The sequence below is a fragment of the Acinetobacter sp. YH01009 genome, assembly GCF_013420765.1.
Taxonomy (GTDB): Bacteria; Pseudomonadota; Gammaproteobacteria; order Pseudomonadales; family Moraxellaceae; genus Acinetobacter; species Acinetobacter amyesii.
In genome coordinates, this window is sequence record NZ_VOYE01000002.1 from 1 (window position 1) to 57,671 (window position 57,671).

Sequence of the window (57,671 nt, forward strand, 5' to 3'; positions counted from 1 at the left end):
ACTCACCCGTCCGCCGCTAGAAATCGGTAGCAAGCTACCTATTCCCGCTCGACTTGCATGTGTTAAGCCTGCCGCCAGCGTTCAATCTGAGCCATGATCAAACTCTTCAGTTTAAAATCAATAGTACCTTAAAGGGTACCAATCTTGGCTCATCAATTACTGACAAAAATTTGCTCAAATAAACTTCGAGTAATTTCTACCATTAATCAATGAAAATAATTTCGATCGATCAATCAGTAAAAATCCACACAAGTTGTTCTTCATAATCTTTTAATGATCTTCTTGTTGGTTCGTCACCAGCAAGCTAGGTCGGCTATATTACTCTTTATTTCTAAAGAGTCAACCGGTAATTCAAATTATTTTTAAACTTTTTTCTAAAACCCAACTTAATCAATTCAACCAAGTCATTGTTTTATCAGAAGTTTTAATCTTCATCACCGCCGATGGATGTGCATTCTACAGCATTTCACATCCGTTGCAACACCTTTTTTAAAATAATTATTTTGAGCGCACATTTTTCACTCAAATTACATTTTTTCATTCATATTTTGATCAAATTTGGTTTAATAGTAATAAATCAGGATTATTTGAACGTTTTTACTTATTATACGGCAAACATTTTGCCGTGCTAAAAGCGTCAGGACTATATATGCGCCAAACTTCTTTTTTATATGCAGGATTATTGTCACTTGTCGTAACAACACCTGTATTTGCAAATGACGAGTCTTCAGCACCTGTTGCTCAAGACTCAGAAGCTGCCAATAAATCAAAAACACAACAACTTGCGCATGCGGCGATGGTCAAGTCATCTGAAGTTGCAAAAAAATTATCTGTAAATGCAAATGCAGCACAATCAGAAGAAGATAAAGACCCTTTCCAACCGATCAACCGGAAAGTTTACGCATTTAATGATTATTTAGATGTCCACATTGCCCGCCCTGCTGCTGTGCAATATGTAGCAAAAACTCCAAAGGATATTCGTGAATCTTATCGTTTATTCCGTAAAAATTTGGGCGAACCTTGGAATGCATTTAACCAACTCATCCAAGGACGACCGACACGTGCCGCAAAAAGTCTGGGGCGTTTTACTGTTAATACACTGACAACTTTAGGCTTTGCTGACCCTGCAAGCCGTCTAGGTCTAGAAACAGAAGATGAAAACTTTGGCGCGACTTTAGGATATTACGGTATTCCTTCTGGTCCTTATATTGTTCTACCAGTGCTTGGTCCAAGCACATTGCGCCAAACCGTCGGTCTAGCTGTAGATAGTCAAGGACGTCCACAGAAATATATGCTTGATGGTCATGATGTGGCGTATTGGTCTGAGCAAACTTTACGTGGAATCGATACTCGCGCTCAATTACTGGATATCGAAGGTGTATTGCAAGGCGATAAATACGCTCAAATTCGTGACATCTATTTGCAACGCCTGAACTATTCTATTGCCGAGAAAAAAGGTATTGCTGAAGAAAACTTATTTATTGATGAAGAAGATGACGATATTGATGAATCTGAAGATAATTCAACAGATGTTTCAACTGATGATTCTACCGATTTCATTGATGATAGCAGTTCAGATGATACCGACACGGTAACAACTGAATAAATAAAATTTTTCAATTGGCTGGTGTGGTTTTTCCCTCCAGCCATCATTAGCTTGCTATAGTACACTTATTGTCTATCGAAGGATTCATCTAATTCTTTATGTATTTCATTCAACCTACTCGTGATATTCCATATTTAGATCAGGTACTTGATGCGCTTCCTAGCGTACAAATGATTAACATTGAAGATCTAGACTTGTATGATCCAACGATCATTGCAATTGCTGATGTTGCTGACTTTTTAAATCACCAATGGACACTTCCTACCATTGTGCTCGCTTTTGAGCATGAAGGTGCTGCATTGGCTCAAGCGTGGCAACAAGGCGCTTTAGCAGGATGGGTGTGGGATCATATTCCAACCAACCTTCAAGTGGCACTCACTAAAATTGATGCGCAATACAAACGTAATCAAGACAGCCGTGATCTCCCTTCTGCTGCAGATTTGCAAAAACGTTTACTCCCCAATCCGATTGAACTCCACAACTATAAAGTTGAAACATTCTTCCAACCATCTGCTTATTTATCGGGTGATTGGTACGATTACTGGAAAATCAGCGATAAAGAAATCATGTTTTATCTCGCAGATGTGTCTGGTCATGGGGTAACGAGTAGTTTACTAACCTCATGGATGGCTGCTTTCCACGGTCGTTCAAAAACCCCAAGAGAGTTGATCAAAAAACTCAATGGTATGTTGGTTCAAGAAAATATTGAAAAGCACATTACCATGATTGCGGGGATACTCAATCTCGATACGCATGTCTTGAAATGGTCTAGTGCAGGGCATTATCCGCCGGCCATTTTATTTGAACCTGGTCTTCCCGCAAGAATTTTAAACACCAGTAGCTTCCCACTCGGCTTAACTGAAGACCTAGAAGTGGAAGAGTTTGAATTTACCTTAAATCGTTATTCGCGCTTTGTAATTTGCTCGGATGGCGCACTTGAACCTTTTGACGGTGGATTGAATGAACAGCTAGGTCAATTGGTTTATCACTTGCAAAATCAATCATTTCAAGCACCAGACCATGTTGCTGACGACATTGCCATCCTAAGTTTACGTCGAATCAATTAATCACGAAATCAATCACTTAAACCGAATACGACTTTCTGATCATACTCGGCTACTTGAGTAAGCTGTGCCCCTATGGGATAATTTACTATCCTTCTCTGCAAATGGCATTTATATGTCAACAGGTCATGTTGAATATGCAAGCTTGAACGGAACGCATATTTTTAAGCTTATTGGCGAAGTGCGTGCCCAATCTTGTATTAGTCTAGACAAGTTATTAAACAAAATTGAACAGCAACAAAATGTCGTCGGTGCAATCGTTGATTTAACCCAAACGACATTTATCGATAGTACTGTTCTTGGCATTTTGGCGAAACTGGGTTTGAAGCTCAAACAAGTTCACCATATCCAAGCGGTAATGTTGTCTACAAACTCTGATATCACAACGCTTGCCAATAGCATGGGTTTAGGTCAAGTGTTTGTTATTTTGAATTATTGTGGTGATCCAAGTGTATGCACTCGCGCACTTATGGAAGAACACATTACCCATAGCAATATGCTGAATACGGTTTTAGATGCACACAAAACGCTGATGAAACTGAATGATAGCAACCAAAATATGTTTGAGCCTTTGGTCAAACAACTGCAAAAAGAGCAGGATAATCTAGTGCAACCCAAGCAGCAAAATGTCTAATTTAGGTTAATCACAGCAGAGACCCACTTCGCATGACTTTACTTTCCGTTGCACAAATGAATTCTCAAAATGACATTGAAGATAACTTCAAAGTGATCGAGTCATTGATGCAACAATGTCAGGCTCAAGGTGCGAGTCTCATTGTATTTCCTGAAAATTTTGTCTGCTTTGCCGCAGGTAAACAACGCGAAACCGCGGCGCAATTTGAAAGTATTCAGCAGCGACTAGAAAAACTCGCACATCGTTATCAACTTTGGATTGTTGCGGGCACACTCCCATGCCCTTATCGTCCAGATGGTTCAATCATTCAAGATGGCCGTGTCCGTACTGTTAGCCTGTGTATCAGCCCTGAACGTACCGAAGCACGTTATGACAAAATTCATTTATTTGATGTGCAAGTTGGTGACGCTGTCGGTGGCTATCAAGAATCAAAATTCTTTGAACCTGGTACTGAAACCGCAGTTGCAACAACACCTTTTGGCAATATTGGCCTGATGGTGTGCTACGACTTGCGCTTTCCTGAACTGGCTTTGAAACTTCGTAGCCAAGGTGCAAACATTTTAACGGCGCCTGCAGCTTTTACTTATACCACGGGTGAAGTGCACTGGCAGCTCTTACTGCAAGCCCGTGCTATGGATAGTCAATGTGCTGTATTAGGTGCCGCACAACAAGGCTGGCATGGTGAAAAGCGTCAAACTTGGGGTCATGCTGGAGCAAGCAACAGCCGTGGTCAAATTTTAGCAATCACCGCAGAAGAAGGCGCTCAACTACTCACAGTTCCTTTTGACTTAGACGAGCAGCAACAGATTCGCGCATCAATGCCACTGATGCAGCACCGTGTTTTGGTTCAATATTGATTTTCACTCTGTATAAAATTACAAAAAAACTGAATATTATTTAAACAAAATCCCCCACGATATGATTTTGAACCATCATCTGAGGGATTAGAAAAATGACTTTAGAAAAAGCAGTTTATACAGCCCATGCAAAAGCCACTGGTGGTCGTGATGGTCGTGCAACGACATCCGATGGTCATTTAGATGTTCAATTGGCTGTGCCTAAAATTATGGGGGGTACAGGTAATGGTACGAATCCTGAACAACTCTTCGCCGCTGGTTATTCAGCCTGTTTTTTAGGTGCAATGAAATTTGTGTCTAACCGAGATAAAATTTCGATTACCCCTGCTGCCTACGTCGAGGGTGATGTTGGTATCGGCCCTATTCCAACAGGATTTGGTATCGAAGTGACGCTTAATATTCATCTTGAGGGTATGGATGCAAGCGAGGCACAGAAATTGGTCGATGCTGCACATATTGTGTGCCCCTATTCAAATGCGACCCGAAACAATATTAATGTTACTTTAAATGTTTTGACTTAAATCCATTTGTACCTATCTATACAAAGCACTGTTTTAATTCTTATAAAATAGTGCTTTGAGCTTTTTTTACTTCTACACATCTACAGCTGAGCTCAAAATAAAATCTTATCCATTTCCAATACATTTAAATATTCATATTCAGTTGCCAAAACCTTGCTAAAATATATAACGATTCTTATTTACATTCATTTATTGATCTATGATGCTTAAACCTCTCCTTATCAGTACATTGCTAATCAGCGCATCCACACTAAGTTTTGCCGAATTAACCCTATCTGAAAAAGTCCGTCCTCAGATTAAATCCTTGGTCAATCCAGATATTCAACGTCTTGCGCTACCACCAACACCGAACAACATGTCTTTACCTGCCTATGGTCAAGGCATCATTGGTTGGGGTACAGGCTCAGAAGGTGCTGCAGCACGCTTAGCCAATATCAGCAAAGCCGACGTTGAAAAGCTTAAAACTCAAGATGTCACTTTAGAGATGGTTCAAACTTGGCAAAAGTTTTATGAAAATGAAACGCAGCGCAATGCAGGTAACCCAACCGCGCCCATTCGTGCTGAATTGATGAAGAAAATTGTCAGTTTGTGGTAAGTAAAAAACCGTACAGCCCATATTTTTGGGCTGTTTTTAGTTCAAATTAGAAATAAAAAATCTTGAGACATTCGATAGAAAGATTAATGAATAAAATTAAAAAAAATGTTTAATATTCAAACTATAATTAACTATACATCCATAAAAAAATTAAAATCATTTTCAGGACTTTACAATGAAAATATACTTTTCGATGCTTTTTCTAAGCTTGGCCTTAGCCGCATGTAGCCAAACACCTGCACCTGATTTTTCAGGGGAATGGAAACAAACACCTGACACGGAGAGCCTACGCAAACTTTCAATTAGCAAACAAGGCGATGACTATCAAATTAAAGACGAATTTTGGCTCGATAAAAATAATACTGAGCGCACTTCTAGTGCTTCATCCGGTATGGCCGAAGTGAATAATGATGTTCTGAAATATAAAGAGAGTAATAGCATTGAAATGAAACTCAGTGATGCAACTCACCTCACTCTGACAGACAAAGCATATGATGCTGTAATTCATTTTGAAAAGATTAATTAAAGCAAAGCCCCGAATCATTACACAGGCTTCGGGGCTTTATTTATATTTCACACCGACTATTCAGCCACTTCATTCGTCACTCTGAGCACTTCTTCAATGGTGGTTTTACCTGCCAAAACTTTACGCAATCCATCATCACGTATTGAACCCGCATTTGCACGGACATGATTTTCTAACTCAAACTCAGCAGCATTACCATGGATGAGGCGACGTGTTTGCTCATCAATCGGGACGATTTCATAAATTGCGGTACGCCCTGTAAATCCAGTATGCGAGCATTGTTCACAGCCTTTAGGTTGTGGCAATTTTAATTCGGTCGAGGCATCGAGATGCCTAAATAAGTCTTTTTCAAAATCATCGGCATCATGCCAAGTCGCACAGTGACGGCACAAGGTTCGAACCAAACGCTGTGCCACCACACCGATCAATGAGCTAGAAAGTAGAAAGGGTTCAATCCCCATGTCTTTAAGACGGGTCACTGCACCGATTGCTGTATTGGTATGCAGCGTTGAAAGTACCAAATGGCCTGTTAATGACGCTTGTACTGCAATTTCAGCAGTTTCTAAATCACGAATCTCCCCGACCATCACCACATCTGGGTCTTGTCGAAGCATGGCTTTTAATGCACGAGCAAAGGTCATATCCACTTTGGTATTGACCTGCGTCTGCCCGATCCCTTCAAGTTGATACTCAATTGGATCTTCCGCAGTCAAAATATTTTTTGAACCATCATTTAGATCAGACAATGCCGCATATAAGGTGGTGGTTTTACCCGAACCCGTTGGTCCCGTAACCAAAATAATGCCATGCGGACGATGTACCAGTTGTTTCAATCGATCATAGTCATGCTGCATCAAGCCCAAATGGGTCATGTTTAAACGCCCAGCTTGTTTATCGAGTAAACGCATCACCACACGTTCACCATACGAAGAAGGTAAGGTTGATACACGAACATCGACTTCACGGCCCGCCAAACGTAGTGAAATACGACCATCTTGTGGAATTCGCTTTTCTGCAATATCGAGTTTGGCCATGACTTTGATACGTGACACCAACAGTGGCGCAAGTTCACGACGTGGCTGCACAATTTCACGTAACTGACCATCGACACGTAAGCGGACAGACAGCTTTTTTTCAAAGGATTCGATATGAATATCCGAAGCACCGACACGGATCGCTTCCGACAATAAGGCATTGATTAAGCGTACAATCGGTGCATCATCTTCCTGATCCATCAGATCTTCAGCTTCTGGCACAGAGTCCGCAAGGCTGAGTAAATCAGGATGATCTTCCAGACCCGCTGCAACTTGTTGAGACTCACCGGTGTCTCCGGCAAAGCTTGCACTGAGTAATTGATTAAACTCTTGCTCACTACATAATTGATATTGTGCAGGATGCCCTAAAAAGCGACGTGCTTCTTGTAAAGCCAACAGTGGCGTGCTGTCACGACGCACAATAAAAGCTTGATCACCCTCATATCGAAGCAATACGCCATGACGTTTGGCAAAACTATATGGTATTTGTAATTGTTTAAGTACTTGCATCACGCATTATAATGATGAAAAAAGTTGTTTTGAGTGTACTCTAAGCATCTGACAGCGTGAAGTCTGTTTTTAGGATTTATCAGGACAAGGGATATACGCATTGCCATTAGAAAATGATTTGACTGAAAAGGAATCCCCAAAACGTAAATGGTGGGGGGAATATCAATTTGAACTGAATCACCCGCGCAGTTGGCAGTTTGGGTCTTTATTGTTCCGTGTGACGCGCGGCATGCAAGAGTGGCGTATGGAATACCATCGCCCAACCTTTCAGTTTGACTATGAGCAACAATGGCATCCGATACAAGACCCTGAATTTGGTTTTCCACAGCCCATTAAAATGGAACGCTATATGTTCCGCCAAACACATGACAAAATTCAAATCATGCCACGTTTGGCAGATCGGTCTGTGGTGATTAAACCGGTCGATCCGATTTATATTCCAGCCGGACAGCGCGGAACGCTATATATCAGCACACCGCTTTGGATTGCTGGTTTTGTCGAAGGTCTTAGAGAACCCTTGTTTGATATACCTGTTATTCTACCAAAAGATACCTGGTTTGGTCCGAATCATCGAATGGGTGAAATTTGCTATGCCACGGCAGTCGATGGTCGTACAGAACTCAAACAACTCAAACCTCGTGCTTTTCGTGCAGTAACCCCTATTGAGTTTCATAACGTGAGTAATCAACAGATTCGTTTTGACCGTATGAATGTCCCTGTACCGGCTTTGCCATTATTTTATAGTGAAAGTACAGGACGTTTATGGACTTCACAAATTCGAGTCGTGCATGAAGGTCATGACAAACCGCCGCGGGTCAAAATTGAAAACCGTACACCGCCACAAGCAGGTGACGTGATTTATCTGCATCCGCCACGCGAGTCAGCCAATGTGCTGTTCAATATGTTTGATTCATTTTTCTAAGGGCGAGCCATGGCAGATTTAAATATTTCGACAGAAATTACCAGCAGCCTAAAAGGAATGGTCGCCAATCTTAATACCGATCGGCTGACGGAATTATTGGTGGCTGTTTTACTGGCAGTCATCGGCTTTTTGATTGCACGTTTTATCTCGAATACCTTTATTCGTACTGTGGGTATGCGTTTCAATGCCCATCAACAGTTGGTTTGGCGTCGCGGGATTTTCTATTTCATCTTTATCATCTTTGTGATGGCCAGTTTAAAAGAAGCCGGCTTTAAACTCAGCGTCTTCTTGGGTGCAGCAGGTATTTTAACGGTCGCACTGGGTTTTGCCTCGCAAACGTCCGCATCCAACCTGATCAGCGGGATGTTCTTGATCGGTGAAGGTTCTTTTGAAGTTGGTGATACCATTCAATTGACACTGATTCGTGGGCATACCATTGAAGGTGAAGTAATCTCGATTGATTTACTGTCGGTCAAATTACTCACGCAGGACAATGTCTATGTCCGTTTGCCGAATGAACAACTGATTCGGGCACCTGTACATAACCTGTCTAAGTTTCCAATACGGCGAATTCCAATTACCCTTGCGATTAACTTTCATGAAGACATCATCAAAGTCCGTGAAGTTTTATTAGATGCCGTTAGTAAATATCCATTGGTCTTGGCCGATCCTAAACCTGCCGTGACCGTCACTGCCTTTCGAGAATCTTCCATTGAGCTGCTTTTTGCCATTTGGTGCCAAAGAGAGAATTTCCTGAAAGTCCGCGATGAGATGCAAGAACGGATTCGAAATGCCTTTGTCGAAAATAAAATTGAAATCCCTGTCCCGAAAATGGGTTTTGTTGACCACCCACTTTCTACACAAGCAAGCGATGCTAACGTCGATCAATATGCCAATGCGCAAGAGATTCAACGAGAGCCTCAACTCAAATAATGGTCTATCGACTTGATATGAAAGGCTCTGCATATCTTCAAATGTGCAGGGTTTTTTTATCATGTACTTTTATAGCCATCGACCTGTACAGCTTAGTGATCTCGTACCTTTAAGAATTTCATCATGGTTCAACCTTGTCATTCGGCATGGGTGCAATATAGGCAATCAAAAGCATGGCAAAACCTGCCGCCATAAATGAAATCACTCGCATGAGTGTGCCGACATGAGATAAATCCAGCAAGACCAGTTTCAAAGTGACCAAGACCAAAATACTGCCGCCGAGCAGCCAAACTGAACGTAATTGGCGCTGAGTGGCAAAGCGCATACTCACCAAAGCCAATAACACCCACAGCACAGTAAAACTCAGTTGAACGGTCGCATCGCTCCAAATGTCTAAACTGTTATAAGGCGTATCCAGATACCTATGTAAGGCACGAAGCACGACATAGCTACTTAACCAAAGTAGCCCAAGGACACTCAACACGGCAGCCAAGCTACGATCTAAACCAGCTTTTAACTGTTGATTCAACATCCATAAAAAAGCCGCTAACAACAGCAAACTCACAGCATCAAAAGGATTTAATATGGGCAAGATATATCCCACAAAGGCCTGCTGACTAAATAATTGCGAACTAATGATCCAACTCAAAGCCAAAAACAAACTGCTACGCGCTTGCCAAAACATTTTCCAGACCGGTTGCTGCGCTTGCCAATAACACCATGCACAAAATATCAGCGGCAAAATTACCACACTGATATACGGCATACTGGGTATCAGCGTCAGACTGGTCCACGCCAAGCTACTCAAAATTCCGAGACTGACCCATTCTTTTTCTTCACGCACACCGAGTAATGGTCGTAGCCAAAGCAGCGTCAAGCTCAGCCCAGCGAATGCAAAATAAATCTGCTCCATCGCTGAATGCCAAAGTAACTGACCGTTCTCACTCACTGAAATAACTTGGTACAGCCCCATCACATAAACAGGCACTAGACCCGTCCACTTAATGATGGACCAACTCCACGAAGCTTTTCGTTTTAACAAGCCTTCATTCACCAACAGATAGGCCACACTGACAATCAATAGACTCAAAGCCAATTGATGACTACTCTGCAGCCGATCTAAGAGCAACATGATGAACATAGTAGTTGCTGAGAGCATTTGCACACATTGAAAGGCAATACTCGAACTTGAAAGCTGTTTATGAAATGCAGGAACAGCGTGCGTCACGATAATGGCCGCCAAATAGCTCAAACACACGCCCCAATACATCTGTGCAGGGAAATGTGGCAGTTGAACCAAATAATACAGACTTGAACAACCCGCCATCACCAAGAGCGCCATGCCTAAATAACGGCTGATATTGGACTGCTTGTATAGGGCATATATAAATATCAACGCACCTTCAACTGCCCAACCAACCACACTCCACTGCTCTTTCAATACTATCGGTGGAATCAATGCCAAGAATATTAAGGTCAAACTCAAATAACTTTGTGCAATCAGTGGGATCACAGCACTACGTTTACTGATGCTATACAGTGCGGCAAAAAGCGCCGCGAATAACAAGCTATACCCCGCCTGCCATACGGTTTCCTCAAAATACATCAAATACAATGCCAGATAAGCAAGCACTGGCGAAGCAAATATCAGTGCAATATCCAAGGCTGGTTTGAGCTGAAAATGCGCAAGATCCTGTTTTGCCAATAACTGACTAAAACGAAAACCGAGCCAAATAAAAATCGCAGCGTGAGCTAAAACCAACACGCTCATCATCTGACGTTCGGTGGTGTATCCGTGGTAAAAAGCATATCCACCACCCATAATCACCGTCATCAAAAATGCGATTTGATTCAGATATTTCCACGGTCTTAAAGTACTCATGACTGCAACAGCCAGATTAATTACAAGATAATAGGCAATAAATTCCGTTGCAGTTGCATCACGAACAGGCAAGGTAAATGGCGCAAGATAGGCGATCAGCATTGCCATAATTGCCAGTTCTACCGACTGTTGTTTCAGACTGAGCCAAATCGTCAATGCCATAAGTGCAGCATACAGTAGACAAGCTATGCCAAAGCCCGGAATCACGGCATTGTAATAGGCAAAAAATAAAGTCAAAAACAGCGCTGCAAGACCTAGACCTTCTAGAGCCAAGGCAAAACTGCGGTTTTTGGTTTGCAGCCAAAAACCCAGTCCGACAACACCAGCACTGCTCAAACTCACAATCAGCAATTTCATGGCCAAGCTTAGTTGCCAATGCTCTGTGGCAAATCTAAGTAATAACACCACGCCAATCACCAAGACCAGTACCGCCACTTTCAACACGGGATTACCTTGAAAAAGCCATTGCTGAATTTGATTAGATAGATTTGGCGCAATCTTGGATGGTGTATTAGAAGGTGTTGAATTGAATGGTGTCTGATGTCTAGCTTTACCAATTTCCGTCGCGGGATGTACAGATGGTGTATCGTCAGAATCAAAATTTTCAGGACGGTCTATTGTCGACGCTGATATTGAAGTAGCTGCATGAATCGATTGCGACTGGAGCGCACGTCCTTGCAATAAATGCAGCTGATGTTCCAATCGTTTCAGCCAACGCAGAAAAAAATAAACCCACAGGCTAATCCCAATCGCAACCAAGTATCCCAGTTCTGTTAACAGCCCAACGACCGTTAATAACGATGCAATATATAACGGAACCTTTGATGTCACTTGGAATGGTTGTTTTGATGAACTCAGTGCATCAGCGCCGTGCTGTAAATCATCGACATAATTCATCAAACTGAGCATAAAACCAATGCCGCTGATATAACTCAAGATACGGATGTCTAAGTACCATGCCCCGATCCCTACCATAATCAGCGACATCAACCAAATCATCTTGAGTTCATTATTCTGTTTCAGCATACCTGCTTCGTCATTTTCCTGAATGTTTTGATGATACATGAGCCCGACGGATGGATTAAAACTATTCATCAGTGATTCGGTAAGTTACATATACAATCTAGACTCTGCGTGCGGGCAAAAAATCACGTACAATAAAACCGTTTTTAGGATTAGGAAATTATCAATGCCACCATTTGTCTTGGTCGATGGCTCATACTTTTTATTTCGTGCTTACCATGCACTGCCACCATTAACCACTTCAACCGGTTTGCATACCAATGCAATCCGAGGTGCCATTTCTGCCATCCAAAAATTAATGCGTCGTATTCAACCGACGCATATGGCCGTTATTTTCGATACACCTGAACCAACCTTCCGTCATGAATTGTCCCCAATTTATAAGGGTGACCGTCCAAGTATGCCCGAAGAATTATCACAACAAATTCCATATCTTCATGCATTAATTCGTGCTCTAGGGATTCCGCTGCATATGTTGCCGGGCGCTGAGGCCGATGACATTATCGGAACTTTAGCCAAACGCGCTGAAGCAGCCGGTCATCAAGTTTTGATCTCCACCGGTGACAAAGACATGGCGCAGCTCGTTACTGAGCGTGTCACTTTAGAAGACAGCTTCAAAGACAAACCGATGGACGTTCAAGGCGTTTTTGAAAAATTTGGGGTGTGGCCGAATCAAATCATTGACTACCTCACGCTGATGGGCGACGCCTCTGACGGCATTCGTGGTGTGCCCGGTGTTGGCGCAAAAACAGCAGCAAAACTTTTAACCGAGTACGGTTCGATTGGCGGCATTTTAGAAAATGTTGACAGTATTAAAGGTAAAGTCGGTCAAAACATTAAGGACAATGTCGAAGGGATTACTCTTGACCACCAACTGGCGAGCATTGTTTGCGACCTCGACATGGGCCTTAAATACGAAGATTTGAAACTTGCTGATCCAAATATTCCAGCTCTTCGTGATTTATATACTGAACTAGAATTCCGTAACCAACTGCAGTCATTAGATCATCCGAACAACCCAAATGGTGCAACCTACAAACAAGCAGCCAAAGCCATCAACACCACGGCGACTGTAGCCAATGCACCCGAAGTGGAAGATCAAGCGGACAAAACCAGTGTTGATGATTTACTCGGTGAAGCACGTTATCACACAGTATTGACCCAAGAAGATTGGGATGTGTTATTCAAGCGTCTAAGTACTGAAAAGCGTTTTGCCTTTGATACCGAAACCACTAGCCTTGACTACCGCGTGGCGCAGATTGTAGGTTTCTCGGTGGCTTTAGATGCACATGATGCCTATTACGTGCCGCTTGCGCATGATTATGAAGGTGCGCCGCAACAACTTGATCGCGACACAATTCTGAATCAACTCAAACCTTTACTTGAAGATAATGACGTACAAAAAATTGGTCATCATCTCAAATATGATGCACATGTCTTAGAAAATCATGGTATTCATTTGGCAGGTTGGTATTTCGATACCATGTTAGCCTCTTATGTCCTCAACTCTGTGGCAACTCGTCATGGAATGGATGACGTCGCGCGTTTGTATTTAAGTCATCTCACAACGACGTTCGAACAAGTGGCGGGCAAAGGTGCAAAACAAAAGACCTTTAACCAAATTGAGCTTGAAACTGCAGCCCATTATGCCGCAGAAGATGCCCATGTGACCTATCGTCTGTATGAAGTACTCGATAAAAAGTTACAAGCCCATCCGGAACTGATCAATATTTTGCACAATATTGAAATGCCGGTTGCCCGTGTTCTAACCTCTATGGAAGAAAACGGCATTGAATTGGATATGAACTTCCTCGACCAACTCGGTGTGGAATTTGCCAATACCATTCAAAATTTAGAAACAGAAATTACCGATCTTGCGGGTCAAAGCTTCAATGTCAGCTCACCAAAACAAGTTGGTGAGATTCTGTTTGATAAATTAGGTTTAAAAGGCGGTAAGAAGACCTCTACAGGTCAGTACAGTACCAGTGAAAGTGTCTTAGAAAAAATCGACCACCCGATTACCGACTTAATTTTGGAATATCGTGGTCTCTCTAAACTCAAAAGCACCTATACCGATGGTCTGTTAAAGCAAGTGAATAATGACACACATCGTGTGCATACCAGTTATCACCAAGCGTTAACAGCTACAGGTCGTTTATCATCCACAGATCCCAACTTACAAAACATTCCTGTCCGTGAAGATATTGGACGTCAAATCCGTAAAGCCTTTATTGCACCTGAAGGTCGCATTTTACTGGCAGCCGATTACTCGCAAATCGAATTACGTTTAATGGCGCACTTCTCGCAAGATCATGCCTTGGTCGATGCCTTCAATCATGGACAAGACGTACATAAACGGACTGCGGCAGAAGTTTTGGGTATTCCACTCGACGAAGTGACTAGCAACCAACGTCGTCAAGCCAAAGCGGTGAACTTCGGTCTGCTCTATGGCATGTCAGAATTCGGTTTGATTCGTCAGTTGGGTTTCACTCGTGAAGAGTCGCGTAACTATATTGGTAAATACTTCCAACGCTACCCTGGTGTTTTGGAATATATGGAACGTACTCGCCAAGTTGCACGTGAACAAGGTTTTGTGGAAACCATTTTAGGTCGTCGTCTGTATACACCAGACATTATGGCGAGCAACAAAATGGTGAAACAAGGCGCTGAACGTGCAGCGATCAATGCACCACTACAAGGTTCTGCGGCAGATATTATTAAATTGGCTATGATTGCAGTCGATAAAATCTTACCAAAAGATCAAGCCAAAATGTTACTGCAAGTACACGATGAATTGGTATTTGAAGTTGATGCTGCAATTGCCGATGAACTCTCTGCCCAACTGGCTGAAGTCATGCAGTCTGTGTTGAAAATTTCCGTTCCACTGATTGTGGAAGTCGGTCAAGGTAATAACTGGGACGAAGCACACTAATTCATTCACGTTCATTCACGCCTTTCTCCCTCTAGGAGGAAGGTTGGATGGAGGTGAGATATTGCTACTAAATAAGAAATTTCTTGTTTTAGACCTCAATTTAAATCCACAAAAAAGGACGCCTCGGCGTCCTTTTTTATTCAACTCGTCTTAGCTCAGATTAAAGACCAGTCAATAATGCAATTGCGACTTGCTTCATAATGGTTTCCGCAACCAACAATGCCAAAATCGCAAAAATTGGCGACAAGTCAATCATCCCCATATTTGGAAGAATACGACGGAATGGTGCAAGTAGCGGTTCTGCCAATTCTTGAACCACTTCAATATAAGGCGAACGTGACTGACTAAACATCACGACCCAACTCAAAATAATCGATGCAAAAATTAAGTAACGACAGAAACGGATTAAATCCTGAATCATGGTCACAAAGGTCATAATGATCAGATGGAATGGACTATTCACTGCCACGCCAGACAAATACATCAAACCAAACATTTTTAACAAATACAGAATCACCACCAACACCAATGCTGCGGTATTCACTCGACCTTTGGCCAAAGTTGGGAAAATTCGGCTAAAGATATCGACAATTTTTGTTGCTTTTGCTGTTGCCAAAACCACAGGGTTATATGGACTCACGGCAGCAAGCTGCATTAAAAAACGGAAAAATACGAGCAAAATTGCAACGTTAATAATGATTCCAAAAATTTGAGCAGAGCCCATACTTGAACTTTCCTAAATCAAATCGAATTATTTGGTGCTTTCGCTTAACTCTTGTGCCAACTCTTGGCTACGCTTTTGCGCTGCGGCTAAAGCGGCCTGAATATTTTGTGAAATTTGAGCACGATCAAATACTTCAATCGCGGCTTGTGTTGTACCGTTTGGAGAGGTTACATTTTTACGTAACTCCGCAGGACTGTTAGCACTGGTAATTGCCATTTGTGCGGCACCTAATGCAGTTTGCAAGGTTAGTGCTGTAGCCACTTTTTCATCCAAGCCCATGTTTTTACCTGCACGGATCATACTTTCCATCATATAGAAAAAGTATGCAGGACCTGAGCCAGAAACTGCTGTTACCGCATCAATTTGCGCTTCTGAGTTTACCCAAAGTGTTAAACCCGTTGAAGCCAAAACTTGACTTGCAAGATCACGATCTTCAGCCGAAACCGCTTCACCTGCATATAAACCATGCGCACCGGTTTGAACTAAAGCCGGTGTATTTGGCATGACACGAACAATACGCTCCGTGCCTAATAATTTTGAAATTGTTGCAATTTCTGCACCTGCAACAATTGAAATCACCAACTTCCCTTCTAGCAAACCTTGTAATGGTGCCAAAACTTTTGCCAACACCTGAGGTTTAACTGCAAAAAGAACAATGTCAGCATCTCGAATTGCTGCAACATTATCATCCGTCACATGCAAATCTTTTTCAGCCAAAAGCTCACGTACTTTTTCTACGGGATCTGAAACTGTAATACGTGTAGTCGGGACACCACGTGCAATCAGGCCACCAATTAAAGCCTGTGCCATGTTGCCGCCACCAATGAAACTGATATTACAATTTAGAATTGCGCTCATGATTGAAGATCCGATATTGCAGATTTAGCGTTAAGAGATAATGTTGGTTGCCAGCCAGCTTGAGTACAAAATTCAGACTGCGCCAACCAAAAGCCCTGAGGCGTAAAGACGCCTAGCATAACATTATCTCGGCTTAATATTTGAATAGTATGACGCTGCCATGGAAAAATTTGCGCCTGCTGAATGGCTTTTTTCAACGGCCAACTTCCGACACGACCATATAAATGAATTTTTTCGCCGCCAAGGCGTGGGCGAATCTGCAGTTGCTGCCCCAATAATTCAGGTGATAAGCCAAGCTCTGAGGGTTGAATCACAAAATGGCCTGTAGGCAACTTGAGGGACTGACCTGCAACACAAGTTATAACCTCAACCTCTTGAATGGGGTCAGTTTGAAGATAATCCGCTTTGGCAATCCGATGAAGTTGCTGTTGAAAGCGCAGATAATAAAACCCATTCCAGTGTAATGCCGCTTGCGAGTCTTCGCGTGAGCCAATCACTTCTGAAAATAAACGCTGTACCATTTCAAAACTTGGACGATATTGCCCCTCACCTTTCATCCAGTGCGATAACAACTGACGCTGACGTGCCTGACTGAGCTGTTGTAAAGCAGCCAAAGATAACATTTGCGATGAACCACAGGCCGCTAAATCTTGCTGCAACACCTCATATAAAATTTCATCAGCATCTTGCATCAAATAACTGGTTCGACTCAAGGCTTGCTGCATTTTAGGAAATCGATCGCTGAGTAACGGCCACAAAATCTCACGACTCCACGCACGGTCATAGTCGGTATCAAAATTGGTGAGGTCTTGAATATTTTGCACATGCAGCTGTGCTGCCCATTGGCAAATTTGCTCACGTGAAAGATCTAATAGCGGACGCCATAATGTAAAATCTTCACGCACATCGAATTTTTTCATGGCAGCAAGGCCATGGACACCGGCACCTGAAAGTAGCCGCAACATCAGTGTCTCAGCTTGATCTTGCTGATGATGCGCGAGTACCAATATTTCATCTGCTTGTAAATGTTCGACAAAGGCTTGATAGCGGGCTGAGCGGGCTTGATTTTCAAGGTTACCTTGCGCAACCTGAACTTTTTGTATGATGAATGGAAGATTCAGCGCTGCACACTGAGCGCGTACAAACTCGCCCCAAGCATGACTACACGCTTGTAGTTGGTGATCAATATAAATCACCCGTATTTTTTCAGGGCACAAAAACGACATAAGATGCAGCAGCAACATGGAATCCATGCCACCACTACATCCTATTAAAAATCGGCTTTGTTCAGGCAGCGCCTGAATTTGACTTAAGCAGTCAGCCCTAAATTGTCGCTGCCAAACTTCATTAAACGCTGATAACGCGCTTCGCATCGTTCGTTTGCATCCATTGGTTGCAGTTCTTCTAGAGCTTGCTTCAAGACCACTTTCAAATCCTGCATGACTTTTTCAGGGTTTAAATGTGCCCCTTCCGCTTCGTCCACCACGTATTCCACAATGCCCATCTTCTGCAATTTATCTGCCGTCAATGCCAATGCTTCACTTGCTTGTTCTGCTTTCTCTGCAGTTTTCCACAAAATAGATGCACAGCCTTCAGGTGAAATCACTGAATAAATACTGTGAGATAGCATAATCACACGGTCAGCTACGCCGATACCGAGCGCACCACCCGAACCGCCTTCACCCAATACCGTTGCCACTACAGGCACTTTAAGTGAAGAAAGCTGAGCCAAACTGGTTGCAATCGCTTCAGCCTGACCACGTTCTTCTGCACCCACGCCTGGGTATGCACCCATGGTATCAATAAAGGTAAAGACAGGCAGATTAAAACGCTCCGCCATATCCAATAAACGCTGTGCTTTACGGTAACCTTCAGGGTTACTCATACCAAAATTATGCTGTAATTTTTCACGTGTACTACGACCACGGTGCTGACCTACGATCATCACAGGCTGACCATCTAAACGAGCCAAACCACCAATCATCGCGCCGTCATCACCAAATAGGCGGTCACCGTGCAAAGCATCGAACTCTGTAAAAATTTCGCCAACATAATCCAAAAACTGCGGACGTTCAGGATGACGTGCGATCTGAACCGTAGTCCAGGCTTTAGATTGAGCTGCTTTATTTTTCATAGGTCGATCATTATCCCTAACTTAACTGGTCTGTTAATTGATAAATTGTTCCGACTGGATATTCAGTTCAATATCCCAATGCTTAAATTGCACCTGCTCATCATGCAAGTCTGCAACCAACAAAGGCCACTGTTTGGCATCACCAGAAACACTAAGTTGCCATTGTTGCGCATTGTCCACGCTTAATTCAATGGCAGGAAGCATCTCATCGCTGCGACTATGATTTAATAAAACTGCTAAACGAAGCAATAGACATAAGTAAACAAGTTTGTTACCACCGACTTTCATCACATCAATGCGCGCGTCACTACGTAACTTACGACGATGATGCGCCACTAAATGTGACAAATGGTTTTGATCAATTTGTGAGAAACCCGGAATATCCGAATGTTGCAGTAAATAAGCACCATGACGATGGTAACCACTATGACTGATCGCTAAGCCAATTTCATGCAAATACGCTGCACGACGCAGTAAATCACTGTCATCACTGGTCAAATTCAGTGCGGTCGCCACACCATTAAACAGTTGTTGAGCGGTATTTACCACACGTTCAGCTTGTTTCATATCTGCGTTGTAGCGACCCATCAACGCATGTACAGAACGATCTCGAACATCTTCATGTTGGAAACGTCCCAATAGGTCGTACATCACGCCTTCACGTAACGCGCCATCAGAATAAACCAATTTATCGATATTCAGCACATCAAAGACTGCATACAAAATGGCAATGCCGGCTGGCAAAACTGCTCGACGGTCTTCTTTTAGACCATCAAATTCCATTTCATTGACATGCTTATATTTAAGCAATTTATCTTTGAGTTTAAATAAACCGTCACGTGTCAGTTCTTCCTGATCGTTGCTCCAGCCCATATTGACACAAATCTGACGACATGCTTTGATCGTGCCACTTGAACCGACAACAGTATCCCAGCCCGCAGCTTTATAAGTGTTGGCAATGCCTGCGATTTCCTTGCGAGCAGCATTTACCGCTTTATCAAAACTTTTCAGGTTAATTTCACCATCAGCAAAAAACGCTTTGGTAAAAGCGACACAGCCCATTTGCACAGATTCTGTATGAATCGGTTCAAACTCTTCACCAATAATCAACTCTGTTGAACCCCCACCGATATCAATCACAAGGCGGCGACCACTATTTGCCATAGTATGTGAAACCCCTAAATAAATTAGACGGGCTTCTTCACGACCAGCAATGATTTCAATTGGTTTTGGTAAAATTTCAGCGGCTTTTTGGATAAATTCATGACCATTTTTTGCTTGACGCAAGGCATTAGTCGCCACAATACGTAAACGGTTAGCTTGTACAGGATTTAAACGCCCCACAAAACGTGCTAGGCAGGCTAATCCTCGTTGCTGTGCGGCTTCAGTCAAATTTTTATTTTCGTCTAGACCTGCGGCAAGCTGTACTTTTTCTGACATTGATGCAACTTTTTTCACTTCACCATGGTCTACGCGTGCGATAGCCAAGTGGAAGCTGTTCGATCCCATATCGATAGCAGCAAGTAATTCTTCATCAATCAAAAAATCAGACATTATTCAAAAAAACCTGTTCAGAATTGTGCTTAGATTAATTCACATACATGCAATTTAAAAGCCATTTATGAGTAGTTCGGGCGGAACTTATCGATTTTTTATCTAAAGCAATGATAGTCATACACGATCATCGGCATCGTGATCATCCATTAGACAAACTGACCATTCAGGTCGAAAATTTACATAACCCCCTACATTGTTATAGTTGGCTATGTAATACTTATAAACATAGAGTCAACTTAAAAATTAATTCCGGAGCAAAATCCATGTCTGGCAATATCGTAAATACAACTGATGAAAACTTCCAAGCCGATGTACTAGAGTCTGATACTCCTGTACTTGTAGATTTCTGGGCAGGTTGGTGTGCTCCTTGTAAAGCCATTGCACCTGTACTTGAAGTACTTTCAACTGAGTTTGAAGGCAAAGTTAAAATCGTTAAAGTAGACGTAACTTCTTGCGAACAAACAGCTGTAAACTACAACATCCGTAACATTCCTGCATTATTAATGTTTAAAAACGGCGAAGTTGTAGCAACCCAAGTCGGTGCCGCACCAAAATCTAAATTGACAGCTTTCATCGAAGAAAACATCTAATATTTTTTCGATAATAACACTCGAAAATACGCTGTTTTACACAGCGTATTTTTTTGGTTGATAAATTGACAAATGCTGTGTTCTCTCTTATATTGTTTACTCAAGAAATTAAGGATCTCAAATCCTGTCATTTTCTTACAACACAACACATAAAATGCCGCTCGGCAACAGAATTGTTTTTCACATCTCTCTTCATATAACGAATCAGATCTCTGAATTGTTTTGTGCAAACCAATTGCTATCGTTTCTTGCATGATCGCGGCACATTTGTTGCTCCCTTTTCCAACCTGTACCTCAGAATTTTAGATTCTATCTGACCACCTATGAACTTAACCGAACTCAAGAAAAAACCGATTGGCGAACTCATCAAGATTGCCGAGTTTATGGGCCTCGAAGGAATGGCTCGTAACCGTAAGCAAGATATTATTTTTGCCATCTTAAAGCGCCACGCAATGAACGGCGAAGAGATTTTTGGTGATGGCGTTCTAGAAATTCTGTCGGACGGCTTTGGTTTCTTACGCTCTGCAGCGGGTTCTTACCTAGCCGGCCCTGACGATATCTATGTGAGCCCATCACAAATCCGTCGCTTCAACCTTCGTACTGGTGACACTATTACAGGTACGATTCGTCCACCTAAAGAAGGCGAACGTTACTTTGCATTATTAAAAGTTAATCAAATTAACTACGACACACCAGAAAACTCACGTAATAAGATTCTTTTCGAAAACTTAACACCTTTATTTCCAACCGAACAATTGGTAATGGAATTAGGTAATGGTACAACAGAAGACTTAACTGCGCGTGTGGTTGACTTGGTTGCTCCGATTGGTAAAGGTCAACGTTCAATTATCGTTGCACCGCCAAAAGCGGGTAAAACCATGTTGTTACAAAACATCGCACAGTCGATTGTTCGTAACAATCCTGAATGTTTCTTGATTGTCCTTCTAATTGACGAACGTCCTGAAGAAGTAACAGAAATGGAACGTACTGTTCGTGGTGAAGTAGTTGCTTCAACATTCGATGAATCACCAGCTCGTCACGTACAAGTTGCAGAGATGGTGATTGAAAAAGCTAAACGTCTTGTAGAACACAAAAAAGATGTAGTGATTTTACTTGACTCAATTACTCGTTTAGCACGTGCTTACAACACTGTAATCCCTTCATCTGGTAAAGTTCTTACTGGTGGTGTGGATGCCCATGCTTTAGAACGTCCAAAACGTTTCTTCGGTGCAGCACGTAATATTGAAGAAGGTGGTTCACTGACAATTATCTCAACTGCGTTGATTGAAACTGGCAGTAAGATGGATGAAGTGATCTACGAAGAATTCAAAGGTACAGGTAACCAAGAAATTACCCTAGACCGTCGTATTGCTGAAAAACGTGTGTTCCCTGCGATGAACATCAAAAAATCAGGTACACGTCGTGAAGAGCGCCTAATGTCTGAAGATAACCTCCGTAAAGTTTGGATTTTACGTAAATTGCTTCATACACAAGACGAACTTGCAGCGATGGAATTCTTGCTTGATCGTATGAAAGAAACCAAAACCAATGATGATTTCTTTGATCAAATGAAACGTAAAGCATCCAACTAAGTTGAATGTTTGACTGAAAAGGCCATCTATAACGATGGCCTTTTTATTTGGTTGACTTTGGTTACACAAAGAAACATTTGATGGATTTCCATGTAAACTTATTTTCAAGTTTATGATTATAAAAAATATATTTTAAAAAACCCTATTCTTTTTAGTAGTTTATTTGCTATTTCGCCAATATAAAACTTTCTCTTAATTGTTATTTTCTGTTAAAAAATGGCCGTTTTTCACCTATTTTTAACGGTTTTTTCAAAGTCACTAGTAGCATTTCAAAATACTCAGTGATAGCATACACGCAGACCAGTTAGACTGCTCTATGCATTTTTAATACCTATTCAAATTAGGCATAATAAAAGCACACAACAGACTAACGCAGGTTATTTTTTAATCTCATATTTTAGAGAGTGATGCCATGTTATTCAAAAAAATCGCTATTGCTGCTGCAGTTGCTACTACTTTAGCTTTCGTTGGTTGTGCTAAAAAAACTGAAGAAGCTGCTCCTGCTGCTGCATCTGAAGCTGCTGCTTCTGAAGTAGTTGCTGCGTCTGACGCTGCTGCTGTTGAAGCTTCTGCTGCTGCATCTGAAGCTACTGCTGCTGCTTCTGAAGCTACTGCTGCTGCATCTGAAGCTACTGCTGCTGCTTCTGAAGCTCAATAATCTAACCGATTATTCAGCACAAAAAGAGAGCCCTATGGCTCTCTTTTTTATTGCTTCAAACTTTAAACCCTAGTTCATAAAAAGAGCTAAAATTCAAAATACTAAGCCCATGCTTATTGAAAAATAAAAACTGACAATTTAGCTAAAGGAAAGCCACAATCAACCTCTACGACAACTCAACTCAACTCAACTCAACTATATCGTCTCATTTTAAAACGAATATTCTTCAACATGACTTGTGCGATAGATGATGAACACTGCCCTCCTAAATCAAAGGCAAAAAAAAGCAGATCAATCGATCTGCTCATTTCCAACACGTTGACGGAATTTTTGTCCCGCACGGAAGGTCACTACACGACGGGCAGAAATCGGAATTTCTTCACCCGTTTTCGGGTTACGGCCTGGGCGTTGACGTTTATCACGCAACTCGAAGTTACCGAAACCAGAGAGTTTAACTTGTTCCCCAGAGATTAGCGCTTGGCTAATCTCATCGAAGAATAACTCGACCATTTGTTTTGCTTCACGACGGTTTAAACTCGTGAGCTCACTTAAATGATCAGCCATTTCTGCTTTTGTTAATGCTGTCATGAAGCCCTCAATGTCGCCTGGTAAGTGTTTTCCAACACCTGAAGTATGTTATCCATACCGGTTTTGATTTCAGCATCTTCTAATGTACGTGTTGGATGTTGCCATTGAATTGCAAATGCCAATGAGCGCTTGCCTTCTTCGACACCTTGACCAGTGTACACATCGAATAACCAAACTGCGTCTAAAAGCTCACCGCCGGTTTTTTCGATAAGTTGCTGAATTTCACTAACATTAATCTTATCACTAATTAAAAGCGCAATATCACGTCGAACCGACGGAAAACGTGATAATTCTGTAAAATTAGATACATAAGTTTGCAAAACAGCCGATTGATCCAACTCAGCTACCCAAGTTGTTGCCAAATCCAACTCATCTTCTAAAGATGGGTGTAAACGACCGAAGTAACCAATTGATTGACCATTGACTAAGATTTCAGCAGATTGACCTGGATGCAACCACGTACGCTCTGAACGTACATATTCAACATTTAAACGTGCAGAATTTAAAATCTCCTCTACATCGCCTTTAAAGTCAAAGAAATCCATTGGCTGTGCTTTACCATGCCAAGATTCAGTCGTACGCGAACCTATTGCAACCAGTGCAAAGGTTGGGATCTGTTTAAGATCATGAATGCTGTTCGCACCTTGATAATCAAAACGTAGACCAAGCTCATAGAAACGCACACGGTTTTGCTGACGGTTCACGTTGTATTGCACACATGGGATCAAACTTGATAATAAGGTTGAACGCATCACTGCAAGGTCGCTAGAAATCGGGTTTGCAAGCGCTAGTGGTTGAACCTTTGGATTCAATTGTTTCTCTAGTTTCGCATCTGCAAAGCTAAAGCTAATCGCTTCTTGATAACCCAAAGCCACTGCAGTTTGACGTAACTGAACCAATTCAAATTGGTCTTGGTATTTCGCTAGTTTGACATCAATCACCGGCAAGCTAATTTGAATATTGTCGTAACCGTGAATACGTGCTACTTCTTCGATGAGGTCTTGATAAATCGCCATGTCAAAACGATGTGATGGTGGTAAAACAGTCCACTCACCTTCTGCTTTCACAGTGACATTGCAACCCAAACGCGTTAAAGCATCCGTAATAAATGCAGATTCAACTTTATAACCGAGCAGTTGATCAACTTGCGCTTGGTTCAGTTCAATGGCTTCACGTTTTGGTAATAACTCTACTTTTTCAGCAACAGTAATTGGACCAAACTCACCACCAGCTAAATCAGCAATAAGCTGAGAAGCACGATGCATTGCAGTCATCGGCAATTCAAAGTCTACACCGCGTTCATAACGCTGAGATGCATCGGTATGCAAACCAAAACTACGTGCACGACCTGCGATATAGAGTTGATCAAAGAACGCCGACTCAAGGAAAATTTCAGTGGTATCGTCAGAAACGGCTGAACTTAGACCGCCCATGATCCCTGCAATCGCCAAGGCTTTTTGATCATCCGCAATCACCATCACGTTTTCAGATAATTTAACTTCTTGTTCATTCAACAACGTTAACTTTTCTGCTGCTGTTGCTTGGCGTACACGAACTGCCCCTTCAACTTTACCGCCATCGAATGCATGTAAAGGTTGACCCAATTCCATTAAAACGTAGTTGGTAATATCGACCAAAATACTGTGCTGACGGATGCCCGCACGAGCTAATGCACGCTCCATCCACTCAGGAGTTGGTGCTTTGGTATTGACGTTTTTGATCACTCGACCTAAGTAACGTGGGCAACCATCAGTTTCAACAACAACTTTCTTCTCATCAGTAATTGTTGCAGCAACTTCTTTAATTTCAGGGGCAGTCACAGGGAGTTGATTAATCACACCAATTTCACGTGCAATACCACGAATACTGAAGCAGTCACCACGGTTTGGCGTGATGCTGATATCAATCACATTGTCATCAAGATCTAAATATTCACGCACATTTACACCAACAGGTGCATCGGCAGGAAGCTCTAATAGACCGTCGATTTTATCTTCAAGATCAATTTCAGACGCACCGCACAGCATGCCTTGTGATTCAACACCACGAAGCTTGCCTTTTTTAATTTTGAAATCGCCCGGAAGTACTGCACCAATGGTTGCTACAGGAGCTTTCATGCCTACACGTACGTTAGGAGCACCACAAACGATTTGTAAAGGTTCGCCTGAACCAATGTTTACGGTAGTGACACGTAAACGGTCAGCATCGGGATGTTGAACCACTGTTAAAACTTCACCGACTACTACACCAGTAAATGGTTTTGCAGCAGGAGATAAATCATCAACTTCTAAACCTAACATGGTCAGTTGGTCAGAAAGTGTATCGCTATCAATGGCTGGGTTAACCCATGTACGCAACCAATTTTCGCTAATTTTCATTGTATAAAAACCTATTAATTCTAAATTTCTAATCCCCTCTAGCGCCCCTTTAAAGAAAGAGGACGAACCCTAAGTCATGATGGACACCCCCTCTCCTTTTAGGAGAGGTTAGGGAGAGGTATAAAACTGTTTAAGCAAATTGGCGTAAGAAACGCACATCATTTTGGTAGAACATACGCAGGTCATTAATGCCGTAACGCAACATGGCAAAACGCTCTACACCTAAACCGAAGGCAAAGCCTTTGTATTTTTCTGGGTCGATGCCAGCGGCTTGTAAAACGTTTGGATGCACCATACCGCAGCCCAAAACTTCCAACCATTTACCACGTTCATCCATGATATCCACTTCCGCACTTGGCTCTGTAAATGGGAAATAAGATGGACGGAAACGTACTTTCAAATCTTTTTCAAAGAATTCATTTAGCAAGTTCACCAACAAACCTTTAAGTTCTGCAAAGCTAGTGTTTTCAGCCACATACAGACCTTCGATTTGATGGAACATTGGAGAATGCGTTTGGTCCGAGTCACAGCGATACACACGACCAGGACACACAATACGGATTGGTGGCTGACTCGTTTCCATGGTACGAATTTGCACGCCTGAGGTATGCGTACGAAGTAAATGATTCGCATCAAAATAGAAAGTGTCGTGCATCGCACGTGCAGGGTGATGACCCGGAATGTTCAATGCTTCAAAGTTGTGATAATCATCTTCAACTTCAGGACCAGTTGCAACGGTAAAACCAGCTTTGGTAAAGAATTGGCAAATACGTTCTTGAACTTGAGTCACAGGGTGAATACTACCGACCGTTTGACCACGGCCGGGTAAAGTAATATCAATCGTTTCGCTAGCAAGCTTTTGTTCTAATGCAGCTTTTTGTAATTCAGCTTGACGAGCAGTCAGTGCGCCAGTAATCGATTCACGAACGGCATGAATTTGAGCACCAAAAACTTTACGTTCTTCTGGGTCCATTTTACCGAGCGACTTCGATTGTTCCGCGAGCTGGCTTTTCTTCCCTGTAAATTGCACTCGCACTTGGTCGAGTGTAGCAAGGTCCTCTGCTGCTGCAATCGCAGCGAGCGCTTCAGTGGTCAGGGCTTCCAGTGACATAGTAACTCTCAAAGCAACAATTTAAAAAATAATATAAACCCCTTATTCTAACAGTTTTTAGCCGTTATGATGAAGCGCATTCACAAGTTAAAATTGCATTAGCATCAAGTTTTAAAAAAAGTATAAGATAAACACAATATCAATGGGATCCAATCTTTATGGCACTCGATCCAATCTGGAAACAACAGCTCACACTCGTCACTTATGGCAATGAATTTCTCAACCAAGGTTTGAGTTTTCAACGTTGGTTGAATCACCACATTTTTGATCAGCACAGTTTCCATTTTCGTGATTTGCTATCACAGCATTTATTGGCTCAACATTTCCAAATTTGGCTAGAAGGCTTAAAAAAACAAGGGGTACAACGCTTAAGTTTACATAGCTCCAGCTTGCTGAATGATGAACAAAATCCGAATGCTAACGTTGAACTTCTTCCCTTTGCCCATTTTATTGTAAGCCACGAAAAAAATAAAAAGCAGGCATGGATTTTTGGTAAAGAACTTGCCGAGTGGTATAACGCAGAAAATGACTATGAAGCACCGGCATCCCAACAACTGCAAATTCGTCGAGAAACCTTTTGGCGCTATGAGCTGAACCATAAACTCATTAAACGCATCGAAGCAGATATGCAGTTACCAAAATGGGATGATATTCATAACTTCACTGAAGCAGAATTATTTTTACAAAAACCTGCGGAAGGTTTTATTGAGCCGGAGGTGTTAGGCACACCTTATTATGGTACGCAGCCCGATCTAAGCAGCGAATCGAATGAATCCGCAAAACTCGCACTCTTGCCAACGGATGCACAAGCGGATTTTGCACATGACAGCTTACATCGCTTAGATGCATTAAACCGCCACATTCAGTCTAAAATTCAGCATCCCTATCATGCAGATGGCAGCATCTACACACCTGAAGAACAGTTAAATTTGCGCCATTTTGCTCAAAAAACTGAAGATTTAACGGCTAAATTTATCGTAAAAGTCGCCAATCACTATAAAACTGCACGTTTAACTCCTGTGGTTGAAAGCTCTCCTCTGGATGGATTTAAAACTGAGGATAGAAAATCAAATCCTCAGCATGCACACCCGGCTAACTCGCCTCATAAACCCGGTGCAGGAGGAGTGATTACCTTAGTTATTATTACGGTAGTGATTTGCTTATTGGCTTATTACTTCGGACTTTAACTGTATAAATGTGATCAACACTAAAAAGCCCTTCTCATGGAAGGGCTTTTTTATGAACATGCTTATGTATGAATGACCTCAAAATTATGAGGTCGTTAAATAATTAAACGGACGAATTTCTAATCGAACGCGATGCTGATCGGCATGTTGATTAATATAATGACTGACCGAGACTACTTCACCCTCAAGCTCTGCGTCTGCACCATACATGATTTTGACTGCCTCACCTTTGCGGGGAATCATTTCGAGCTCTACAGTAATGCTACCTTGACCCATACCAACTATTTCAGCCAACATTTTATTTTCCTTTTGTTCTTTTCTATCCATACATTAGGCATGGCGCAAAGCGCGGTATAAAGATTATTTCTGTAACTTAACTGCACTTTTTTATTGATAAAACATCAAAACTTAAACATCAAAAACATAAGAGTCCAATTGTTCTAAAAATGCATCAACTGCATTTGCAGACTTTAAACGAATCCATTGAATATGTTGATATTCAGGTGCATTCATCATCTGTAGATATTTTTCACGATTCGTTTTATGGGTCTTAATCATCCACCAGACAATGGAATCTCGACCAAACATCCGCCAGAAACTTTCCTGATTATTTGAATCTGGCCAAAGATCTTGTTTGGACTTAGCCCGAGAAATTGCGCGCTTTACAGAGCGGTATAGATTGACTGGAAACGGAAGGTCTAACCATATCACCGTATCTATTTCAGACCATTTAACAGGAATCGCCCGAGTATAATTGCCATCAATAACATAACCATTTTTTGCTTTGGCAATTTCAGCTTCGATACGTGCAAAAAAGATTTCGTCAGGACACTCCTGCCAATCATCCAGCCAAAATAGGTTATCCAGTTCAATATAATGTAACCCTAATTTTTCCGCCAAAGCTCTGGAAAAGGTTGATTTTCCAGTGGCCGATGTACCGACTACATTTATTCTTTTCATTGTCATGATGATCTACTTGAGTCTGGTGAATCTACTCCAAGATAACAGCATTGGATCTGTAGGTTAACTTTTATTCTTCATGATAATCCAAAAGATCTGCATCGATATTGATAAAGTCAGGTTCAATTGCAGTATAAAAACACACTTTTCACAGACTATATTGATCCAATAATTTTTCAGTTGGTATTTATCCATTCATTTATGGCCGTCCCCCCTATCTGCACGCCTTATAAAAAAAACAGATTCTAGCTGTCCCCAGATGAATGAATTAATTCTGCCCGCAATTATGATGAACATGCGCAATATAAATACCTTCCCGTTCTGAGCGAAAAGCGCCGTGTGCATGTGCGGGCCTTCAACTGAGCATTAAACAAACCGGCCAGGCAACAAGATCGAAGCTAAACATTGAAATCACGACATAATACGCAGAAACCGTGGCTCGGGGCGCAGCACCTACCTAGCCTATTCATTTTCAGATATAATTTAGCGCTAAGCATCGATCAAATATTCAAAATTTAAATATAGTAACCAAACACTTAAATATAAAATTTCAACATAATTATTATGAGACTTTATGAAAACAGAATTTGACATTTATGCTAAAAAACCGCTGATTTCATGGCCAACAATTTTAATGCTTATTTTACTAGGCATTGCGATGGTCTTTATTATACCTTTTTTCAAATGGTTTAGAGATCAAGCTCAACCGCTTAACGTCAGCATAGTGATTGAATACCTGCAATTCACCCTAAAAAATTTCCCGATTTACAAGCTGCAAGCCGATCATGCCCAGCTGATCCTGCTCTACATCGTATCTATAATTGTCATTGATTACTTAAAAACGCAGATTAAACTGGTCATTACGCCTGATAAAATTTATTACCGCTTGTGGAAAATACCTCTCAGCACATTCATTCAGCGGCAGGAGGTAGAATACTGTCAATTTGCCATTCTTGGTATAAAACGCCCAAAACGGATCTCATGGCTGCAGCGTCCTATTTATCAGACTGCCAACAAAGAAAATCCACAGCTTTTATTCTTCCCCCTTAAAAATGTTCAATCTCAACTGCACCTTGCATGCTTAAGTGAACATGAAAAAGGGCAGCTGATTCAAATACTCAAACAATATTATAATTTTCAGGATGAGATTGCGGCGCTGACGCTTTCTCAAGAAGATCTGCAAAATTTAATTCTGCAAACCAAGATCAGCCCGCGGATCGCCTACCTGATTATCGGCAGCGTTCCTATTGGTATTTTGGGCTTATATTTAAACGCGCAAGCGCAGTTCTTTTACATTTCCAATTATCCGGTTTTGCTGTGTTTGGCCATTATTTTTCTGCTGATTTTCATTCCAAGCGTATTGTGGATACAAAAAGATATTCCCAAAATGGCGTTTACAGGAAGCGTGCTGTCCAGTACATTTTTAACGCTGAGCCTGAGCTTTTTTCTAATGCCGGTATTGCATAGTTATTATGCTTTGCATTTTGGCACTCATAAAATGACCGATGCGCAATTACTCTCAATGGATGCAGATGGTCAGAAATGGTTGTTATTAGACAACCAGCAAACTTTTCATATTTTACCCAAAACACCTTTCTACAACACGCACTTTAAAATAAATGCAATTTATGAATTTCCCATTTATTATCATTGGCATAACTATCATTTTCAGCACCGAGACCTTGCTTATGTCCAGCTTAAAACAAAAACCGATTAATATTGGTTAAGCTTACATAAGAATTTAAAGCCCAAAAAAAGACCGCTAAAAGCGGTCCCTTTTTAAGTCATAAAGACTTATGCAGCTAATGCATCTTTAGCTTTAGAAGCTAAAGCAGCAAACGCAACTGCGTCATGCATAGCGATGTCAGCAAGTACGCGACGGTCGATAATCACTTGAGCTTTTTTCAAGCCAGCGATCATACGGCTGTACGACAAACCATTTTGACGAGCACCGGCATTGATACGCGCAATCCATAGAGCACGGAATTGACGTTTCTTTTGACGACGGTCACGGTAAGCATATTGACCTGCTTTGATTACTGCTTGGAACGCTACGCGATATACGCGTGAACGAGCGCCGTAGTAACCTTTAGCACGAGCAAGAATTTTTTTATGACGGCGATGAGCCTGTACACCACGTTTAACACGAGCCATTTATAATCTCCTTAGATGTATGGGCACATACGGCGAACTGAAGCAACGTCACTTACGTGAACCATTACACAGCCGCGTAATTGACGGATACGCTTAGCAGATTTTTTGGTCAAAATGTGTCGTTTGAACGCTTGGTGACGTTTAAAACCGTTTGCAGTTGGCTTGAAGCGTTTAGCTGCACCACGGCGAGTTTTCATCTTAGGCATAAGAACCTCTTTTGAACACCTGTTCGGCACGTCTGCACCATTGCAAAGACGCCCTGCAGGTAAGGGAGCGAGTATTCTAAAGCATCTTTGCTCAAAACAAAAGCGAATCTTTCTACCGAATATCGAACTTAATTAATTTTCTGATATAGATTTTCCGATGATTTTATAAGCGATGCCCAATAAGGCTTATATAATGTCGGCACGCCAACTATTAATGTCCATTATGAAACCTGCACAGGATGCTTTTGCAGCCCTACGTTATCGGGATTTCTCGATTGTTACGCTTAATCAATTTTGTCTGACCTTAGCCATTTTGATTCAAGAAATTATTGTTGCTTACTCACTGTATCAAATCACTAAAGACCCGCTAACACTGGGCTTAATTGGTTTAGCTGAAGCAATTCCTTTTATTGCTCTCTCTTTGTGGGGAGGATACTTTGCAGATCGTTTCAATAAACAGACCATTATGAAAATTTGTCTGTTTTTTTCTGTACCTATGCCACTAATTCTTTGGGGGTTATTTCACCAATATGGTCTCGGCCAAATTGATGTCACCCAACTGTCTTGGGGAATTTATGCGGTCATTTTTGGGCTTGGAACGATCCGTGGTTTCTATAATCCCTCGGCAACGTCGCTTAAACCTTTTTTAATCCCGCGGGAGCTCTATGCCAATGGTGCAACATGGACAACGATTGGTTGGCAAAGTGGGGTGATTATTGGGCCAATGCTTGGCGGTTTTATGTTGGCATTTTTAGGCCGTGAAACCAGCTTACTCAGTGTTGCGGCGCTACTAACGGTCTGCTTCGTTCTCATTAACCTACTCAATAAACGCAGTTTTCCTAAAATTGAATCTGACAATTTAAAAGATAGTTTAAGTGAAGGTTTTCGATTTATCTGGAAAACCAAAATTGTCCTTTGGGCGATTTCACTCGATTTAGTTTCTGTGCTTTTTGGTGGCGTGATTGCCCTCTTACCGATTTTTGCCGAAGATATTTTAAAAGTGGGGCCTGAAGGTTTAGGCTACTTACGGGCAGCACCGTCTATTGGCGCCCTGATCACCATGATTGCATTGACCAAATTCCCTCCAACTCATCATGCATGGCGTAATATGTTATTGGCTGTAGCGGGTTTTGGTGTATTTACCATTTTATTCGCATTTTCAAGCAATCTTTGGTTATCACTCTTTGCACTGGCAATGACTGGTGCATGTGACAGTGTTTCTGTCGTCGTGCGTCAAACGATTTTACAGCTCTATCCACCTGAAAATATGCGTGGCCGTGTAGCCGCGGTCAATGGCATGTTTGTCTCCAGTAGTAATGAACTTGGAGCTTTTGAATCGGGACTTGCAGCAAAATATATAGGTACGATCATGGCGACACTTTTTGGTGGCTGTATGACCATGGCTGTAGTTGCGATCAGTTGGGCAAAAACCCGTGACTTGTTTGGGATCGACATTATCCATCAGTCAAAAAAATAATGGCATATTTTCCATTTAAACCTTGCCAGTATTTCCAATACAGGAAATACTGCGCAGCAATATCGACGCATTCATCACTCACATTGTGATCTTAGAATAGACTTATGAAACAATATCTGTGCTTAACCCTTTTGGCCTGCGCTCCATTTTCTACAGCGTTTAGTGCTTCAACCAAAACCCATCAACTTCCGGCACAGAATATTGAAGTTGCTCCTGCGCATTTAACCACGCGTTTAAATTGGTCGGTTTTTCCAAAACCAGTATATGCCAATGAAGACCTCAAGCAACGTGACCGCGCGGCCATTATTCGTGTCACAGCGAATGCAAAAGGTACAATTACCGATGCAAGTGTTGAAGAAAGTACAGGGGTCGATCAACTCGACCGAATCTTAATTGCTGCTGTCAAAAAAGCTAAAGTCAAGCCACATTTAGAAAATGGTGAATCCAAAGCCATTATTGGCTATCAAGCGTTTAATTTGAGAGTTAAAGGCAATACGCCTGAATGTGATTTCAACTTTGATTCAAAAGTTTGGAATGCACAAAGTGCAAATAAGAAAACGCCATTCCAATATGTATCTCAACCAAAATTAGATCTCACTAGTCATGAGTTGAAACAGCACGATCGTAAAGTCAAATTTAACTTTAAAGTGGACAAACACGGACAAGTGAAAAAGGTGAAGATCAAGCAAGGCTCTGGCATTTATGCACTCGATCAGAAAGTCGTTGAAGCACTAAGAAATAGTCAGATCTCGGTTAAACGTACTGCGAGCACCCTTTGGATCTATAAAAAGTCGAACTTTAAAGATGAAATTCAATTTAAAGTGAATGGCTGCTCATAATCTCAATTTTTAGCGGCACTAAAATAATGCATTGGCGTGCCGCGCACTGATGGAATGACTATGTTGAAACAATATACAGCAATAGGTCTAATGCTCTGTGCAAGCACAGTGATGTGCTCGCAGTATGCTGCCGCTGAGACTGCGCCCGCCAGCGAAGTAAAAATATTGCAAGACAGACCTGTCAGCTGGATGCGCGCACCCAAAGTTAAATTTGAGCCAGGAGATCTGGAAGGACGCCCTAGATTTGTCAATGTCGCAATTGATGCAGACAACTCGGGCAACATAACCGCAGTCAAAATCATCACCAGTTCAGGCTTGCCAGATTTGGATGATATGGTCATTAACGCGGTAAAAAAGGCACGCTTCAGGCCTTATATAGATTCGGGCATCAGCTATCCCTTCCGAGCGACGCAGCCATTTGAATTTAATGCTGATGACTATTCATCGACACGTAAAACACCAAAAAGAAAGCCCATCAAAACCTGCTGGGCTGATTTTGAGCCCGAGGGCTTGCAGCTCCAACAGTCTGGCCAACATAGAACATTTCAATACAAAGACGTCCCCGCAATGAAGCTGCCGATGACGGAATCTGAAGCAAAACAATTCAGCATAGATTTTAGTTTTAGCGTAGATCGTAAGAACCAAATTTCCGATATTCGTTTAATACAAAGTCCAAGTGATCCAATTGCCCGCTTGCTATTAAAGAAATTTGAACTGGCAAAAATCGAAGCGCCACGTAAGTTTTATCAGATCTTTAAAATTCAATTTAAAGAGCGCATTCAGCTGAAAAATATTCAATGTAATTGAAAAAATAGCCCGTAGATAAACAGATAACGTCCAATTTTGGCGATACTGACCAGTGTGAAAAATCGCCAGAAGTTTTCTTTCATTAAACCCGCGATTAAAGTAATTGGGTCTCCAATAATCGGCAGCCAACTCAGTAGCAAAGACCAATAACCATATTTGTGATAAATACCCTGTGCCTGCTGCATTTTCAGCTCTGACACGGGAAACCATGTTTTATTTTTATAATGTTCTACTTTTAAACCGAGCCACCAATTCACACAAGAACCGAGAATATTACCAATGCTGGCCACCACAATCAGCAGCCATGGATTATGTTGACCATAGCTCAACAAGCCGAGCAATACGGCTTCGGACTGTAAAGGAAGTAAGGTCGCAGCCCCAAATGCCGCGAAGAATAAAACTAAAAACGACCACATCGAAACGAATGCTTAGAGACCTAATTTTTTCTTCGACTTCAAATATTCAAAATTTGACCAAAGCACTGCTGCAACAATTACAACGATTCTCGACCATTTATATTGTGAAGAAATCGGTTCAATCGCAGCTCGCATCAAGTTTTGATCTTTGGTATGTAAATCTGCAAGAATATTTTGAACATGCACAATTTCAGCGACAAATAGCACTAAGCAGCCTGCAATACCAAAAATAATACTCCAATAGATTCTTGGGTTATTTTCAACAATACGGGTAAAATTTAAGAAAAAGTCTTTCATCGCAAAATCGTCCAACTAAGCCGTCAACAACGCGTTCTTTTCGGCAGCGCCGCATTCTAACACAGCGTTAGAATTTTCTTCCGTCCTATCTAAAATCTTAAGGTGAGTCTTTCCGCACTTTACTTTTATACATGAGACTTCTAATCTGCCACGCAAATATTGAATAATTTTAACTCACTTTATGAAAAAAATTCTTTGCTTAAGTTTTATTGTGTTATTACAAATTTTGACCGCTTTATATGCACAAAGTCCTTCTGAAGTTGCCAAACAACACGTGATTACACAAGATCAAATGATTTGGCAAAAGCGACCTATCTTTAACTTCAACAATGACGATCTGGGCAATCAAAATCGTGACCTTAGTTTTAAATTGTATGTTTTAGCCACTGGCGAAGTTAAAAAAGCTGAATTAATCAAAAGCTCTGGACTCACGCACATTGATAAGCGGGTTGAACAGTCACTTTTACGTGCCAAGTTCAAACCTTATATCGAAAATGGTGTAGCCTCCCCCTTTGTTGCCGTACAGCCCTTCTCACTCAAGCCCCTGAAAGAAAACCAAAGACCTTGGTGGAAAAAGCTTCTATTTATTTCATAAAAAAAAAGCATGTTTCCATGCTCTTTTTTTAAACGTGTATTGCTAAGGCTTTTTGTACCGCTGGACGGGCCGTCAGTCGATCGATATAGTCTTTCACGTATGGATAATCTTCCAACTGAATTTGCTGCCATTCATGACGCAGTGCCCAAGGCAGAATAGCCATATCTGCAATCGAATACTCTCCAGCCACAAATTTTTGACCAATCAACTGATGGTTCAAAACTTTATATAAGCGTTTAGATTCATTTACATAACGTTCAATTGCATACGGAATACGTTCAGGTGCAAAACGACTAAAATGATGATTTTGTCCTAACATGGGCCCAAAACCACCCATTTGCCACATCAACCATTGTTCAACTTCAACGCGCTCAAACTCATCTTCTGGATAAAACAAACCTGTTTTACGTCCAAGATATTGCAGAATCGCACCAGACTCAAAAACTGAAATTGACTCTCCTCGTGGGCCATTCTGATCCACGATTGCAGGGATTTTATTGTTCGGAGAAATTCTCAAAAAGTCTGGCTGAAATTGATCATTTTCCAAGATATTAATCGGAAAAATTTGGTATTCCAAACCCATTTCTTCTAAAGCGATGGTAATTTTATGTCCATTGGGTGTACCCCAATAGTAGAGATCAATCATCTATATTCCTTTTTAATTTTCAGTAAGGCAATCTCATTTTGCTTTATGTATAACATGTTTAATCCAGTGAAAGCTTGTCAGTTTTTCTGCAAAGTAACGTTAAAATGTGAATTATCACTTTGCTTTTAAAATCACTTAAGGTACAAAAATTCAAAAAATATAATTTTTTTATAAAAATCCCTTGAAAAAAATCAGCACAGACCGATATTGATACATGTACAAGGATCAAACGATCTTGTTAGTGAACAGTGGATGCCAAGCATCACTGAACATTTCTTATTGTTACAACTTTGCTTATTAAAGAGAGTTCTAATTATGAGTAGTTTAAATCTTAACCCACTTTTCCGTCGTAGCATTGGTTTTGATCGTTTCAACGATTTATTTGATTATGCCATGCAAAGCGACACACCAAATTACCCGCCATACAATATTGAAAAAACGGCTGAAAATAGCTATCGCATTGTGGTGGCAACCGCAGGTTTTACAGAAGATGAACTTTCGCTAAACTTAGAAAATCAAGTGCTAAGCATTTCAGGTAAACCAACTGAAGCGCAAGATACAACTGTGGAATTCCTGCATAAAGGCATTGCTCGTCGTACATTTAAACTGTCTTTACGCTTAGATGAACATATAGAAGTGCAACAAGCCCTATATGAAAATGGTTTATTGACAGTGGACTTACAGCGTATTATTCCTGAAGAAAAACTACCACGCCAAATTCCAATTGGCAAAAAGGCATTGATAGAAAGTCCTGTCCAAGAAAATAGCGCTGAGTAAACCCTCATAAAAAAAGACCCTTCGGGGTCTTTTTTTTGAAAAAATAGTTAAATTCGTAACATGATAAAAAAGAATTAAAATCATCCCATCTCAAAAATATAGTGTCTAGATTGCAAATTTTATGTTCTGATTTTTTATTCCAAACTAAATACTCCATATAGGTGTTTTTAATGAATCCTTGGTGGGTCTGGCTTACAAGCTGCTCATCTACTCTTTTTAAATTTTGGCGTATCTTGCAAAAAATAATCCTACTCTGTATTACTATCTATTTATATGAAATGTACTTTGTTCTGATTGCTTTTATGACATGGAATATACGACCTAATATTACCAAGATGAAAATCTATTGGAGGGTACTGAAAACCCCTATTTCACGGCCTGTTTTATGTAAATAGATCTCACATAGTTAGCTCAATAAAAAGCTTTGCTCACTTTATACCTACATTAAAACTAAATTAAAGCATTTCAAAACGTCTGAATCGAAACAACGATTGAATATCAATTAAAATATAATCAAATTTGTCTTTCTTAAAGAAACTTACTTAATACTCTCAGACATAAGTTCGCATTCATGAATTTTGCTCTATTTTCCAATCAATACGCAGCAAAAATTATTTGTGCCCTTGAACATCATTGAGATTAAAAACCAAAATATAGGCAAAAAAAAGCACTGCAAATGCAGTGCTTTTTTAATGGATACTTACTTTTTCTTTTTAGGACCAAGTAGCATACCCATTTGACGGCCTTCCATTTTTGGTGTTTGTTCAACAACACCATAGTCAACCACGTCAGCTTCAATTTTTTGCAATTGAGCCAAACCTAACTGTTGGTGTGCCATTTCACGACCACGGAAACGAAGCGTGATTTTTACCTTATTGCCTTCTTCAAGGAACTTGATAATGGCACGTAGTTTAACGTTGTAGTCACCAACATCAGTACCAGGGCGTAGCTTGATTTCTTTCACCTGTACTTGATGTTGTTTTTTCTTCGCTTCTTTTTGCTTTTGTTTTAGATCAAACAAATGCTTGTTGAAATCCATGATTTTGCAGACTGGTGGCTCAGCATTGGCAACGATCTCAACAAGGTCAAGATCTACTGCTTCTGCAGCACGCAAAGCGTCAGCAAGAGATACAATCCCTTTTTGCTCGCCATTTTCGTCTACTAGACGGACTTCTTTTGCACGAATTTCATCATTCAAGGCAGGACGGTTTGACTTTCCGCCCTGTTGATTACGGTCAGGCTGTTTAATCGCTTTTACTCCACAATGTACCGGCCGCGTTCGGCTACGGCTGCTTTTACTAGGTCAACGAATGCATCAATTGACATAGTACCCAAATTTTTTCCAGAGCGAGTACGGACGTTTACAGTACCTTCCTCAACTTCACGGTCCCCAAGAACCAATAAGTAAGGAATACGCTCTAAAGTACGTTCACGAATCTTAAAGCCGATTTTCTCATTTCTCAAGTCTGAAATCGCGCGGATACCGCTTTCTTTAAGTTTAGCGACGACTGACTCACATGCTTCAGCTTGTGAATCGGTAATGTTCATCACACATGCTTGAATTGGAGACAACCAAGGTGGCATGAAACCAGCATAGTGTTCAATAAGTATACCAATAAAACGCTCGAAACTGCCAAGAATTGCACGGTGCAACATTACAGGCTGATCACGGTCGTTATCTTCAGTCACATAAGATGCGTCAAGACGTTCTGGTAAGTTAAAGTCACATTGAATTGTACCGCACTGCCATACACGACCTAAGCAGTCTTTGAGTGAGAATTCAATTTTCGGACCGTAGAATGCACCTTCACCCGGTTGAAGTTCCCACTCTAGGCCTGCAGCATCTAAAGCATCTGCTAAAGATTTTTCCGCCATGTCCCAAAGTTTGTCATCACCTACACGTTTTTCTGGACGCGTCGACAATTTCATTTGAACTTCTTCAAAACCAAAGTCTTTATAAACATCTAAAGTCAATTTAATGAAGTCTGCAACTTCAGTACCGATTTGTTCTTTCGTACAGAAGATATGCGCATCATCTTGTGTAAAGCCACGTACACGCATAATACCGTGTAATGAACCCGATGGTTCGTTACGGTGACATGAACCAAACTCAGCTAAACGGATTGGCAGGTCACGGTAAGATTTTAAACCTTGGTTGAAGACTTGCACGTGACATGGGCAGTTCATTGGTTTTACTGCATAGTTACGGTTCTCTGAGTGAGTCGTAAACATGTTTTCAGCATAGTTTGCTGCGTGACCTGATTTTTCCCAAAGCGTGAAATCAACCACTTGCGGTGTACGGATTTCTTGGTAACCATTGGCTTGTTGAACTTTACGCATGTATTGTTCAAGCACTTGGTAAATCGTCCAGCCGTTTGGATGCCAGAACACCATACCCGGCGCTTCTTCTTGCATATGGAACAAGTCTAACGCTTTACCAATTTTACGGTGATCGCGTTTTTCAGCTTCTTCAATACGTTTGATATACGCAGCTAACTGTTTTTTGTCAGCCCAAGCTGTACCGTAAATACGTTGCAGCTGTTCGTTTTTCGCATCACCGCGCCAGTAAGCACCAGAGATTTTAGTCAACTTGAACGATTTTAAGAATTTAGTATTTGGAACGTGCGGACCACGACACATATCCAAGTAGTCTTGATGATAGTACAAGCCCATTTCAGTTTCTTCAGGCATGTCTTCTATCAGACGCAGTTTGTATTCTTCGCCGCGTGCAGTGAACTCTTTGATCACTTCATCACGTGGAGTCATTTTTTTGATGACATCATAGTCTTGGTCGATGAGCTTTTTCATGCGCTCTTCGATTGCTGCCATGTCATCTAAAGTAAACGGACGTGGCATCCAGATGTCATAGTAGAAACCTTCTTCAATGACAGGACCAATGACCATCTTTGCTTCTGGGAACAATTGCTTAACTGCATGACCTACCAAATGCGCACAAGAGTGACGAATGATGTGAATACCATCTTCATCTTTAGGCGTGATAATTTGTAGGCTAGCATCTTCTGTAATTAAATCAGATGCATCAACTAAACGATCGTTTACACGACCCGCAACTGTATTTTTTGCTAGACCAGGACCGATGCTTTGAGCAACTTCCATCACAGACACGGCATGATCAAATTCTTTTTGATCGCCATTAGGCAAAGTGATAATTGGCATATAAAAATCCTTAAGGAGTGATGCCCCGTACAATGGAGCATGTCACCGCGAGATTATGATCGAGGGAGACCCTCAAAAGATAAAAACGGTGGATAAATAAAATTCGACCTAAATTTTACACGCCCTGCCAACTTTAATAAACCTCTAATCCCATAGAAGTTGATTTTTCTGCCGCCTTTTACAAGACTCCTGATAATTCAAACAGATTTCAGCCGAAATGCGCTTTATGCTGTCAACATAATAATCACGTTCTAATTCATAAAATTATTCCGAATTTCGAACACCTATACCCACTGAACTCTCTATGTAGGCAGGTATCATGCAAGCACATTCACTTATATCTTGGTCTAGTTTAAAACCGCTCCAAACCCGCTTATGCCCTTGCAGCCAATGTCGATCTTGTGGTCTTACGGCTCGAAGATGATGATGTAGAACAAGTCGTGGTCATGTATGGTCGCTGTCAGCATCGCGGCGCACTCATGGCCGATGCCCATATTCAAGGAGATAAAATCGTCTGTGGGCTGCATGGCTCTCACTATATTTATAAAACTGGCATCAACCCACGTTATCTGAATAAAAATCTGCAAAAGTTTAAAGCGTGGGTGGAAGGCGATCAGGTGTATGTCGATCTTGAAGAAATTCAAGCGTGGGAAAAAAGAAATCCTCAACAATATAAGCGTGATCAATACCAAGGCCTATATGCTGACTCCGCGCCCGCGCCAGAAGAACCATATAATAAATTGATCTTGGAACTCGCACGAAATGGCTTAAGTAAATTTGGACATCATGGCCCGACAGCGGCAATGGGCGTGCCTTTCAATCAACTTCCGAAATGGGATGATATTCAACTGATCACCGCACAACTGTGGAAAATTCCATTGTTAGATAATGCACCCGTAGCAACCGAAGTGGTGATTGGCCCAAATGCTAAAAAACCTTTAAAACTCAACATTCCCGTGTTTGTGTCAGATATGAGTTTTGGTGCGCTATCTCAAGAAGCCAAAGTTGCCCTTGCAACAGGTGCTGAACTTGCAGGTACAGGCATTTGCTCAGGTGAAGGCGGAATGCTTACTGAGGAACAAGCGGCTAACTCCCGTTATTTTTATGAACTCGCGTCTGGTCGTTTGGCTATGACATCGAAAAAGTCAAAAAGTGTCAGGCCTTTCATTTTAAAGGCGGTCAAGCTGCAAAAACAGGTACGGGAGGACATCTTCCAGGCCATAAAGTGATTGGAAAAATTGCAGAAGTACGTAAATTACCAGAAGGCACCGCTGCTATTTCTCCTGCAACCTTCCCCGACTGGACGCATCTATCACAATACCGTGAATTTGCAGAATATGTCCGAGTAGAAACCGGCGATATCCCGATCGGCTATAAACTCTCTGCACAGCATATTGAACGTGATATTGACGCAGCACTGAGCATTGGTGTGGACTATATTATTTTAGATGGACGTGGCGGTGGTACAGGTGCAGCCCCAACCTTGTTCCGTGACAATATCTCAGTACCAACCATTCCTGCGCTTGCACAAGCACGTCGTCATTTAGACCGTTTAGGACGGTCAGATATTAGTTTAGTGATCACAGGTGGACTTCGTGTACCCGCTGACTTTATTAAGGCACTCGCTTTAGGTGCAGATGCCATCGCGATTTCAAACTCTGCCATGCAAGCCATTGGCTGTTTAGCTATGCGTGCCTGTCAGACCAATGATTGTTCTGTCGGCATTGCCACACAACAAGATCATTTACGTCGTCGTTTAGAAATAGACAAATCGGCACAACAACTGGCGAATTTTCTAAATGCATCTGTTGAACTGATGCAAGTCATGGCTCGTGCCTGCGGACATCATCATCTGAATCAATTCTGCAAAGATGACCTGACCACATGGAAAAAAGAAATGTCGAACCTCACGGGTATTCACTACAGTGGATTTGAGTAAGCTTCAAATCATGAGCTTTTTTCAAAACCATTGAACCTAAAAAGAGTCCATACGGGCTCTTTTTTATTCTCTGAATGTCTCTAAGGCGATCAATTGATCTGATTGATACAACCAAAGCTGTGCAAATTGAGGGATGATCATTTCACTTTGCGCAGGGCGTAAAAAAATATAATCATCTATGTCTATGCTACTTGTCTGCGGAATTTGCACAAGTTCCTGATTACTACTTCGACCATATAATGCATGGGGCTGACTGCCTTGAGGATAAACATAGTCCCCTCGCCAATAGCCTCCATAAATAAACACAGCCTGAGATTTTGCCCAACGACTGAGCCATTCTAACTGTGGTAATTCAGTCCGCGGCAACACTTTTAACACTGGTGTGGCGAGCCACAAGGCACTTTGGAAAGCTTGTAAATTTTTCAGTTCAAAATCTGCGGGTTTTAATAACATCGAGCCAAACGAGACTTCGTTACAGACGCTCTGCTGATAATGAAAACTAAAACTAGGACTACCACCACCATTCCAACAGGTGTGTTCATCACATAAAGTTGGATAGCGCTGTTGTACATAAGCTTTGAATTGTTGATAACTTTTCTGGGATTGTTGATAAGTCTGTTCAGCAGATTGAATCAGTCGTGGAATCTTCGCCACATGTGCGTCATAGCCCATCAATCCTGAAAATTTTAAATGTTGAGGATGTTGAACGATTACATCCAAAATAGCCTTTAGCTCATCGATCGTTTTCAGACCACCGCGGTGTAAACCCACATCGATTTCAATATTGATGCGTAGACACAGTTGATGCTGCTCAGCAAATTTGAGGTATTGGGCTAAACGCTGTTCACTATCAATCAGCCATTGCACTTGCGATTGCGTGGCCTGCAAAACTGCCTTGTCTGCATGCTTCAAGGCCTGAATTGGCATCGGTTTTCCAAACAACACATCGGCTTGTGGCATCGACTCGAAAAGTGTTTTCAGATGTGCAAAATGAAATAGCATGAAACGCTGTGTCTTGAGCTGTGTAGCACAGTGTTGAAGCAGAGCCATGCACGCCAAGGATTTCACCACCAAGCGCGGATGCAGACGCTCTGGCATTTGCTGCTGAGTGACCCCCAAGTTGTGATTTAATGCATCAACATCCACGATTAACTGGGGCATCCCCGTACCATTTTGTTTTAACAGCGAATTCAACTTTTGAAAATATGCATCCATGCCATCCCCTTTTTCATATCGTTCAATTGGTCTTCAACGTTTAACGTTCCACGATGCTTATTCAATCAGTAACTGCTGTAGCTCTGGACTGAGCCACTTTTGCTTCGGATCTAATTCTTGTCGAATATTTAAAAAATCTTGCCACTTGGGGTACACATTTTGAAGCTGCCGCGCATTTAGGCTATGCAATTTCCCCCAATGCGGACGCCCGCCATATTTTAAAAAAATCGGCTCCACGAGCTTAAAGATGACTTGATAATCTTGCTTATAGAACTGATGCACCGAAATTGAGGCCGAATCTTGCTGATAAAACGGACTGAGCCAAATATCATCTCCACGTACAAGTCGATATTCTAGCGGAAAAAACATCGGAACCTTATGTCGTCGAAGGGTATGCAAAATTTCTTCTAAACAATTCATCCCGTGTTGCAGCGGAATCTGGTATTCCATCTCATTAAATTTGGTATTTCGAGCAGAAGGAAAAATTCGACTTGACCAGTCTACGTTCATCGAAGGTTTGACAAAAACACCTAATAATTTTTGTAGCCATGGATTCAGTGGTGGAAATAATCGCGTCAATTCTGCACAAAATTTGAGTAATACGTCGTCATCTAAGCACTGTTCTTTCCGCGGTTGAAGGTTATCTTCCGTCTCATCTAAGGTTTTTAAAATAACCTGATCGGCATGACTAAATGCCCAGAACTCAATATGTCGATGTTCATATTGCCATTGCTGCATATTCTGCATGACATCGTTCAGTGGACATAATCGCGTCTGTTCTTTGAGTTTATACATCGGTCGATTTTGCAGCTGTACATGCGTCAGCACGCCTAAACTCCCGAGTGAAACACGCCCTGCTTGGAAAATTTCGCTGTTCTGTTCAGCACTGCATTGTAGTAACTCGCCCTGCGCGGTTAATAACTCAAACCCCTTAACCAGTGCCGATAAACACGGCAATTCGAGTCCTGTGCCATGTGTCCCTGTTGCGATAGCTCCAGCCAAACTTTGACGATCAATATCTCCTTGATTGATCAGTGCCTGATCAAAAGACGCGAGCTTCTCGCCCAAATCAAATAATCGTGTGCCAGCTTGGACGGTACTTTGGCAGCGTTCAGCATCGATATCTAGAATACCTTTGAGATGATCTAAACTTACTAAGGTATCTGTGGTTTTTGCCAAAGGGCTAAAAGAGTGCCCTGCGCCAACCATACGAATCTTAGGTTGGGATTGCACCACCTCCATTAACTGCTCAAGATTTTTCGGTTGTGTAAATGACTTCGGGATCGACTTCTGAGCACCTGACCAATTTTCCCATGCAATGTCGTGTTGAATTGTCATATTCATCCTTATCGCCATACTTTTTATTGTATTCAGCCGTATTGTTTTATTTTTGATTTCCGCTTTTGCAATGTTGATGCACAAGCCATCTTGATTTTTTACTTAGATTATACGAAGTTCTGTATCTTCTCAAATTTAAGTTTATTGTTATAAAACAGCAAATAAGCCACGATCAATTAAAGAGAAAATAATTCATCTATATAGCCACAAAGACTATTCAAGGCGCTCTAGATTATTCGATCAGCATCATTCAAACATTATCAATAAAGAGGATCACACACGGAAATATCTGCAAAATCAGCATAAAAAACCAACAATTATTGTCTATTTTTCAGCTAAATTATTTATTCTAAAAAATCAATTTTGAGAACTACAGGGTTCATTTTCGCCACTGAATTGTATTTTATTTTATTCATTTTCAATCACTTAAAAAATTAGTATAAATACTCGACTAAAGCATAAATGCAGAGACCCTATGGACTGAATTATTGTTAAGTCAGATTTAAAACAAATATACATGGACTTGGAGTACCACGATGGTTAGCGCATACGATGAATTGCCACGGACCCCGGCAAATTTTGTGGCACTTTCGCCTCTACGTTATTTAGAGCGTGCAGCCTATATTTATCCTGATCAGGATGCCATTATCCATGGCAATCGTCATATTTCATGGCGCCAAACGTATAACCGCTGTCGTCAATTTGCACATCAGTTGCAACAATTAGGCATTGGCAAAAACGACACTGTGTCTGTGTTATTACCGAATGTTCCTGCTATGGTTGAAGCACACTTTGCCGTACCAATGGCCGGTGCTGTACTGAATACGCTAAATACACGTCTTGATGCGAAAACCATTGCCTTCATGTTGGAACATGCGGAAACCAAAGTCCTGCTGGTTGACCCTGAATTCACTCAAGTAGCCACAGAAGCTTTAGCTTTAATCGATCAAGACATTTATGTCATTGATGTGGCAGATGCTGAATTTGAAGGTACAGCACAACCGATTGGACAAATCGAATTTGAAGACTGGTTGGCGCAAGGTGATGCCAACTTTGAATGGCACTTACCTCAAGATGAATGGGATGCCATTAGTTTAAGCTATACCTCGGGTACCACAGGGAATCCAAAAGGCGTGGTGTATCATCACCGCGGCGCATATATCAATGCAGCGAGTAACATCATTGCTTGCGGCATGACGCCACGTGCAACGTATCTGTGGACGCTTCCTCTATTCCACTGTAATGGCTGGTGCTTTGCATGGACGATGGCAGCCAATGGCGGAACCAATATTTGTCTACGTAAAATCGACCCTGAACTGATTTTCAAACTGATCGCAGAGCACAAAGTAGATTATTTCTGCGGTGCGCCAATCGTACTTTCAATGATGATCAATACGCCTGAAGAGAAAAAAGCGCAATTTGACCATCGCGTTGAAGTGATGGTTGCTGGTGCAGCGCCACCTGCTGCGATTATTGAAGGGATGCGTAATATTGGTATCAATGTCACACATGTTTACGGTTTGACTGAAACCTATGGTCCATCAGCACTTTGCGCATCGCAAGCTGGTTGGTCTGATCTTTCCATTCAAGAACAAGCACAGTTGCATTCTCGCCAAGGTGTGCCATACCCGCTTCAAGATGGCATGAAAGTCATTGATCCTGAAACCATGTTACCTGTTCCGCATGATGGCCAGACCATGGGTGAAATCATGTTCCGTGGCAACATCGTAATGAAAGGCTATTTGAAAAACCCAGAAGCAACGGCTGAAGCCTTTGCCGGTGGCTGGTTCCATACCGGCGACTTAGCAGTCTGCCAACCTGACGGTTATGCCAAAATTACTGACCGCTCTAAAGATGTGATCATTTCAGGGGGTGAAAACATTTCATCGCTCGAAGTAGAAGAAATTCTATATCAACACCCTGCTGTACTGACCGCTGCAGTGGTTGCAAAACCTGACCCTCGTTGGCAAGAAGTGCCTTGTGCCTTTATTGAATTAAAAGCAGGTAAAGAAGCAACGCCTGAAGAACTGATCGAATTCTGTAAGCAGCACCTTGCACGTTTCAAAGTACCTAAAGATGTAGTGATTACCGAAATTCCAAAAACCTCGACAGGTAAACTTCAGAAGTTCGTTCTCCGTGAATGGGCTAAAGAGCGCGCTGTTGGTGAATTTGGTTAATATTAAAACTCAAAAGCCAAGCATGATTTTTTCAATCATTTAAGCAAAAAAAGCGACCTAATCAGGTCGCTTTTTTGATGTGAAGTCTATAACTTCACGTTTTGCTTCAATGATCAGATCATGTTGAATTCTCTGATCATTGAGCTATCTAAGTACCTGGTTATCTAATCATGCATTAGTTATCAGATAATAAAGCCACTTGTTGAATGTAGTTAAACAATTTCAACTTTGACGCAGTCAGTTCTTCTTCGCTTACATTTTTTGCTATATCACGTTGAATACGCAAAATATGCTGACGAATAGGATGATGTTCAGCAGCATTATGTGCTTTCATGAACTCTTTAATGACGGGATCACCTTGGGCAATCATACGTTCAGTCCAGCGTTGAAGCTGCGCTGTTTTTTTCGCACCTTGCTGCGGAATCAAATAAGATAAAATCATGGTTTCATCTTCATTACGCAGTAATTTACCTACACGTTGAAACTGACGGCGTCGCGCTTCATGTGAAGTAATGGTTTGTGCATCAAGTAGTGCTTCGATCAGACGCTCTTCTACAGGAAGATTTTTAATCTGTTTAGGATTCAGTTTTGCAAGTTCCTCGCCCAAAGCAGCCATACGTTGTACAGCTTTCTTTTGCTCAGTTTTACTTGCACGTCCTTCTAAGGATTCAAAGTCTTCTTCGGTATAGCGGTTCGGTCGACGTGCCACGTTTAATCTGCCTCGTAAAATTTTGCTGCAAACAGTGCTTGAATTTCAGACAAAGCTTTTTCTTCATCTGCACCTTCAATCACTAAGCGTAAAGTTGTGCCCTTGCCTGCGCCAAGCATCAGCAAAGACATAATATTTTTGGCATCTACTAATTTTCCACCCTTACCAATTTGAATCGACGAGCGAAATTTGGTCGTGACTTCGATTAGCTTGCCAGATGCACGCGCATGTAAACCCAGTTTATTAATTACGTCAACAGTTGTGTCGATCATGACCAGTGCTTCATTTCTCTATGTAGAACCTGAATAGACCATTTTGCCTCAAGTGCTTTTTTTAGTCTATCTACGATATATACCGAACGGTGTTGCCCACCTGTACACCCGATCGACACCGTCATGTAATGACGATGCCCTTCGGCAAATGCCGGCAGCCATTTATCCAAAAAATTATAAATATCTTGGAACATTTCATTGGTTTGTTCACTTTGTTGTAAAAACTGACGAACTGGCTCATCTAATCCTGAATACTTACGCAATTCCATATCCCAGTGTGGATTGGGCAAATGACGGACGTCAAAAACATAATCTGCATCGAGTGGAATACCATGCTTATAGCCAAAAGACTGTAAGATCAAAATTAAATTATCTGCCTGTCCGAGTTTAGACAGCAAGGTATGTTTTAAATCATGTACGCTCTTATCAGTAGTATCAATATGTACTGTCGAGCGTAATTGAATCGGCAACAGTAAAGATTTTTCTTCCTGTATGCACTCATTTAAACTTTTGAAACGACTTGCCAACGGATGGGGACGTCGAGATGAACTGAATCGCGCAATCAATTCCTGATCACGCGTGGTCAAATAAATAATATCGACTGAGCCATGGCGTTGTAGCTGTTGAAAAACCAAATCGAACTCTTGTAAATCTGCACGTGTACTGCGGACATCCACACCCAGTGCCAATTGTTCAAGATTATTTTCTGAATCGAGTTTTTCAACAATTTCGGGGAGTAAGGCCAATGGCAAATTATCGATACAGTAATAGCCCAAATCCTCAAGTATCTGTAATGCAGATGACTTTCCAGATCCAGATTGTCCTGTAACAATTAAAATGCGCTTCATCGCTTGCTACCCCATAGCCGTTTTAAACTGCAGTATATTTAACCTGCATATTATCAATAAGACGTGTTGCGCCTAATTTAGCCGCAATAAACAACACCACGTCTTGATCAAATTCTTCAATTTTCTGTAATTCAGGTGTACGTGCTTCAACATAGTCCACAACAAAACCCGCCGCTGTCAATGTTGCTTTAATATTCGCTAACACATCTGCAAGTTGAGTTCCAGCATGTAATTCTGCCTCAGCCGTTTTCAAGCTTTGGTAAATCGTTGGTGCAATCGCACGATTTTCCGCACTTAAATAACCATTGCGTGAACTCAATGCCAAACCATCTTCAGCACGAGTAATCGGCACACCAATCACTTCTAGTGGAATATTTAAGTCACGTACAAACTGACGAATCACTGCAAGTTGCTGGTAATCTTTTTGCCCAAAGAATGCAAAATTCGGTTGAACAATATTAAAGAGTTTTGTCACAACAACAGCAACACCGTCAAAATGACCCGGACGCTGTTCGCCACACAAATCATTGGTAATGCCGCCCACGCTAATATTGGTTAAGCGCGGTTTGTTGCCATACATTTGTTCAACAGTCGGCGCAAACACGATGTCACAACCCACTTCAGCCAATAAGTGCTGATCTTGTTCCAAAGTGCGTGGATAGTTGTCAAAGTCTTCATTTGGACCAAACTGAATTGGGTTAACGAAAATACTCACCACCACGACATCACACAGTTTACGTGCTTCACGAACTAAATTGAGGTGACCTTCATGCAAGTTCCCCATCGTTGGTACAAAACCAATGATTTTACGCGCAGCACGTGCTGGATTTAGCGATGCACTTAAACCTTGAATCGTTGTTTCAGTTTTCATGTCTTACAGCTCAATTTGGAATGTATGTTCTTTGGCAGGGAAGCTACCATCTAGTACGGCAGCATGATACGCCTTAAACGCATCCACAATTGCCGTTTCCCCTGCTTGCTCTTTCATAAAGTTGCGAACAAATTTCGCCACGTGACTAAACGTCAGTCCCAGCATATCTTGTTGAACCAAGACTTGAGCATCCGTTTCTGCACCGGCACCGATCCCAATCACAGGTGTATTTGGGAACAATTCACTAATTTCTTTACCCACTTGGGCAGGAACACATTCCAAAAGTAAAAGTGCTGCACCTGCATCAACCACAGCTTTACAGTCTGCAATGAGTTGATCCGCAGTTTCGCGTGTACGTGCTTGCACTTTATAACCGCCAAACACATGAACCGATTGCGGAGTTAACCCTAAATGCACACACACTGGAATACCATTACGGGTCAATACTTCAACTGTTTCTGACAACCATGCACCACCTTCCAATTTGACCATCTGCGCGCCTGCTTGCATTACGGTCTTTGAATTCACCAAAGCATCATTCAAAGTGGCATAGGTCATAAATGGCAAATCTGTCAGAATAAACGCATGCTTATTGCCACGACGCACTGCCGCAGTGTGATATGCCATATCTTCAACAGTGACAGGTAAGGTTGAGTCATTCCCTTGAATGGTCATCCCCAATGAATCACCAATCAGAATACTATCGACTTCAGCAACTTCCATTGCTTTTGCCATGCTCGCATCATAGCAAGTCAAGCAGGAGAATTTGCGGCCTTCCGCTTTAAATTTTTTCAAGTCACTTAGACTAATCATTTCAATATTCCTCAGATGACGGCTTTCTCAAGTGGTCATACAAAAATTAAAGATGGGCCCAGTTTCCTGCATCCAATACAGTTAAATTTGGATTATTCAAAATAGGTAAATCTTTTAATGGTTGTCCTTTAATCTGTAGATTCTCATCTAAATCCAATAAAGGTTTCAACACAAAATCACGTTCTAAAACACCAACATGAGGCACCGTTAAACGTTCATTTTGAATGTGCTGTTCACCGTAAATCAGTAAATCTAAATCCAGTGTACGCTCGCCCCAATGGCGTAGGCGTACACGCCCCGACTCTTGTTCAAAGCGTTGTAATTCATCCAACAAAGCCAAAGGTGCTAGATCAGTTTCTAATGCAACCGCTGCATTTAAATAATTCGGCTGATCTTGTGGCCCCATTGGTGGGCTTTGATACAGTTGTGAGACTTTTACAGTACCGAGTGTCGCAAGTTTATGCACCGCTTCACTGAGGATCTGCAGGGAATCACCTAAATTACTGCCTAAACCAATATATGTCAGCGTCATTGTGTTGGCCCAAAAATAACCTGAGTCAGATCTCGTTTCACACGTTTACGTTTTAAAATCGGATGATCTGCACCAATTTCACCACTGGCTGACGCTGCAACAATTGATACTGTCGCTGGACTGTTGGCATGTGATTTAGGCTTACGTTGACGGCGACTTCTGCTTTCTGGTTCATTCACAAGTGGTTCAATTTCAACTTGCTGATGTGCAGAAGTTTTCGTTTCCACATCTTCATGCGCCGCTTTACGACGACTCTTGGCACGTTGACGATTGTATTGGCTAATTGCCCGTTCTTTTTCGTCAGTGCTCATCTGCTGATAAGCATCCCACCACTGGCCCATACCTTGCGTGCTTGTATCACCCGATTTTTCACGCAGCAGCAAGAAGTCAAAGCCTGCACGGAAACGTGCATGACCTGAAAGTGCTTCAATTTGCTGTGGTTTTGGATTCAGCAAACGGGTTTGCATTTCCCAAACCTCACGAATAAACGTTTCGGCAAAGCGTGGAATAATGGTTCGTGTAGCTTGACGTTTCAATACATCTAAGCCCGCTTGAGCACGTGCTTCAGCTGGAACAACACCTTTATTCAGATAGAACGTACAACGTTCTTGGAACGGAATCCACAATAATACGGCATAGAAAAATGCAGGGTTAATGGTTTTCCCAATCGAAATACGTTGATCGGTATTTTTTGCTGCCAACTCAATAAATGGCGTTACGACCGGTTTGATATCTGCAAATAATTGATACCAGATACCAAAATCGATCAGCATCGGTAAGACGCGATTGAGATGCCCCATGGTAAAGAGTTTTTGTGACTCATCGTATAAACGATGTGGAGACACATCACGCAGCAATTGAGTAAGTTCTGGAGTAAAGACCTCCAGAATTTTTTCATCAATATTAAAGTTTAATTTGGCTGCAAAACGTAAAGTCCGAAGCATCCGCACAGGATCTTCTTCAAAACGTAATTGTGGATCACCCAATAAACGCAACGTTTTATGCTTAATGTCATCTACTGCATGACAAAAATCTAGCACTTCACCTTTGCGTGGTTGGTAATACATTGCATTGATCGAGAAGTCACGACGTGCAAAGTCTTGCTCAATCGTACCCCAATTATTATCACGTAAAATCATGCCCGCAGCAGAAGTCACGGCTTTTTTAGGTGGCGCACGGAAGGTCGCAACTTCGATCAGTTCACGTCCTGAGTAGACATGCGCCAGCTCAAAACGACGACCAATAATTCGGCAACGTCGCCCGAAGACTTCTTTCACCTGAGCTGGTGTCGCATTAGTTACGGCATCAAAATCTTTAGGTGCATGACCCAACATTAGGTCGCGGACACCGCCACCCACGATATAAGCTTCATAGCCTGCCTTAGTTAAGGCATCAATCACATCTAAAATGGAAGAAGGTAATTGTGCGGTTGATAAACCACATTTGGACGCGCGCAAAGTTTGCAAAAGACGCTGTCTCCTACGTCTGAACGTAAAATTCTTAAGATGTCGCTAATGATATCTCTAACACAATCAAAGGGCAATTTGATTATCTCAATGCTCAAGCTGAGCTTAACCTAATTCTTTTTTTTACACTTCACTTAAAGTGCCAATTTTGCTTTATTTTTAGCAAACAGCGCAGGACCGATTCCCTTAACCTGTTGAATATCATCAATGCTTTTAAATAAGCCATTACTTTTGCGATATTGCACAATTGCTTCTGCTTTTTTCTGACCAATCCCATGTAATGTTTGCAGTTCATCGACTGAGGCTGTATTTAAACGTACCTGATCTGTTCGACTATTTTGTTGGGTGCTGGGTCGTGACAAATAATAGTTTGCATTGCTCGGTGCAGTTGTCGCTTTGGACTTCGAGGCCTCAGATTGCTTTTTTAATTGCTGATCTTGAGCTTGCTGCATGGCTTTCCATTCCGCGTAGCCCGAAGGGCTTTGAGCATAAGTCAAATCTGCCATTAAACCCAAAACCAAGATAAGTAGTTGTGTAAAAAATTTATTCTTTAGGATGTTGTACATATTCAGCCTGTTGTTTTAATTGTTGTTTTGCCTGTTCCCACAACTGATCCATTTCAGTCAGGGACAAGTCTTCTACATGTTTTTGTTGTAATGTGGCCTGTGCTTCAATATAAGCAAAACGGCTTCTAAATTTATGAATGGTACTTAACAGTGCCATCTCACTTGAGATGCCAATCTTACGTCCAACATTCACTAGAGAAAATAAGCAATCACCAAATTCATCAAATATTTCGTCGGATTTTTTGCCTGCCAAGGCCTCTTTTAACTCCCCTAGCTCTTCCTCAAGCTTGCCATAAGCCCCTTCAATATCTGGAAAATCAAATCCAATTTTCGCCACATTTTTTTGGATTTCATCTGCTTGGCTTAATGCAGGTGCATGTTTAACCTCATCTAATCTAGATGCTGATTTCCCTGCTTTTTCTTGTTGTTTAATCTGTTTCCATAGTGTTGCCACATCATCCGCATTGAGTGCAGAAAACTGCTCTGCCTGAAACACATGGGGATGACGGCGAATTAATTTATCTGTAATGGCTTGCACCACATCTTGAAAATCAAACGCGCCTTGTTCGCTATACATCTGCGACTGAAAAACCACTTGCAGCAACAAATCCCCCAGTTCATCTCGCACATCGTCAATCTGACCTGAACGAACCGCCGCTTCAACTTCATAGGCCTCTTCTATAGCATAACGAGTCAGACTTTCTGGGGTTTGCTTTTGATCCCATGGACATTTTTCACGTAATTCTTTCATCACTGCTAATAATTGTTCCATGTGAACTCCAGCTATTTACTCATCAGTACATTGTTTCGATTACAGAATTTGATATGCTCAAAATTCACTCAGGGAATGAGCAACTCAATTCAGGGAAGCATAACATGCAAAGTATTTTTATTAGCGGTGCAGGACAAGGGATTGGCGCAGCAATTGCACGACTGTTCATACAACAAGGCTATAAAGTTGGGCTCTACGACATTAACCAATCTCAAGTCACCTCATTAGCTGCTGAACTCGGTAGCCATGCCAAAGCTGGGCTTTTAGATGTGACACAACCAGAGCAATGGCAAAGCGCTTTAGCTGAATTTGTTGCTTGGGCAGGTCAGCTGAATATCTTAGTCAATAATGCCGGAATTCTGTATTCAGGCAGCTTTGAACATACGGAACTGTCTGCACACCACCGAACGATTGATATCAATGTCAAAGGGGTGATAAACGGTTGCTATGCGGCATTCCCCTATTTACAACAAAGCAATTTTGCTCGTGTGATTAACCTCTCTTCGGCTTCAGCTATTTATGGACAAGCAGATTTAGCCAGCTATGCCACATCTAAATTTGCTGTACGTGGGCTCACTGAAAGCTTAGATATTGAATGGCAAAAATACAATATTCGCGTTTTAGATGTGATGCCTTTATTTGTTCAAACCGCGATGGTGCAAGACATGGATGCCCAAAGCATTAAGAAAATGGGCGTCAATCTTCAACCGAGCGATGTCGCTCAGCAAATTTATACCTTGGTACAAAAAAAGGATACGGTCTTAATGGCCACACATACACCTGTGGGGATGAAAGCTAAATTTTTATTTAATTTATCGAAGTTTAGCCCGCAATTTGTCAACCGCTTAAGTAATATTTGGATTGCACAAAAACCCAAATAGCAACGTGTTACTAATCATTTAATTTTGCAATCATATTTGTACGCAAATTACACAAAGTTACACAATTGTCACATTTTAACAGGACAAAATTCCTTTTTTTGAATAATATTCACCCGCCCATTACTTTCGGGCGTTTATTTTCTAACAATAAAAGTGAATTATTTCATGAAAAAATTACTTGTTCTTGCAACTGTTACTTCTATTTCAATTTCTGCTTTTGCTACAACTCAATTCGCATCTTCAGAATTAAAAGCGATGGATTGTGCAACTCTTGCTGTTGAAAAAGCGAATGCTAAGCGCTCTTTAGAAGCTGCTGACAAAAACATTGCAAACATCCAAGCATCTGCTCAAGCGCCAGGCAAATCATTGAGCAAATTTGCTGGTTTAGCGGGTGGCGCTCTTGCTGCTTTCGGTGGTAACTCTGAAAAAGCTGCTCGTGCAGGCAACATTGCAAACAGCTTGGCTGGTGAGCAAGATACTTCTGATGCAGGCAACCTTGAACTTCAACAAGCGAACAAATCTGCTGCTCAAGCAAACATCGACAACATTGGTATCTACCAAGGTTCTAAAAAATGCAAAATCTAATCTAAAGCCAGTTTAGATTGATTTAAAAAAAGCCCTGTTCAGCCAGAACAGGGCTTTTTTCATGGTGATTTATATGTCATACCGATTTATAAGACATTCAACTCAATATTAGGCAAATGAAAGCCTCGGCAAGATTGTTCACTTTCCCATGCCACCGTCAACATCACATGCGGTAGTTGAATATTCTGATAAGCAAAAGTGCCAATTGCGGGATGGCTACACATCCCACCATTCTGCTCAGGATGACACTGTGTATTCAGTTCATTCAGGTTCACTCGAATCCCTAAACCTGACGCTTTAAGTACCGCCTCTTTGGTGGTCCAAACTTTAAACCAATAATCAGGATTATGCTCACAACTGTCCCAATTGAGCAATTCTTCGGGATGAAAGCTGTGTTGAGCCATCGCATCAAAACGAACTTTTCGATTTAAATCTTCAATATCCACACCAATATTGGCGATTTTTTCACTGCTGGCCAATACATAATGCTGCTGACTATGACTATGATTAAAATGAAAATGTGGCAAATCCGGAAGAAAAGGCTTACCAAACGCAGACTTTGAAAAATCTGAATTTTCAACTGACCTATTTAGCCGCTGCCCGAGTAATTGATTTCGATATTGGTAAATGGCTTGTTTACGCACGGCAATTACCTCTTGACGACTCAAGCCATGCGGCTCCACAAAGAAGTCAGTAATTGCACTATATTCAAGCTGAATTTTCGCCATAAGTTATTGATCCAATATCTTTTACACTACGTCCATGACGCTATATTTTATGCGACTCTTCGACACAAAATACACCACAATACAGATGAGCGCATCGGTCCTTTGACTTATCGAGATTTTAAAACTCAGTTTAAAAATATTTCTAACCACTTAAGAAATACTTAATATTATAAATATATTCAAATACTTAAGTATAATAAATATTTCAAATACATCTTCAATTAGATAAAATACTCTAGATTCTTATAACTTTAATTTAAAACTCGGGGTAAACCAGATGCTAAGAAAAATCACGTTAATCAGTTCACTTTGTGTCCTACCATGTTTCGCTCAAGCAGGCTTATTGGATGCGGCCGTTGCAGTAATGGGTGCCAAAAATGGCGCGATTATGGACCAAGCTGAAGCGCGTATGAATCAAAGCCGTCAAGAAGCTGCCAATGCCGTGGCTCAAGCAGACCGTGGCTATGCCTCAAATTTCAATCAAGCTAACCAAACCAACAAAAGTGTTTATAGCACCAGTTATTTAAAAACCTTAGATTGCACTGACCTGAGCGTTGAACGTAAAACTTTCGAACGTACATTGGAAGCATCGCAACTGGCATTAAGCCAAGCGTCTGCACAGCAAAATAATCAAGTTTCAAAATGGGCGGGGCTTGCTGGCAACGCGCTATCCGCATTTTCAGGTCAATCTGAAACAGCGGCGCGTATGGGACAATTTGCGACAGCTTTTTCTGGCAATAAAAATACACAACAGGATAGCAGCAGCGCACAGCAAGCCATGGAAGTTGCTCAAGCTAACCTGGATAATATTGATATTTACCGCCAAGCTAAAAAGTGCAAAAACTAATTTTCACATCTTTTTAGATAAATAAAGTGAAATAAAAAAGCCTGCATATCTGCAGGCTTTTTTTTGCTTATCCAAACTTAGCGTTTGAATTTCTTTTCCGCTTTTTTGAACTTCTGAACATAACGGCGTTTACGTGCAGCCGTACGCTCATCGATTTGCGACTTACGACCTTCAAATGGGTTATCAGAGGTTTTAAATTCAATTTTGACTGGCGTACCTTCAAGTTTATAAACTTTACGGAACACGTTTTCTAGGTAACGACGATAGTCATTTGGCGTTTTATCGACTTTGTTACCATGAATCACAATCGTCGGTGGATTTTGTCCGCCCATATGCGCATAACGC

At 41.5% G+C, this 57,671-nt stretch carries 56 protein-coding genes, 1 rRNA gene and 1 pseudogene (1 of these 58 running past the window's edge); 25 read left to right on the top strand and 33 right to left on the bottom strand.

Annotated elements, in window-relative coordinates:
• Nucleotides 1–113 (bottom strand): 16S ribosomal RNA (locus FTT76_RS02825); the annotation flags it as partial.
• Between the two features lie 536 nt (nucleotides 114–649).
• Here FTT76_RS02825 and FTT76_RS02830 point away from each other — a divergent pair.
• The 7 genes from FTT76_RS02830 to FTT76_RS02860 all read left to right on the top strand — a co-directional run bounded on the left by FTT76_RS02830 (nucleotide 650) and on the right by FTT76_RS02860 (nucleotide 5,803).
• Nucleotides 650–1,606 (top strand): VacJ family lipoprotein, encoded by a 957-nt coding sequence (locus FTT76_RS02830; RefSeq protein ID WP_180009657.1) that lies wholly within the window; start codon nucleotides 650–652, stop codon nucleotides 1,604–1,606.
• Between the two features lie 98 nt (nucleotides 1,607–1,704).
• Entirely contained in the window at nucleotides 1,705–2,673 is a 969-nt protein-coding gene (gene gigA / locus FTT76_RS02835) for an RsbU family protein phosphatase GigA (protein WP_078189557.1), read from the top strand.
• A gap of 112 nt (nucleotides 2,674–2,785) precedes the next feature.
• Nucleotides 2,786–3,304: an anti-anti-sigma factor GigB gene (gigB, locus tag FTT76_RS02840; RefSeq protein WP_180009658.1), complete on the top strand. Its 519-nt coding sequence runs from the start codon at nucleotides 2,786–2,788 to the stop codon at nucleotides 3,302–3,304.
• Nucleotides 3,305–3,336: 32 nt separating this feature from the next.
• Nucleotides 3,337–4,161: a carbon-nitrogen hydrolase family protein gene (locus FTT76_RS02845; protein ID WP_180190010.1), complete on the top strand. Its 825-nt coding sequence runs from the start codon at nucleotides 3,337–3,339 to the stop codon at nucleotides 4,159–4,161.
• A 95-nt stretch (nucleotides 4,162–4,256) separates the two neighbouring features.
• Complete coding sequence (locus FTT76_RS02850; RefSeq protein WP_111884709.1) at nucleotides 4,257–4,682, top strand: organic hydroperoxide resistance protein; 426 nt, start codon at nucleotides 4,257–4,259, stop codon at nucleotides 4,680–4,682.
• Between the two features lie 202 nt (nucleotides 4,683–4,884).
• The gene (locus FTT76_RS02855; RefSeq protein ID WP_180050213.1) at nucleotides 4,885–5,277 is read left to right on the top strand and encodes a DUF4951 domain-containing protein; all 393 of its coding nucleotides are present in this window, start codon (nucleotides 4,885–4,887) and stop codon (nucleotides 5,275–5,277) included.
• Nucleotides 5,278–5,452: 175 nt separating this feature from the next.
• The gene (locus tag FTT76_RS02860) at nucleotides 5,453–5,803 is read left to right on the top strand and encodes a hypothetical protein (protein WP_180050210.1); all 351 of its coding nucleotides are present in this window, start codon (nucleotides 5,453–5,455) and stop codon (nucleotides 5,801–5,803) included.
• 56 nt (nucleotides 5,804–5,859) lie between these two features.
• On the opposite strand, the gene gspE is transcribed toward FTT76_RS02860, so the two are convergent.
• Nucleotides 5,860–7,347 carry a type II secretion system ATPase GspE gene (gspE, locus tag FTT76_RS02865; RefSeq protein WP_180190011.1) on the bottom strand — a complete coding sequence of 496 codons (1,488 nt, stop codon included), beginning with the start codon at nucleotides 7,345–7,347 and terminating at the stop codon, nucleotides 5,860–5,862.
• Between the two features lie 100 nt (nucleotides 7,348–7,447).
• Here gspE and FTT76_RS02870 point away from each other — a divergent pair, with 100 nt between their 5' ends.
• Nucleotides 7,448–8,269 carry a hypothetical protein gene (locus tag FTT76_RS02870; RefSeq protein ID WP_078192622.1) on the top strand — a complete coding sequence of 274 codons (822 nt, stop codon included), beginning with the start codon at nucleotides 7,448–7,450 and terminating at the stop codon, nucleotides 8,267–8,269.
• A 9-nt stretch (nucleotides 8,270–8,278) separates the two neighbouring features.
• Entirely contained in the window at nucleotides 8,279–9,202 is a 924-nt protein-coding gene (locus FTT76_RS02875; RefSeq protein WP_078192623.1) for a mechanosensitive ion channel family protein, read from the top strand.
• A 121-nt stretch (nucleotides 9,203–9,323) separates the two neighbouring features.
• Here the strand turns inward: FTT76_RS02875 and FTT76_RS02880 are convergent, their stop codons facing one another.
• Nucleotides 9,324–12,110 carry a DUF2339 domain-containing protein gene (locus FTT76_RS02880; protein ID WP_180109053.1) on the bottom strand — a complete coding sequence of 929 codons (2,787 nt, stop codon included), beginning with the start codon at nucleotides 12,108–12,110 and terminating at the stop codon, nucleotides 9,324–9,326.
• Between the two features lie 163 nt (nucleotides 12,111–12,273).
• On the opposite strand from FTT76_RS02880, the gene polA reads away from it, so the two are divergent.
• Nucleotides 12,274–15,039: a DNA polymerase I gene (gene polA / locus FTT76_RS02885; protein WP_180190012.1), complete on the top strand. Its 2,766-nt coding sequence runs from the start codon at nucleotides 12,274–12,276 to the stop codon at nucleotides 15,037–15,039.
• A gap of 160 nt (nucleotides 15,040–15,199) precedes the next feature.
• On the opposite strand, the gene FTT76_RS02890 is transcribed toward polA, so the two are convergent.
• From FTT76_RS02890 to ppx, 5 genes are read right to left on the bottom strand one after another with little or no spacing between them, the layout of a single operon-like run.
• Complete coding sequence (locus FTT76_RS02890; protein ID WP_078189567.1) at nucleotides 15,200–15,763, bottom strand: YggT family protein; 564 nt, start codon at nucleotides 15,761–15,763, stop codon at nucleotides 15,200–15,202.
• Nucleotides 15,764–15,790: 27 nt separating this feature from the next.
• Nucleotides 15,791–16,621, bottom strand: coding sequence for a pyrroline-5-carboxylate reductase (gene proC, locus FTT76_RS02895; protein WP_168378486.1), 831 nt, complete (start codon nucleotides 16,619–16,621; stop codon nucleotides 15,791–15,793).
• A complete protein-coding gene (gene tilS, locus FTT76_RS02900) occupies nucleotides 16,618–17,994 on the bottom strand; it encodes a tRNA lysidine(34) synthetase TilS (RefSeq protein WP_180163139.1) in 1,377 nt (458 codons plus the stop codon). The genes proC and tilS overlap by 4 nt, the downstream gene beginning before the upstream one ends.
• Nucleotides 17,931–18,755 carry an acetyl-CoA carboxylase carboxyltransferase subunit alpha gene (locus FTT76_RS02905; RefSeq protein ID WP_078189570.1) on the bottom strand — a complete coding sequence of 275 codons (825 nt, stop codon included), beginning with the start codon at nucleotides 18,753–18,755 and terminating at the stop codon, nucleotides 17,931–17,933. The genes tilS and FTT76_RS02905 overlap by 64 nt, the downstream gene beginning before the upstream one ends.
• A gap of 33 nt (nucleotides 18,756–18,788) precedes the next feature.
• Complete coding sequence (gene ppx / locus FTT76_RS02910) at nucleotides 18,789–20,309, bottom strand: exopolyphosphatase (protein ID WP_078192628.1); 1,521 nt, start codon at nucleotides 20,307–20,309, stop codon at nucleotides 18,789–18,791.
• A gap of 266 nt (nucleotides 20,310–20,575) precedes the next feature.
• Between ppx and trxA the strand changes: the two genes are divergently transcribed.
• From trxA to FTT76_RS02925, 3 genes are all read left to right on the top strand, one after another.
• Nucleotides 20,576–20,902 (top strand): thioredoxin, encoded by a 327-nt coding sequence (trxA, locus tag FTT76_RS02915; RefSeq protein ID WP_078192629.1) that lies wholly within the window; start codon nucleotides 20,576–20,578, stop codon nucleotides 20,900–20,902.
• Nucleotides 20,903–21,225: 323 nt separating this feature from the next.
• Complete coding sequence (gene rho / locus FTT76_RS02920; RefSeq protein WP_067731074.1) at nucleotides 21,226–22,494, top strand: transcription termination factor Rho; 1,269 nt, start codon at nucleotides 21,226–21,228, stop codon at nucleotides 22,492–22,494.
• A 412-nt stretch (nucleotides 22,495–22,906) separates the two neighbouring features.
• Complete coding sequence (locus FTT76_RS02925; RefSeq protein WP_078192631.1) at nucleotides 22,907–23,152, top strand: hypothetical protein; 246 nt, start codon at nucleotides 22,907–22,909, stop codon at nucleotides 23,150–23,152.
• Between the two features lie 291 nt (nucleotides 23,153–23,443).
• Here FTT76_RS02925 and FTT76_RS02930 read toward each other — a convergent pair whose 3' ends face one another.
• From FTT76_RS02930 to pheS, 3 genes are all read right to left on the bottom strand, one after another.
• On the bottom strand, nucleotides 23,444–23,740 hold the full coding sequence (locus FTT76_RS02930) for an integration host factor subunit alpha (protein ID WP_004649746.1): 297 nt from the start codon (nucleotides 23,738–23,740) through the stop codon (nucleotides 23,444–23,446).
• On the bottom strand, nucleotides 23,737–26,118 hold the full coding sequence (pheT, locus tag FTT76_RS02935) for a phenylalanine--tRNA ligase subunit beta (protein ID WP_180190013.1): 2,382 nt from the start codon (nucleotides 26,116–26,118) through the stop codon (nucleotides 23,737–23,739). The genes FTT76_RS02930 and pheT overlap by 4 nt, the downstream gene beginning before the upstream one ends.
• 130 nt (nucleotides 26,119–26,248) lie before the next feature.
• The gene (gene pheS, locus FTT76_RS02940; RefSeq protein ID WP_078189575.1) at nucleotides 26,249–27,229 is read right to left on the bottom strand and encodes a phenylalanine--tRNA ligase subunit alpha; all 981 of its coding nucleotides are present in this window, start codon (nucleotides 27,227–27,229) and stop codon (nucleotides 26,249–26,251) included.
• A 158-nt stretch (nucleotides 27,230–27,387) separates the two neighbouring features.
• Between pheS and FTT76_RS02945 the strand changes: the two genes are divergently transcribed.
• Nucleotides 27,388–28,416 (top strand): hypothetical protein, encoded by a 1,029-nt coding sequence (locus tag FTT76_RS02945; protein WP_180190014.1) that lies wholly within the window; start codon nucleotides 27,388–27,390, stop codon nucleotides 28,414–28,416.
• An 84-nt stretch (nucleotides 28,417–28,500) separates the two neighbouring features.
• On the opposite strand, the gene FTT76_RS02950 is transcribed toward FTT76_RS02945, so the two are convergent.
• Both FTT76_RS02950 and FTT76_RS02955 read right to left on the bottom strand, forming a co-directional pair.
• The gene (locus FTT76_RS02950) at nucleotides 28,501–28,713 is read right to left on the bottom strand and encodes a hypothetical protein (RefSeq protein WP_111884721.1); all 213 of its coding nucleotides are present in this window, start codon (nucleotides 28,711–28,713) and stop codon (nucleotides 28,501–28,503) included.
• Between the two features lie 111 nt (nucleotides 28,714–28,824).
• Entirely contained in the window at nucleotides 28,825–29,376 is a 552-nt protein-coding gene (locus FTT76_RS02955) for an AAA family ATPase (protein WP_180190015.1), read from the bottom strand.
• Nucleotides 29,377–29,950: 574 nt separating this feature from the next.
• On the opposite strand from FTT76_RS02955, the gene FTT76_RS02960 reads away from it, so the two are divergent.
• Nucleotides 29,951–31,093: a hypothetical protein gene (locus tag FTT76_RS02960; RefSeq protein ID WP_180011779.1), complete on the top strand. Its 1,143-nt coding sequence runs from the start codon at nucleotides 29,951–29,953 to the stop codon at nucleotides 31,091–31,093.
• A gap of 77 nt (nucleotides 31,094–31,170) precedes the next feature.
• Here FTT76_RS02960 and rplT read toward each other — a convergent pair whose 3' ends face one another.
• Both rplT and rpmI read right to left on the bottom strand, forming a co-directional pair.
• Entirely contained in the window at nucleotides 31,171–31,530 is a 360-nt protein-coding gene (gene rplT, locus FTT76_RS02965) for a 50S ribosomal protein L20 (protein ID WP_004647525.1), read from the bottom strand.
• 11 nt (nucleotides 31,531–31,541) lie between these two features.
• Nucleotides 31,542–31,736, bottom strand: a complete 195-nt coding sequence (gene rpmI / locus FTT76_RS02970) for a 50S ribosomal protein L35 (RefSeq protein ID WP_065994397.1) — start codon at nucleotides 31,734–31,736, stop codon at nucleotides 31,542–31,544.
• Between the two features lie 223 nt (nucleotides 31,737–31,959).
• On the opposite strand from rpmI, the gene FTT76_RS02975 reads away from it, so the two are divergent.
• The 3 genes from FTT76_RS02975 to FTT76_RS02985 all read left to right on the top strand — a co-directional run bounded on the left by FTT76_RS02975 (nucleotide 31,960) and on the right by FTT76_RS02985 (nucleotide 34,859).
• Nucleotides 31,960–33,213, top strand: coding sequence for an MFS transporter (locus FTT76_RS02975; protein WP_180190125.1), 1,254 nt, complete (start codon nucleotides 31,960–31,962; stop codon nucleotides 33,211–33,213).
• 104 nt (nucleotides 33,214–33,317) lie between these two features.
• On the top strand, nucleotides 33,318–34,052 hold the full coding sequence (locus FTT76_RS02980; protein ID WP_180190016.1) for an energy transducer TonB: 735 nt from the start codon (nucleotides 33,318–33,320) through the stop codon (nucleotides 34,050–34,052).
• A gap of 60 nt (nucleotides 34,053–34,112) precedes the next feature.
• Nucleotides 34,113–34,859, top strand: a complete 747-nt coding sequence (locus FTT76_RS02985; protein ID WP_180190017.1) for an energy transducer TonB — start codon at nucleotides 34,113–34,115, stop codon at nucleotides 34,857–34,859.
• Here the strand turns inward: FTT76_RS02985 and FTT76_RS02990 are convergent.
• Complete coding sequence (locus tag FTT76_RS02990) at nucleotides 34,847–35,275, bottom strand: YqaA family protein (protein WP_111884728.1); 429 nt, start codon at nucleotides 35,273–35,275, stop codon at nucleotides 34,847–34,849. The genes FTT76_RS02985 and FTT76_RS02990 overlap by 13 nt on opposite strands.
• Before the next feature lie 12 nt (nucleotides 35,276–35,287).
• The gene (locus FTT76_RS02995; protein ID WP_078192639.1) at nucleotides 35,288–35,572 is read right to left on the bottom strand and encodes a hypothetical protein; all 285 of its coding nucleotides are present in this window, start codon (nucleotides 35,570–35,572) and stop codon (nucleotides 35,288–35,290) included.
• A gap of 211 nt (nucleotides 35,573–35,783) precedes the next feature.
• Here FTT76_RS02995 and FTT76_RS03000 point away from each other — a divergent pair, with 211 nt between their 5' ends.
• On the top strand, nucleotides 35,784–36,167 hold the full coding sequence (locus tag FTT76_RS03000) for an energy transducer TonB (protein ID WP_180190018.1): 384 nt from the start codon (nucleotides 35,784–35,786) through the stop codon (nucleotides 36,165–36,167).
• 28 nt (nucleotides 36,168–36,195) lie between these two features.
• Here FTT76_RS03000 and FTT76_RS03005 read toward each other — a convergent pair whose 3' ends face one another.
• A complete protein-coding gene (locus tag FTT76_RS03005) occupies nucleotides 36,196–36,813 on the bottom strand; it encodes a glutathione S-transferase N-terminal domain-containing protein (RefSeq protein WP_180190019.1) in 618 nt (205 codons plus the stop codon).
• A 315-nt stretch (nucleotides 36,814–37,128) separates the two neighbouring features.
• Between FTT76_RS03005 and FTT76_RS03010 the strand changes: the two genes are divergently transcribed.
• The gene (locus FTT76_RS03010; protein WP_168378471.1) at nucleotides 37,129–37,590 is read left to right on the top strand and encodes an Hsp20 family protein; all 462 of its coding nucleotides are present in this window, start codon (nucleotides 37,129–37,131) and stop codon (nucleotides 37,588–37,590) included.
• Between the two features lie 700 nt (nucleotides 37,591–38,290).
• Here FTT76_RS03010 and infC read toward each other — a convergent pair.
• Nucleotides 38,291–38,839, bottom strand: coding sequence for a translation initiation factor IF-3 (gene infC / locus FTT76_RS03015; protein ID WP_078192643.1), 549 nt, complete (start codon nucleotides 38,837–38,839; stop codon nucleotides 38,291–38,293).
• A gap of 5 nt (nucleotides 38,840–38,844) precedes the next feature.
• Nucleotides 38,845–40,767, bottom strand: a complete 1,923-nt coding sequence (thrS, locus tag FTT76_RS03020) for a threonine--tRNA ligase (protein ID WP_078189589.1) — start codon at nucleotides 40,765–40,767, stop codon at nucleotides 38,845–38,847.
• A 401-nt stretch (nucleotides 40,768–41,168) separates the two neighbouring features.
• Here thrS and FTT76_RS17590 point away from each other — a divergent pair.
• A pseudogene (locus FTT76_RS17590) lies at nucleotides 41,169–42,706 on the top strand (glutamate synthase-related protein).
• 63 nt (nucleotides 42,707–42,769) lie between these two features.
• Here FTT76_RS17590 and FTT76_RS03030 read toward each other — a convergent pair.
• The gene (locus tag FTT76_RS03030) at nucleotides 42,770–43,921 is read right to left on the bottom strand and encodes an alanine racemase (protein ID WP_180159982.1); all 1,152 of its coding nucleotides are present in this window, start codon (nucleotides 43,919–43,921) and stop codon (nucleotides 42,770–42,772) included.
• Nucleotides 43,922–43,978: 57 nt separating this feature from the next.
• Complete coding sequence (locus FTT76_RS03035; RefSeq protein ID WP_180190126.1) at nucleotides 43,979–45,259, bottom strand: D-arabinono-1,4-lactone oxidase; 1,281 nt, start codon at nucleotides 45,257–45,259, stop codon at nucleotides 43,979–43,981.
• A 536-nt stretch (nucleotides 45,260–45,795) separates the two neighbouring features.
• Here FTT76_RS03035 and FTT76_RS03040 point away from each other — a divergent pair.
• Nucleotides 45,796–47,436: an acyl-CoA synthetase gene (locus FTT76_RS03040; RefSeq protein WP_180050163.1), complete on the top strand. Its 1,641-nt coding sequence runs from the start codon at nucleotides 45,796–45,798 to the stop codon at nucleotides 47,434–47,436.
• 175 nt (nucleotides 47,437–47,611) lie between these two features.
• Here the strand turns inward: FTT76_RS03040 and yjgA are convergent, their stop codons facing one another.
• The 9 genes from yjgA to mazG form a co-directional block, all read right to left on the bottom strand.
• On the bottom strand, nucleotides 47,612–48,145 hold the full coding sequence (gene yjgA / locus FTT76_RS03045) for a ribosome biogenesis factor YjgA (RefSeq protein WP_180190020.1): 534 nt from the start codon (nucleotides 48,143–48,145) through the stop codon (nucleotides 47,612–47,614).
• 2 nt (nucleotides 48,146–48,147) lie between these two features.
• A complete protein-coding gene (locus FTT76_RS03050) occupies nucleotides 48,148–48,417 on the bottom strand; it encodes an HPr family phosphocarrier protein (protein ID WP_067763492.1) in 270 nt (89 codons plus the stop codon).
• Nucleotides 48,414–49,265, bottom strand: a complete 852-nt coding sequence (gene rapZ / locus FTT76_RS03055; protein WP_078189595.1) for an RNase adapter RapZ — start codon at nucleotides 49,263–49,265, stop codon at nucleotides 48,414–48,416. Before rapZ ends, FTT76_RS03050 begins: the two co-directional genes overlap by 4 nt.
• 22 nt (nucleotides 49,266–49,287) lie before the next feature.
• Entirely contained in the window at nucleotides 49,288–50,136 is an 849-nt protein-coding gene (panC, locus tag FTT76_RS03060; RefSeq protein ID WP_078192648.1) for a pantoate--beta-alanine ligase, read from the bottom strand.
• A gap of 3 nt (nucleotides 50,137–50,139) precedes the next feature.
• The gene (gene panB / locus FTT76_RS03065; protein ID WP_180007226.1) at nucleotides 50,140–50,949 is read right to left on the bottom strand and encodes a 3-methyl-2-oxobutanoate hydroxymethyltransferase; all 810 of its coding nucleotides are present in this window, start codon (nucleotides 50,947–50,949) and stop codon (nucleotides 50,140–50,142) included.
• A 46-nt stretch (nucleotides 50,950–50,995) separates the two neighbouring features.
• Nucleotides 50,996–51,481: a 2-amino-4-hydroxy-6-hydroxymethyldihydropteridine diphosphokinase gene (gene folK / locus FTT76_RS03070; protein WP_180005386.1), complete on the bottom strand. Its 486-nt coding sequence runs from the start codon at nucleotides 51,479–51,481 to the stop codon at nucleotides 50,996–50,998.
• A complete protein-coding gene (pcnB, locus tag FTT76_RS03075) occupies nucleotides 51,478–52,947 on the bottom strand; it encodes a polynucleotide adenylyltransferase PcnB (RefSeq protein ID WP_180025975.1) in 1,470 nt (489 codons plus the stop codon). The genes folK and pcnB overlap by 4 nt, the downstream gene beginning before the upstream one ends.
• Before the next feature lie 134 nt (nucleotides 52,948–53,081).
• Complete coding sequence (locus FTT76_RS03080; protein ID WP_180190021.1) at nucleotides 53,082–53,513, bottom strand: ComEA family DNA-binding protein; 432 nt, start codon at nucleotides 53,511–53,513, stop codon at nucleotides 53,082–53,084.
• Nucleotides 53,491–54,285 carry a nucleoside triphosphate pyrophosphohydrolase gene (gene mazG / locus FTT76_RS03085; protein ID WP_180190022.1) on the bottom strand — a complete coding sequence of 265 codons (795 nt, stop codon included), beginning with the start codon at nucleotides 54,283–54,285 and terminating at the stop codon, nucleotides 53,491–53,493. The genes FTT76_RS03080 and mazG overlap by 23 nt, the downstream gene beginning before the upstream one ends.
• 104 nt (nucleotides 54,286–54,389) lie before the next feature.
• On the opposite strand from mazG, the gene FTT76_RS03090 reads away from it, so the two are divergent.
• Both FTT76_RS03090 and FTT76_RS03095 read left to right on the top strand, forming a co-directional pair.
• Nucleotides 54,390–55,166, top strand: coding sequence for an SDR family oxidoreductase (locus tag FTT76_RS03090; protein WP_180005383.1), 777 nt, complete (start codon nucleotides 54,390–54,392; stop codon nucleotides 55,164–55,166).
• A 165-nt stretch (nucleotides 55,167–55,331) separates the two neighbouring features.
• Nucleotides 55,332–55,751, top strand: coding sequence for a hypothetical protein (locus FTT76_RS03095; RefSeq protein WP_078192655.1), 420 nt, complete (start codon nucleotides 55,332–55,334; stop codon nucleotides 55,749–55,751).
• A gap of 86 nt (nucleotides 55,752–55,837) precedes the next feature.
• Here FTT76_RS03095 and FTT76_RS03100 read toward each other — a convergent pair whose 3' ends face one another.
• A complete protein-coding gene (locus FTT76_RS03100; protein ID WP_180005382.1) occupies nucleotides 55,838–56,479 on the bottom strand; it encodes a 4'-phosphopantetheinyl transferase superfamily protein in 642 nt (213 codons plus the stop codon).
• A gap of 277 nt (nucleotides 56,480–56,756) precedes the next feature.
• Between FTT76_RS03100 and FTT76_RS03105 the strand changes: the two genes are divergently transcribed.
• Nucleotides 56,757–57,326: a hypothetical protein gene (locus FTT76_RS03105; protein ID WP_180190023.1), complete on the top strand. Its 570-nt coding sequence runs from the start codon at nucleotides 56,757–56,759 to the stop codon at nucleotides 57,324–57,326.
• Between the two features lie 77 nt (nucleotides 57,327–57,403).
• Here FTT76_RS03105 and der read toward each other — a convergent pair whose 3' ends face one another.
• Nucleotides 57,404–57,671: the 3' end of a ribosome biogenesis GTPase Der gene (der, locus tag FTT76_RS03110; RefSeq protein ID WP_078189606.1), read on the bottom strand. It continues 1,142 nt past the right edge of the window; only the last 268 of its 1,410 coding nucleotides appear in the window; the start codon falls outside the window, past its right edge; the stop codon is at nucleotides 57,404–57,406.

Bases quoted from the DNA above. Each gene is read 5' to 3' on its own strand.
- FTT76_RS02830 (WP_180009657.1), top strand. From the start codon at position 650: ATGCGCCAAACTTCTTTTTTATATGCAGGATTATTGTCACTTGTCGTA.
- gigA (WP_078189557.1), top strand. From the start codon at position 1,705: ATGTATTTCATTCAACCTACTCGTGATATTCCATATTTAGATCAGGTA.
- gigB (WP_180009658.1), top strand. From the start codon at position 2,786: ATGTCAACAGGTCATGTTGAATATGCAAGCTTGAACGGAACGCATATT.
- FTT76_RS02845 (WP_180190010.1), top strand. From the start codon at position 3,337: ATGACTTTACTTTCCGTTGCACAAATGAATTCTCAAAATGACATTGAA.
- FTT76_RS02850 (WP_111884709.1), top strand. From the start codon at position 4,257: ATGACTTTAGAAAAAGCAGTTTATACAGCCCATGCAAAAGCCACTGGT.
- FTT76_RS02855 (WP_180050213.1), top strand. From the start codon at position 4,885: ATGCTTAAACCTCTCCTTATCAGTACATTGCTAATCAGCGCATCCACA.
- FTT76_RS02860 (WP_180050210.1), top strand. From the start codon at position 5,453: ATGAAAATATACTTTTCGATGCTTTTTCTAAGCTTGGCCTTAGCCGCA.
- gspE (WP_180190011.1), bottom strand. From the start codon at position 7,347: ATGCAAGTACTTAAACAATTACAAATACCATATAGTTTTGCCAAACGT.
- FTT76_RS02875 (WP_078192623.1), top strand. From the start codon at position 8,279: ATGGCAGATTTAAATATTTCGACAGAAATTACCAGCAGCCTAAAAGGA.
- FTT76_RS02880 (WP_180109053.1), bottom strand. From the start codon at position 12,110: ATGCTGAAACAGAATAATGAACTCAAGATGATTTGGTTGATGTCGCTG.
- polA (WP_180190012.1), top strand. From the start codon at position 12,274: ATGCCACCATTTGTCTTGGTCGATGGCTCATACTTTTTATTTCGTGCT.
- FTT76_RS02890 (WP_078189567.1), bottom strand. From the start codon at position 15,763: ATGGGCTCTGCTCAAATTTTTGGAATCATTATTAACGTTGCAATTTTG.
- proC (WP_168378486.1), bottom strand. From the start codon at position 16,621: ATGAGCGCAATTCTAAATTGTAATATCAGTTTCATTGGTGGCGGCAAC.
- tilS (WP_180163139.1), bottom strand. From the start codon at position 17,994: ATGCGAAGCGCGTTATCAGCGTTTAATGAAGTTTGGCAGCGACAATTT.
- FTT76_RS02905 (WP_078189570.1), bottom strand. From the start codon at position 18,755: ATGAAAAATAAAGCAGCTCAATCTAAAGCCTGGACTACGGTTCAGATC.
- ppx (WP_078192628.1), bottom strand. From the start codon at position 20,309: ATGTCTGATTTTTTGATTGATGAAGAATTACTTGCTGCTATCGATATG.
- trxA (WP_078192629.1), top strand. From the start codon at position 20,576: ATGTCTGGCAATATCGTAAATACAACTGATGAAAACTTCCAAGCCGAT.
- rho (WP_067731074.1), top strand. From the start codon at position 21,226: ATGAACTTAACCGAACTCAAGAAAAAACCGATTGGCGAACTCATCAAG.
- FTT76_RS02925 (WP_078192631.1), top strand. From the start codon at position 22,907: ATGTTATTCAAAAAAATCGCTATTGCTGCTGCAGTTGCTACTACTTTA.
- FTT76_RS02930 (WP_004649746.1), bottom strand. From the start codon at position 23,740: ATGACAGCATTAACAAAAGCAGAAATGGCTGATCATTTAAGTGAGCTC.
- pheT (WP_180190013.1), bottom strand. From the start codon at position 26,118: ATGAAAATTAGCGAAAATTGGTTGCGTACATGGGTTAACCCAGCCATT.
- pheS (WP_078189575.1), bottom strand. From the start codon at position 27,229: ATGTCACTGGAAGCCCTGACCACTGAAGCGCTCGCTGCGATTGCAGCA.
- FTT76_RS02945 (WP_180190014.1), top strand. From the start codon at position 27,388: ATGGCACTCGATCCAATCTGGAAACAACAGCTCACACTCGTCACTTAT.
- FTT76_RS02950 (WP_111884721.1), bottom strand. From the start codon at position 28,713: ATGTTGGCTGAAATAGTTGGTATGGGTCAAGGTAGCATTACTGTAGAG.
- FTT76_RS02955 (WP_180190015.1), bottom strand. From the start codon at position 29,376: ATGAAAAGAATAAATGTAGTCGGTACATCGGCCACTGGAAAATCAACC.
- FTT76_RS02960 (WP_180011779.1), top strand. From the start codon at position 29,951: ATGAAAACAGAATTTGACATTTATGCTAAAAAACCGCTGATTTCATGG.
- rplT (WP_004647525.1), bottom strand. From the start codon at position 31,530: ATGGCTCGTGTTAAACGTGGTGTACAGGCTCATCGCCGTCATAAAAAA.
- rpmI (WP_065994397.1), bottom strand. From the start codon at position 31,736: ATGCCTAAGATGAAAACTCGCCGTGGTGCAGCTAAACGCTTCAAGCCA.
- FTT76_RS02975 (WP_180190125.1), top strand. From the start codon at position 31,960: ATGAAACCTGCACAGGATGCTTTTGCAGCCCTACGTTATCGGGATTTC.
- FTT76_RS02980 (WP_180190016.1), top strand. From the start codon at position 33,318: ATGAAACAATATCTGTGCTTAACCCTTTTGGCCTGCGCTCCATTTTCT.
- FTT76_RS02985 (WP_180190017.1), top strand. From the start codon at position 34,113: ATGTTGAAACAATATACAGCAATAGGTCTAATGCTCTGTGCAAGCACA.
- FTT76_RS02990 (WP_111884728.1), bottom strand. From the start codon at position 35,275: ATGTGGTCGTTTTTAGTTTTATTCTTCGCGGCATTTGGGGCTGCGACC.
- FTT76_RS02995 (WP_078192639.1), bottom strand. From the start codon at position 35,572: ATGAAAGACTTTTTCTTAAATTTTACCCGTATTGTTGAAAATAACCCA.
- FTT76_RS03005 (WP_180190019.1), bottom strand. From the start codon at position 36,813: ATGATTGATCTCTACTATTGGGGTACACCCAATGGACATAAAATTACC.
- FTT76_RS03010 (WP_168378471.1), top strand. From the start codon at position 37,129: ATGAGTAGTTTAAATCTTAACCCACTTTTCCGTCGTAGCATTGGTTTT.
- thrS (WP_078189589.1), bottom strand. From the start codon at position 40,767: ATGCCAATTATCACTTTGCCTAATGGCGATCAAAAAGAATTTGATCAT.
- FTT76_RS03030 (WP_180159982.1), bottom strand. From the start codon at position 43,921: ATGGATGCATATTTTCAAAAGTTGAATTCGCTGTTAAAACAAAATGGT.
- FTT76_RS03035 (WP_180190126.1), bottom strand. From the start codon at position 45,259: ATGACAATTCAACACGACATTGCATGGGAAAATTGGTCAGGTGCTCAG.
- FTT76_RS03040 (WP_180050163.1), top strand. From the start codon at position 45,796: ATGGTTAGCGCATACGATGAATTGCCACGGACCCCGGCAAATTTTGTG.
- FTT76_RS03050 (WP_067763492.1), bottom strand. From the start codon at position 48,417: ATGATCGACACAACTGTTGACGTAATTAATAAACTGGGTTTACATGCG.
- rapZ (WP_078189595.1), bottom strand. From the start codon at position 49,265: ATGAAGCGCATTTTAATTGTTACAGGACAATCTGGATCTGGAAAGTCA.
- panC (WP_078192648.1), bottom strand. From the start codon at position 50,136: ATGAAAACTGAAACAACGATTCAAGGTTTAAGTGCATCGCTAAATCCA.
- panB (WP_180007226.1), bottom strand. From the start codon at position 50,949: ATGATTAGTCTAAGTGACTTGAAAAAATTTAAAGCGGAAGGCCGCAAA.
- folK (WP_180005386.1), bottom strand. From the start codon at position 51,481: ATGACGCTGACATATATTGGTTTAGGCAGTAATTTAGGTGATTCCCTG.
- FTT76_RS03080 (WP_180190021.1), bottom strand. From the start codon at position 53,513: ATGTACAACATCCTAAAGAATAAATTTTTTACACAACTACTTATCTTG.
- mazG (WP_180190022.1), bottom strand. From the start codon at position 54,285: ATGGAACAATTATTAGCAGTGATGAAAGAATTACGTGAAAAATGTCCA.
- FTT76_RS03090 (WP_180005383.1), top strand. From the start codon at position 54,390: ATGCAAAGTATTTTTATTAGCGGTGCAGGACAAGGGATTGGCGCAGCA.
- FTT76_RS03095 (WP_078192655.1), top strand. From the start codon at position 55,332: ATGAAAAAATTACTTGTTCTTGCAACTGTTACTTCTATTTCAATTTCT.
- FTT76_RS03100 (WP_180005382.1), bottom strand. From the start codon at position 56,479: ATGGCGAAAATTCAGCTTGAATATAGTGCAATTACTGACTTCTTTGTG.
- FTT76_RS03105 (WP_180190023.1), top strand. From the start codon at position 56,757: ATGCTAAGAAAAATCACGTTAATCAGTTCACTTTGTGTCCTACCATGT.